50 protein-coding genes are annotated in these 56,416 nt (G+C 62.9%); 21 read left to right on the top strand and 29 right to left on the bottom strand.

What is annotated here, in order from left to right; genetic code table 11:
- The first annotated feature begins 104 nt into the window (after nt 1–104).
- Nucleotides 105–998, top strand: a complete 894-nt coding sequence (locus AC07OJ_RS18320) for an alpha/beta hydrolase (RefSeq protein WP_495094952.1) — start codon at nt 105–107, stop codon at nt 996–998.
- Here the strand turns inward: AC07OJ_RS18320 and AC07OJ_RS18315 are convergent.
- The gene (locus AC07OJ_RS18315) at nt 943–2,280 is read right to left on the bottom strand and encodes an MATE family efflux transporter (RefSeq protein ID WP_065900295.1); all 1,338 of its coding nucleotides are present in this window, start codon (nt 2,278–2,280) and stop codon (nt 943–945) included. The genes AC07OJ_RS18320 and AC07OJ_RS18315 overlap by 56 nt on opposite strands.
- A 224-nt stretch (nt 2,281–2,504) precedes the next feature.
- Here AC07OJ_RS18315 and AC07OJ_RS18310 point away from each other — a divergent pair, with 224 nt between their 5' ends.
- Nucleotides 2,505–7,406, top strand: a complete 4,902-nt coding sequence (locus tag AC07OJ_RS18310) for an alpha-2-macroglobulin family protein (RefSeq protein WP_495094951.1) — start codon at nt 2,505–2,507, stop codon at nt 7,404–7,406.
- 135 nt (nt 7,407–7,541) lie between these two features.
- Here the strand turns inward: AC07OJ_RS18310 and AC07OJ_RS18305 are convergent, their stop codons facing one another.
- Nucleotides 7,542–7,835, bottom strand: coding sequence for a hypothetical protein (locus AC07OJ_RS18305; RefSeq protein ID WP_065900299.1), 294 nt, complete (start codon nt 7,833–7,835; stop codon nt 7,542–7,544).
- A 234-nt stretch (nt 7,836–8,069) separates the two neighbouring features.
- On the opposite strand from AC07OJ_RS18305, the gene pbpC reads away from it, so the two are divergent.
- From pbpC to AC07OJ_RS18275, 6 genes are all read left to right on the top strand, one after another.
- Complete coding sequence (gene pbpC / locus AC07OJ_RS18300; protein ID WP_495094950.1) at nt 8,070–10,385, top strand: peptidoglycan glycosyltransferase PbpC; 2,316 nt, start codon at nt 8,070–8,072, stop codon at nt 10,383–10,385.
- A gap of 141 nt (nt 10,386–10,526) precedes the next feature.
- Nucleotides 10,527–10,835, top strand: a complete 309-nt coding sequence (locus AC07OJ_RS18295) for a MazG-like family protein (RefSeq protein ID WP_065900301.1) — start codon at nt 10,527–10,529, stop codon at nt 10,833–10,835.
- Nucleotides 10,828–11,577: a methyltransferase gene (locus AC07OJ_RS18290; protein ID WP_201143461.1), complete on the top strand. Its 750-nt coding sequence runs from the start codon at nt 10,828–10,830 to the stop codon at nt 11,575–11,577. The genes AC07OJ_RS18295 and AC07OJ_RS18290 overlap by 8 nt, the downstream gene beginning before the upstream one ends.
- Before the next feature lie 24 nt (nt 11,578–11,601).
- Complete coding sequence (locus tag AC07OJ_RS18285) at nt 11,602–12,204, top strand: DUF4136 domain-containing protein (protein WP_065900305.1); 603 nt, start codon at nt 11,602–11,604, stop codon at nt 12,202–12,204.
- Between the two features lie 45 nt (nt 12,205–12,249).
- Nucleotides 12,250–12,807 (top strand): DUF4136 domain-containing protein, encoded by a 558-nt coding sequence (locus tag AC07OJ_RS18280; protein ID WP_065900307.1) that lies wholly within the window; start codon nt 12,250–12,252, stop codon nt 12,805–12,807.
- A gap of 158 nt (nt 12,808–12,965) precedes the next feature.
- Nucleotides 12,966–14,915 (top strand): pilus assembly protein TadG-related protein, encoded by a 1,950-nt coding sequence (locus AC07OJ_RS18275; protein WP_495094949.1) that lies wholly within the window; start codon nt 12,966–12,968, stop codon nt 14,913–14,915.
- Here the strand turns inward: AC07OJ_RS18275 and AC07OJ_RS18270 are convergent.
- Both AC07OJ_RS18270 and AC07OJ_RS18265 read right to left on the bottom strand, forming a co-directional pair.
- Nucleotides 14,912–17,641 carry a PAS domain-containing sensor histidine kinase gene (locus AC07OJ_RS18270; RefSeq protein WP_495094948.1) on the bottom strand — a complete coding sequence of 910 codons (2,730 nt, stop codon included), beginning with the start codon at nt 17,639–17,641 and terminating at the stop codon, nt 14,912–14,914. The genes AC07OJ_RS18275 and AC07OJ_RS18270 overlap by 4 nt on opposite strands.
- Entirely contained in the window at nt 17,638–18,081 is a 444-nt protein-coding gene (locus tag AC07OJ_RS18265; RefSeq protein WP_065900321.1) for a TadE/TadG family type IV pilus assembly protein, read from the bottom strand. Before AC07OJ_RS18265 ends, AC07OJ_RS18270 begins: the two co-directional genes overlap by 4 nt.
- 72 nt (nt 18,082–18,153) lie before the next feature.
- Between AC07OJ_RS18265 and AC07OJ_RS18260 the strand changes: the two genes are divergently transcribed.
- Nucleotides 18,154–18,603: a prepilin peptidase gene (locus tag AC07OJ_RS18260; RefSeq protein ID WP_495094947.1), complete on the top strand. Its 450-nt coding sequence runs from the start codon at nt 18,154–18,156 to the stop codon at nt 18,601–18,603.
- 126 nt (nt 18,604–18,729) lie between these two features.
- Nucleotides 18,730–19,515: a response regulator transcription factor gene (locus AC07OJ_RS18255; protein ID WP_065900327.1), complete on the top strand. Its 786-nt coding sequence runs from the start codon at nt 18,730–18,732 to the stop codon at nt 19,513–19,515.
- A gap of 11 nt (nt 19,516–19,526) precedes the next feature.
- Here AC07OJ_RS18255 and AC07OJ_RS18250 read toward each other — a convergent pair whose 3' ends face one another.
- From AC07OJ_RS18250 to cpaB, 8 genes are read right to left on the bottom strand one after another with little or no spacing between them, the layout of a single operon-like run.
- On the bottom strand, nt 19,527–19,784 hold the full coding sequence (locus tag AC07OJ_RS18250) for a DUF3613 domain-containing protein (protein WP_065900329.1): 258 nt from the start codon (nt 19,782–19,784) through the stop codon (nt 19,527–19,529).
- Between the two features lie 10 nt (nt 19,785–19,794).
- A complete protein-coding gene (locus tag AC07OJ_RS18245; protein ID WP_065900331.1) occupies nt 19,795–20,505 on the bottom strand; it encodes a tetratricopeptide repeat protein in 711 nt (236 codons plus the stop codon).
- A 10-nt stretch (nt 20,506–20,515) separates the two neighbouring features.
- On the bottom strand, nt 20,516–21,403 hold the full coding sequence (locus AC07OJ_RS18240; protein WP_065900332.1) for a type II secretion system F family protein: 888 nt from the start codon (nt 21,401–21,403) through the stop codon (nt 20,516–20,518).
- A 1-nt stretch (nt 21,404) separates the two neighbouring features.
- The gene (locus AC07OJ_RS18235; protein WP_495094946.1) at nt 21,405–22,286 is read right to left on the bottom strand and encodes a type II secretion system F family protein; all 882 of its coding nucleotides are present in this window, start codon (nt 22,284–22,286) and stop codon (nt 21,405–21,407) included.
- A 10-nt stretch (nt 22,287–22,296) separates the two neighbouring features.
- Nucleotides 22,297–23,568, bottom strand: a complete 1,272-nt coding sequence (locus AC07OJ_RS18230; protein ID WP_065900334.1) for a TadA family conjugal transfer-associated ATPase — start codon at nt 23,566–23,568, stop codon at nt 22,297–22,299.
- The gene (locus tag AC07OJ_RS18225) at nt 23,565–24,758 is read right to left on the bottom strand and encodes a CpaE/TadZ family protein (RefSeq protein ID WP_495094945.1); all 1,194 of its coding nucleotides are present in this window, start codon (nt 24,756–24,758) and stop codon (nt 23,565–23,567) included. Before AC07OJ_RS18225 ends, AC07OJ_RS18230 begins: the two co-directional genes overlap by 4 nt.
- Complete coding sequence (locus tag AC07OJ_RS18220) at nt 24,755–25,984, bottom strand: type II and III secretion system protein family protein (protein WP_106805266.1); 1,230 nt, start codon at nt 25,982–25,984, stop codon at nt 24,755–24,757. Before AC07OJ_RS18220 ends, AC07OJ_RS18225 begins: the two co-directional genes overlap by 4 nt.
- A gap of 19 nt (nt 25,985–26,003) precedes the next feature.
- Entirely contained in the window at nt 26,004–26,945 is a 942-nt protein-coding gene (gene cpaB / locus AC07OJ_RS18215) for a Flp pilus assembly protein CpaB (RefSeq protein WP_106805265.1), read from the bottom strand.
- A gap of 331 nt (nt 26,946–27,276) precedes the next feature.
- Between cpaB and AC07OJ_RS18210 the strand changes: the two genes are divergently transcribed.
- Nucleotides 27,277–27,474, top strand: coding sequence for a Flp family type IVb pilin (locus AC07OJ_RS18210; protein WP_065900340.1), 198 nt, complete (start codon nt 27,277–27,279; stop codon nt 27,472–27,474).
- A 45-nt stretch (nt 27,475–27,519) separates the two neighbouring features.
- Nucleotides 27,520–27,927 (top strand): response regulator, encoded by a 408-nt coding sequence (locus AC07OJ_RS18205; RefSeq protein ID WP_065900341.1) that lies wholly within the window; start codon nt 27,520–27,522, stop codon nt 27,925–27,927.
- Nucleotides 27,928–28,010: 83 nt separating this feature from the next.
- Here the strand turns inward: AC07OJ_RS18205 and AC07OJ_RS18200 are convergent, their stop codons facing one another.
- The 4 genes from AC07OJ_RS18200 to AC07OJ_RS18185 all read right to left on the bottom strand — a co-directional run bounded on the left by AC07OJ_RS18200 (nt 28,011) and on the right by AC07OJ_RS18185 (nt 33,921).
- Nucleotides 28,011–29,693, bottom strand: coding sequence for a ShlB/FhaC/HecB family hemolysin secretion/activation protein (locus AC07OJ_RS18200; RefSeq protein ID WP_120447550.1), 1,683 nt, complete (start codon nt 29,691–29,693; stop codon nt 28,011–28,013).
- Nucleotides 29,694–29,880: 187 nt separating this feature from the next.
- On the bottom strand, nt 29,881–31,416 hold the full coding sequence (locus AC07OJ_RS18195; protein ID WP_495094944.1) for a collagen-like triple helix repeat-containing protein: 1,536 nt from the start codon (nt 31,414–31,416) through the stop codon (nt 29,881–29,883).
- A 301-nt stretch (nt 31,417–31,717) separates the two neighbouring features.
- On the bottom strand, nt 31,718–32,566 hold the full coding sequence (locus AC07OJ_RS18190; protein WP_495094943.1) for a MaoC family dehydratase: 849 nt from the start codon (nt 32,564–32,566) through the stop codon (nt 31,718–31,720).
- A 2-nt stretch (nt 32,567–32,568) separates the two neighbouring features.
- A complete protein-coding gene (locus tag AC07OJ_RS18185; protein WP_495094942.1) occupies nt 32,569–33,921 on the bottom strand; it encodes a 3-oxoacyl-ACP reductase in 1,353 nt (450 codons plus the stop codon).
- Between the two features lie 119 nt (nt 33,922–34,040).
- Between AC07OJ_RS18185 and AC07OJ_RS18180 the strand changes: the two genes are divergently transcribed.
- Nucleotides 34,041–35,318 (top strand): acetyl-CoA C-acetyltransferase, encoded by a 1,278-nt coding sequence (locus AC07OJ_RS18180; RefSeq protein WP_213550476.1) that lies wholly within the window; start codon nt 34,041–34,043, stop codon nt 35,316–35,318.
- A 134-nt stretch (nt 35,319–35,452) separates the two neighbouring features.
- On the top strand, nt 35,453–36,352 hold the full coding sequence (locus tag AC07OJ_RS18175; RefSeq protein ID WP_065900351.1) for a PA4780 family RIO1-like protein kinase: 900 nt from the start codon (nt 35,453–35,455) through the stop codon (nt 36,350–36,352).
- Nucleotides 36,353–36,514: 162 nt separating this feature from the next.
- On the opposite strand, the gene cueR is transcribed toward AC07OJ_RS18175, so the two are convergent.
- The 3 genes from cueR to AC07OJ_RS18160 all read right to left on the bottom strand — a co-directional run bounded on the left by cueR (nt 36,515) and on the right by AC07OJ_RS18160 (nt 39,561).
- A complete protein-coding gene (gene cueR, locus AC07OJ_RS18170) occupies nt 36,515–36,916 on the bottom strand; it encodes a Cu(I)-responsive transcriptional regulator (protein ID WP_065900353.1) in 402 nt (133 codons plus the stop codon).
- The gene (locus tag AC07OJ_RS18165) at nt 36,913–39,114 is read right to left on the bottom strand and encodes a heavy metal translocating P-type ATPase (RefSeq protein ID WP_495094941.1); all 2,202 of its coding nucleotides are present in this window, start codon (nt 39,112–39,114) and stop codon (nt 36,913–36,915) included. Before AC07OJ_RS18165 ends, cueR begins: the two co-directional genes overlap by 4 nt.
- Nucleotides 39,115–39,180: 66 nt before the next feature.
- Nucleotides 39,181–39,561: a hypothetical protein gene (locus AC07OJ_RS18160; RefSeq protein WP_106805257.1), complete on the bottom strand. Its 381-nt coding sequence runs from the start codon at nt 39,559–39,561 to the stop codon at nt 39,181–39,183.
- Between the two features lie 147 nt (nt 39,562–39,708).
- Here AC07OJ_RS18160 and AC07OJ_RS18155 point away from each other — a divergent pair, with 147 nt between their 5' ends.
- Nucleotides 39,709–39,906 (top strand): heavy-metal-associated domain-containing protein, encoded by a 198-nt coding sequence (locus AC07OJ_RS18155; protein ID WP_106805256.1) that lies wholly within the window; start codon nt 39,709–39,711, stop codon nt 39,904–39,906.
- A gap of 85 nt (nt 39,907–39,991) precedes the next feature.
- On the top strand, nt 39,992–41,185 hold the full coding sequence (locus AC07OJ_RS18150; protein WP_495094940.1) for a multidrug effflux MFS transporter: 1,194 nt from the start codon (nt 39,992–39,994) through the stop codon (nt 41,183–41,185).
- Nucleotides 41,186–41,193: 8 nt separating this feature from the next.
- Here AC07OJ_RS18150 and AC07OJ_RS18145 read toward each other — a convergent pair whose 3' ends face one another.
- The 3 genes from AC07OJ_RS18145 to AC07OJ_RS18135 all read right to left on the bottom strand — a co-directional run bounded on the left by AC07OJ_RS18145 (nt 41,194) and on the right by AC07OJ_RS18135 (nt 42,853).
- On the bottom strand, nt 41,194–41,376 hold the full coding sequence (locus AC07OJ_RS18145; protein WP_027607955.1) for a hypothetical protein: 183 nt from the start codon (nt 41,374–41,376) through the stop codon (nt 41,194–41,196).
- Nucleotides 41,377–41,521: 145 nt separating this feature from the next.
- On the bottom strand, nt 41,522–42,535 hold the full coding sequence (locus AC07OJ_RS18140) for a zinc-binding alcohol dehydrogenase family protein (protein WP_065900365.1): 1,014 nt from the start codon (nt 42,533–42,535) through the stop codon (nt 41,522–41,524).
- A 24-nt stretch (nt 42,536–42,559) separates the two neighbouring features.
- Entirely contained in the window at nt 42,560–42,853 is a 294-nt protein-coding gene (locus AC07OJ_RS18135) for a putative quinol monooxygenase (protein ID WP_065900367.1), read from the bottom strand.
- Between the two features lie 116 nt (nt 42,854–42,969).
- On the opposite strand from AC07OJ_RS18135, the gene vimR reads away from it, so the two are divergent.
- On the top strand, nt 42,970–43,899 hold the full coding sequence (vimR, locus tag AC07OJ_RS18130; protein ID WP_065900369.1) for a transcription regulator VimR: 930 nt from the start codon (nt 42,970–42,972) through the stop codon (nt 43,897–43,899).
- A 134-nt stretch (nt 43,900–44,033) separates the two neighbouring features.
- Nucleotides 44,034–44,729, top strand: coding sequence for a winged helix-turn-helix domain-containing protein (locus tag AC07OJ_RS18125; protein WP_213550484.1), 696 nt, complete (start codon nt 44,034–44,036; stop codon nt 44,727–44,729).
- Nucleotides 44,730–44,836: 107 nt separating this feature from the next.
- On the opposite strand, the gene AC07OJ_RS18120 is transcribed toward AC07OJ_RS18125, so the two are convergent.
- A complete protein-coding gene (locus tag AC07OJ_RS18120) occupies nt 44,837–45,790 on the bottom strand; it encodes an adenosine deaminase (RefSeq protein ID WP_012722045.1) in 954 nt (317 codons plus the stop codon).
- A gap of 193 nt (nt 45,791–45,983) precedes the next feature.
- Between AC07OJ_RS18120 and AC07OJ_RS18115 the strand changes: the two genes are divergently transcribed.
- Nucleotides 45,984–47,075 carry a calcium:cation antiporter gene (locus AC07OJ_RS18115; RefSeq protein ID WP_065900373.1) on the top strand — a complete coding sequence of 364 codons (1,092 nt, stop codon included), beginning with the start codon at nt 45,984–45,986 and terminating at the stop codon, nt 47,073–47,075.
- Nucleotides 47,076–47,214: 139 nt separating this feature from the next.
- Here AC07OJ_RS18115 and AC07OJ_RS18110 read toward each other — a convergent pair whose 3' ends face one another.
- From AC07OJ_RS18110 to AC07OJ_RS18085, 6 genes are all read right to left on the bottom strand, one after another.
- A complete protein-coding gene (locus AC07OJ_RS18110) occupies nt 47,215–48,573 on the bottom strand; it encodes an 8-oxoguanine deaminase (protein WP_495094939.1) in 1,359 nt (452 codons plus the stop codon).
- 181 nt (nt 48,574–48,754) lie between these two features.
- Complete coding sequence (locus AC07OJ_RS18105; protein ID WP_495094938.1) at nt 48,755–49,441, bottom strand: SDR family oxidoreductase; 687 nt, start codon at nt 49,439–49,441, stop codon at nt 48,755–48,757.
- A 56-nt stretch (nt 49,442–49,497) separates the two neighbouring features.
- Entirely contained in the window at nt 49,498–50,079 is a 582-nt protein-coding gene (locus AC07OJ_RS18100) for an IMPACT family protein (RefSeq protein ID WP_106805251.1), read from the bottom strand.
- An 11-nt stretch (nt 50,080–50,090) separates the two neighbouring features.
- Nucleotides 50,091–50,750 carry a TetR/AcrR family transcriptional regulator gene (locus AC07OJ_RS18095; protein WP_495094937.1) on the bottom strand — a complete coding sequence of 220 codons (660 nt, stop codon included), beginning with the start codon at nt 50,748–50,750 and terminating at the stop codon, nt 50,091–50,093.
- Between the two features lie 87 nt (nt 50,751–50,837).
- A complete protein-coding gene (locus AC07OJ_RS18090) occupies nt 50,838–52,232 on the bottom strand; it encodes a uracil-xanthine permease family protein (RefSeq protein ID WP_495094936.1) in 1,395 nt (464 codons plus the stop codon).
- Nucleotides 52,233–52,319: 87 nt separating this feature from the next.
- A complete protein-coding gene (locus tag AC07OJ_RS18085) occupies nt 52,320–53,240 on the bottom strand; it encodes a LysR family transcriptional regulator (protein ID WP_065900383.1) in 921 nt (306 codons plus the stop codon).
- Nucleotides 53,241–53,365: 125 nt separating this feature from the next.
- Here AC07OJ_RS18085 and aptA point away from each other — a divergent pair, with 125 nt between their 5' ends.
- Both aptA and AC07OJ_RS18075 read left to right on the top strand, forming a co-directional pair.
- A complete protein-coding gene (aptA, locus tag AC07OJ_RS18080) occupies nt 53,366–54,715 on the top strand; it encodes an omega-aminotransferase AptA (protein ID WP_065900385.1) in 1,350 nt (449 codons plus the stop codon).
- A 39-nt stretch (nt 54,716–54,754) separates the two neighbouring features.
- Nucleotides 54,755–56,248, top strand: a complete 1,494-nt coding sequence (locus tag AC07OJ_RS18075) for a CoA-acylating methylmalonate-semialdehyde dehydrogenase (protein ID WP_065900387.1) — start codon at nt 54,755–54,757, stop codon at nt 56,246–56,248.
- Nucleotides 56,249–56,416: the final 168 nt, after the last annotated feature.

Below are 56,416 nucleotides of genomic sequence, written 5' to 3'. Positions count from 1 at the left end.
TGTATCAGTCAATACAGGTGCCGACTGACACACCGCCTTCGCGAGCAAGCCCGCTCCCACATTTGGACCGCCGCAAGTCCTGCAGTTTTTATAGGGCCTGAGTCATGTCGAAAAAGCTCCTGCAAGTCTGCACCCTGGCCATTGCTGCGCTGCTCGCAGCCTGCTCGCCCATCAAGGTGCTCAACGCACTCACGCCCTCCAGCACTTTCACCAAAACCTCCTCCGTCGCCTACGGCGATGATCCCCGCCAGAAACTCGATATCTACCGCCCGGCCAATGCTTCGCCGAACGCCCCCGTGGTGGTGTTTTTCTATGGCGGCAGCTGGAACAGTGGCTCCAAGGATGATTACGGTTTTGTCGGCGAAGCCCTGGCCTCGCGCGGCATTGTGGTGGTGATCGCCGATTATCGGCTTTACCCGCAAGTGCGTTACCCACTGTTTCTTCAGGACGGTGCCCAAGCGGTCGCCTGGACGTATCAGCACAGTGCTGAATACGGCGGCGATCCCCGCAAGCTGTATGTGATGGGCCACAGTTCCGGCGCCTACAACGCCGCGATGCTGGCGCTGGATGCGCGCTGGCTCAACGAAGCGAACCTGTCGCCGTCGATGCTCAAGGGTTGGATCGGTCTGGCCGGGCCGTATGACTTTTTGCCGATTGAAAACCCCGACGTGAAGCCGGTGTTTTTCTTCCCCCACTCACCCCCGGACTCCCAGCCGATCAACCATGTCAGTGCCGGCGCGCCGCCGAGCCTGTTGATCGCCTCTTCGTCCGACACACTGGTCAACCCCACGCGCAACACCGGCGGGCTGGCCAACGCGTTACGGGCGGCCGGTGTGCCGGTGGAGGAGTTCTACTTCGGCAAGACCAACCACCAGACGCTGGTGGCGGCCATCTCCAAACCGTTGCGCTGGCTGGCACCGTTGCTGGACCGGGTCGTGGATTTCATCCAAGCCACTGATTCTGCCGATTCAGGCGCCAGGCAATCGCCCACAACGTGAGGCTGCGCAATGCCATGAACAGCAGGAAACTTATCCACAGGCCGTGGTTGCCGTAGCCCTGCAACAGCCACGCGAACGGCAGCAGGATCAGCACGGTCAACAGCATCCCATTGCGCATTTCGCGCGCACGCGTGGCGCCGATAAAAAGGCCGTCCAGTAAATAACTCCACACCGCAATCAATGGCAGCACCGCCAGGTATGGCAGGTAGATGTCAGCCGTTTCACGCACGCTGGGGATGTCGGTCTGCATTGCGATAAACAGGTGCCCGGCGAACGTGAACAGCAGGGCGAAGCCGACGCTGGCGATCAGCGACCAACCGCAGGCGACCACCAATGAACGGCGCAGGGCCTGGCGATCATGCGCGCCGATGGCGTGGCCGCACAGCGCTTCGACTGCGTGGGCCAGGCCGTCGAGGGCATGCGCGGTCAGCAGCAGGCCGTTGAGCAGCAGTGCGTTGGCGGCCACGGTGGCGTCACCCAGGCGTGCACCTTGCACAGTGATCATGAAAAACACCGATTGCAGCGCCAGGCTGCGGATAAAAATATCGCGGTTGACCGCCAGCAGCGGCCGCCAGCTTTGCCACACCTTTAGCGCAGCCCAGGCGATGTGCCCTGGGTAGGCGCGCAGGGCTTTTTGCGTCAGGACCAGGCCGAGCAGGGCGCCGGTCCATTCTGCAATGACCGAGGCGCGCGCGGAGCCGACCACACCCCAATCCAGGCCGAGTACGAACCACAGGTTCAAGGCGATATTCACCAGGTTGGTGGTCAGCAGGATCGCCAGCGGCGCGCGGGCGTTTTGCGTGCCGAGGAACCAGCCGACCAGCGCGTAACTGGCCAGCGCGGCGGGCAGGCCAAACAGGCGGGTGTGGAAGAAGTCGCGAGTCAGTTGGTTGAGTTCGGGCGACGGTTGCATCCACTCCAGCGCCAGATGGCTCAGGGGGATGCCGACGGTTCCCAGCAGCATCGCCAACCCCAGTGCCAGCAGCAAACCCTGCAGCAGGATTTGCCGCAGCGCCGCTCCATCATTACGCCCGGCGGCCTGGGCGGCGAATCCGGTGGAACCCATGCGCAGGAAACCCATGGCCCAGGCCAGAAAGGTGTAGAGGCTGGCACCGACCGCCACCGCGCCGAGTTGGTGGGCGTGCGGCAGGTGGCCGATCACCATGCTGTCCACCAGTGCCACCAGCGGCACCGAAATGTTCGACAGGATCATCGGCGCGGCCAGGGCCCAGACGCGGCGGTGAGTGGGGCGGTGGCGCCAGTCGGTGAGCAGGGAATTCATGGAGGCTCCTACGGGGGAGCGGCATTGTAACTGTCCGCAGAACGAATGTCGGCGCCGGCAAGCCGGCCCCCACAGGGAGTTGGTGTTGGTTGTGGGATTTGGCTGGGCTTGAGCCGTTCGAGAACCAAACTGCCCTCCGTCGGTCAATGTGACCAGCGCCACATCGGCTTGGCTGGCGCTGATATATAGTTCACCCCTCGGATCCCTCTCACTACGAGTGCCCCATGCTTAACAAAGGACTGTTCCTGGCCTGTGCGCTGGCCCTGCTGAGCGCTTGCGACTCTTCCGATAAACCGGCAGCCCCGGCCGCTCCAGCAGCGGCGACGAGTACCGCACCGAAGCCGGCCAAGGCGGCGGTGGATGTGGCGGCATTGAAGCAGCGCTATGCCGGGCGTGAGTTGAGCGTGGTGGACGTCTCCGAGGTGCAGCTGGATGGCGCCAGCACCCTGTCGGTGAGTTTTTCGATTCCACTGGATCCCGAACAGAAATTCGCCGACAAACTGCATCTGGTCGATGCCAAGTCCGGCAAGGTCGATGGTGCCTGGGAACTCTCCGATAACCTGATGGAGCTGCGCCTGCGTCACCTGGAGCCGCAGCGCAAGCTGGTGCTCACGGTCGATGCCGGGGTGAAGGCGGTCAACGACAACACACTTGCTGCCGAATACAGCGCGCGCCTGGAAACCCGTGATCTGCAAGCCACTGTCGGCTTCGCCAGCCGTGGCACCTTGCTGCCGACGCGCCTGGCCGAAGGCTTGCCGGTGATCGCGCTGAACGTCGACAAGATCGACGTCGAATTCTTCCGGATCAAGCCTGAATCGCTGCCGTCGTTTCTCGCGCAGTGGGGCCGCAACTCCAGCCTGCAAGGGTATGAATCGCGCGAACTGCTACCTATGGCCGACCTGGTCTACGGCGGGCGTTTCGACCTGAACCCTGCGCGCAATACCCGCGAAACCCTGTTGTTGCCGATCGCCGGCCTCAAGCCATTGCAGCAGCCGGGCGTGTACCTGGCGGTGATGCGCGCCTCGGGCACCTACAACTATTCGCAGCCGGCCACGTTGTTCACCTTGAGTGATATCGGCCTGTCGGTGCACCGCTATGCCAACCGCCTGGATGTGTTCACCCAGGCGCTCGAAGGCGGCAAGGCCCTGGACGGCGTCGACCTCGAAGTGCTGGATGCCAATGGCCGGGTGCTGGGCCAGGGCAAGACCGAGAAGGGTGGTCACGCCGAGTTGCCCCTGCCGAAAAAAGCCCAGGTGCTGCTCGCCAAGCAAGGCGAACAGACTAGCCTGCTGCGCCTCGACAGCGCCGCGCTGGATCTGGCCGAGTTCGACATCGGCGGCCAGCCGTCCCACCCGTTGCAGTTCTTTGTGTTTGGCCCGCGCGATTTGTATCGCCCTGGCGAAACCGTGCTGCTCAACGCCCTGCTGCGCGACAAGGATGGCAACGCGGTCAAGCCGCAGCCGGTGAGCGTCGAAGTGCGTCGCCCGGATGAGCAGGTGAGCCGCAAGTTCGTGTGGGATGCCGATGCGTCCGGCCTGTACCAGTATCAACTGCAACTGGCGGGCGAAGCGCCGACCGGGCGCTGGCAATTGGTATTCGACCTGGGTGACGGCAAGCCGCAGCTGTATGAGTTCCTTGTCGAAGACTTCCTGCCCGAGCGCCTGGCCCTGGAACTCAAGGGCAGCGACACGGCCCTGAGCCCGGCGGATAACCCGGTCATTCACGTCAATGGTCGCTACCTCTACGGCGCGCCGGCCTCGGGCAACCGGGTCAGCGGCCAGGTCTATGTGCGCCCGCTGCGTGAAGCGGTCAAGGCACTGCCGGGCTACCAGTTCGGTTCGGTCACCGAGGAAGAGCTGAGCCAGGATTTCGAGTTGGACGAAAGCGTCCTCGACGCCAAAGGCCAGGAAGACCTCACCCTGGAAAGCAAATGGGCCGACGCCAAGTCGCCGCTGCAATTGATCGTGCAAGCCAGCCTGCAAGAGTCGGGCGGGCGCCCGATCACCCGGCGCCTGGTGCAGCCGATCTGGCCGGCCGAACAGCTGCCGGGTCTGCGCGGGTTGTTTGACGGCAAGGAAACCAACGGCGACGGCCCGGCGGAATTCGAAGTGCTGGTAGCCAATCAGGACGGGCAGAAACTCGCCGCGCAAAACCTCAAGGTGCGCCTGGTGCGCGAACGTCGTGACTACTACTGGAACTACTCCGACAGCGATGGCTGGAGCTATCACTACAACGAAAAATTCCTCAACCTCGACGAACAGACCCTGAACATCAAGGCCGGCGACACCGCCAAGGTCAGCTTCCAGGTGGAGTGGGGGCCTTATCGCGTGGAGGTCGAAGACCCGCAGACCGGCCTGGTCAGCAGCCTGCGTTTCTGGGCCGGTTACCAGGCCCAGGACAATACCGAGGGCGGCGCCGTACGGCCCGACCAGGTCAAGCTGGCGTTGGACAAGCCTGCGTATGGCGACGGCGATACCGCCAACGTCACGGTCACGCCGCCGGCTGCCGGTAAAGGCTACCTGCTGGTGGAGTCCGCTGAAGGGCCGCTGTGGTGGCAGGAAATCGACGTGCCGGCCGAAGGCAAAAGCTTCGCGGTGAAGCTCGACCCGAAATGGTCACGCCATGATCTGTATGTGAGTGCGCTGGTGATTCGCCCCGGCGAGCGCAAAGCCAATATCACCCCTAAACGCGCGGTGGGCCTGCTGCACCTGCCGCTGGACCGCACCCAGCGCAAACTCGGCGTGACCCTGACCGCGCCGGAAAAAATGCGTCCCAAACAACCGCTGACGGTAAAGATTGCCGCGAAGAATGCGGACGGCAGCGTGCCCAAACAGGTGCACGTGCTGGTGGCCGCGGTGGACGTGGGCATCCTCAATATCACCGAATACCCGACACCGGACCCGTACTCCAGCCTGTTCGGTCGCAAGGCCTATGGTGTCGACCAGTTCGACATCTACGGCCAGTTGATCGAAGCCGGACAGGGCCGCCTGGCCAGCCTGGCCTTCGGTGGTGACGCGGCGCTGGCCAAGGGCGGCAAGCGTCCGGATACCAGCGTCACTATCGTTGCGCTGCAAAGCGCACCGGTGACCCTGAATGAGCAAGGCGAGGGCGAAGTCAGCGTCAATATCCCCGACTTCAATGGCGAGTTACGCCTGATGGCCCAGGCCTGGAGCGATGACCGCTACGGCATGGCCGAGGGCAAGACGGTGATTGCCGCACCGCTGATTGCCGAACTGTCGGCTCCGCGCTTTCTCGCCGGAGGTGACCAGACCACGCTGGCGCTGGACTTGTCCAACCTGTCGGGCAAGGCGCAGAAGCTGGATGTACAACTGACTGCCGAAGGGCAATTGGAGCTGGTCAACAGTGGCGCGCAATCCGTCGAACTCAAGCAGGGCCAGCGCACCACGCTGCGCATCCCGGTCAAAGCCTGGGGCGGCCTGGGCCAGGGCAAGGTCAAGGTGACCGTGAATGGCCTGGACCTGCCCGGCGAAAACCTGCCGCCGTTCAGTCGCGAATGGACCCTGGGCGTGCGCCCGGCGTATCCGGCATTGCTCAAGCATTATCGCGCGGTGCTCAAAAGCGAGCCGTGGAGCCTGCCCGCTGGCACGCTGGAGCAGTTCGATGCGTCGGGACGCGAGGCGTTGCTGAGTCTGTCGAGCCGACCGCCGTTGAACCTGGGCGCGCAGATCAGTGCGCTCAAGGCCTACCCCTATGGATGCCTGGAGCAGACCGCGAGTGGCTTGTACCCCTCGCTCTACGCCGACGACGCCTTGCTCAAGCGCCTGGGGGTGAAAGGCGAGCCGGATGCCGCACGCAAACGCAAGATCGAGCTGGGCATCGAGCGCCTGCTGGGCATGCAGCGCTACAACGGCAGCTTTGGGCTGTGGGGCGCCGATGGTGAGGAGGAGTATTGGCTGACCGCGTATGTCACCGACTTCCTGCTGCGCGCCCGTGACCAGGGCTTTGCAGTGCCGCCCGAGGCCTTGAAGAAGGCCAGCGAACGCCTGCTGCGGTATGTGCAGGAACGTAACCTGATCGAAGTCGATTACAGCGACAGCGCCGACCACACGCGTTTCGCCGTGCAGGCCTACGCCGGCATGGTCCTGGCGCGCAGTCAGCAGGCACCGTTGGGCGCGCTGCGGAGTATTTTCGAACGACGCAGCGAAGCACGTTCGGGGCTGCCGCTGGTGCAGCTGTCCATCGCCCTGCAGAAGATGGGCGATCAGCCGCGCGCCGACCAGGCGCTGCAGGCGGGGCTGGCAACCCAGCGCAATGCCAATGAGTGGCTGGCCGATTACGGCAGCCCGCTGCGCGACCAGGCGATGATCCTGGCCTTGCTGGAAGAGAATGACCTGGCCAAGGGCAAGCGTGAGGAGCGCCTGTTCACGCTGTCGGATCAGTTGGCGGCCAGCCCATACCTGTCGACCCAGGAACGTAACTCGCTGTTCCTGGCCGGGCGTCTTGGATTCGCGCAGCCCGAGGCGAACTGGCAGGTGTCGCTTACCGGCAGTGGCGGTGTGCAGGCGTTGAATAACCAGCAGTCGACCCTGGCGCTGGACGGCAAGCAGCTGTCCAGCGACCTGACCTTGAGCAATCAGGGTGACACGCCGGTTTACCAGCAACTGACGCTGTCGGGTTATCCACAAGTGCCGCCGGCAGCCGGTGGCGACAACCTGAGCATCCGCCGCGAATACCTCGGCATGAATGGTCAGCCGCTGAACCTGCGTACGCTGAACAGCGGTGACCTGGTGCTGGTGCACCTGGCGGTGAGCGCCAAGCAACGGGTGCCGGACGCGTTGGTGGTGGACTTGCTGCCCGCGGGCCTGGAGCTGGAAAACCAGAACCTGGCGCAAAGCGCGGCGAGCCTGGAAAACGCCAGCAGCCAGGTCAAGGAGTGGCGTGAGTCGATGCAGAATGCATCGCTCAAGCACCAGGAATTCAGGGATGACCGCTATGTGGCGGCGATGAATCTCGACGGGTATGGCACCACGCACCTGCTGTACCTGGCACGGGCCGTGACGCCGGGGACTTACCGGGTGCCGCCGCCGCAGGTGGAGTCGATGTACCGGCCGAACTGGCAGGCGGTGGGGGAGACGCCGGCGGATCTGGTGATCAAGGGGCGTTGAAGGTCTGAACCTGAAATGCGGACTTAATGTGGGAGCGGGCTTGCTCGCGAAGGCGTAGTGTCAGTCAGCGTATCGGGGACTGACCCAGCGTCTTCGCGGGCAAGCCCGCTCCCACAGGGGTTTTTGGGTTTTGGTTTAGTGGACGACCCAACTGAGGAGCCACAGGCCGAGCATCAGCCAAATGATGCCGAAGATGATCGAGGCGCGCATGAAGGCGCGTACGGCTGAGTACAGGAAGAGCAGGCCGACGATCAGGGTGAGGATGCTGATGATCGACGTGTCCATGCCCAGCGTGCGCGACAGGCCTTCGATAAAGTTGCCGCCCGCGTGGGTCAAGGCGCCGAACAACCCGCTGAGCCCGTCGACGATAAAGCGGATGACGGAGCCGAGCGCCTGGCCCAACCATTCGAAGAAGCTTTCTACCTGCATGTGTGTGTCCTGATAAGAAGGTGGGCGTATCTGTGCGTTGGTTGTTATTGCGACAGGCTAGTTCCGTGAAGCATAGAGGTTTGCAGGTTTAATAATGGGTTTCCTTTGTTTTTGGTGTACGCATTTCAGTATGGGGGCTGGCTTGTCGGGTCGCCGCCTTGCTGCGAGAGCGGTGGGCCTGTGACGCATTTACCCACTGAACCACCGCTCTCGCCGGCAAGCCGGCTCCTACGGGTGTTGCGTTGGGGCTTGGGCGCCGTGGTGTTGCTGGTGGCGCTGCTGTGGCTGGCGGATCGGATCTGGCCGTTGCCGCTGCCCGAGGATGACCTGGCGCGGGTGGTGCTGGCTGAGGATGGCACGCCGTTGTGGCGGTTTGCCGATGCCAATGGTGTATGGCGCTACCCGGTGCAGACCGCCGAAGTGTCGCCGTATTACCTGGACGCATTGCTCACCTACGAAGACCGCTGGTTTTATCAGCACCCCGGGGTGAACCCGCTGGCGCTGGTGCGGGCGACGTGGCAGAACCTGACGGGCGCGCGCGTGGTGTCCGGCGGCAGCACCTTGTCGATGCAGGTCGCGCGCCTGCTCGACCCCCACTCGCGGACTTTCCACGGCAAGCTGCGCCAGTTGTGGCGCACGGCGCAGTTGGAGTGGCACCTGTCCAAGGAACAGATCCTCAACCTGTACCTGAACCGCGCGCCGTTTGGCGGCACGTTGCAGGGCGTGGCTGCCGCCAGTTGGGCGTACCTGGGTAAATCGCCGGCGCAACTGACGCATGCCGAAGCCGCCCTGCTCGCGGTGTTGCCCCAGGCACCCAGCCGCCTGCGTCCCGACCGTCACCCGCAGCGCGCCCAGGAAGCCCGCGACAAGGTGCTGCGTCGCCTTGCCGAATTCCAGGTATGGCCGCAGCCGGCGGTGGACGAAGCCCTCGAAGAACCGTTGCTGCTCGCCCCGCGCCTGGAACCGAGCCTGGCGCCCTTGCTCGCTCGGCGCCTGAACCGTCCGGACAGCCCGCCGCTGATCCGCACCACCCTGGATGCCACCCTGCAACGCCGGCTCGAAGACCTGCTGCTGGGCTGGCGCGCACGCCTGCCGGAACACACCTCCGCCGCCATCCTGGTGGTGGAAGAGGAAACCATGGCCGTGCGCGCCTACCTGGGCTCGGTGGATATCAACGACACCAAGCGCTTCGGCCATGTGGACATGATCAGCGCGCTGCGCTCGCCGGGCTCCACGTTGAAACCCTTCCTGTATGGCATGGCCCTGGACGACGGGCTGATTCATTCCGAATCCCTGTTGCAGGACGTGCCCCGACGTTACGGCGATTACCGGCCGGGCAACTTCTCCATGGGGTTCACCGGCGCGGTGCCGGCGAGCACGGCGCTGTCCAGCTCACTGAATTTGCCCGCGGTGCAGTTGTTGGAAGCCTACGGGCCCAAGCGCTTTGCCGCGCAGATGCGTATCGGCGGTGTGCCCTTGGCCTTGCCGGCGTTGGCCGAGCCCAACCTGGCGTTGATCCTGGGCGGCGCGGGCAGCCGCCTCGAAGACCTGGTCAGTGGCTACAGTGCCTTCGCCCGGGATGGCAAGAGCGCCACTCTCCGTTTACAGCCGGACGATACGCTCAGAGAGCGGCCAATGTTGTCGCCAGGATCCGCCTGGATCATCCGCCGCATCCTCAGCGGCCAGGCACGGCCCGACCGTGACCCGCGCGCCGAACTGGTACAGCGCCCGGTATTGGCCTGGAAAACCGGCACCAGCTACGGTTTTCGCGATGCCTGGGCGATTGGTGTCGGGCCGCGCTATTTGATCGGCGTGTGGATTGGCCGCCCGGACGGCACGCCGGTGCCGGGGCAGTTCGGCCTCGCGTCGGCGGCGCCGTTGATGCTGCAGGTGCACGATGTACTGACCAACCGCGACAGCCAGCGCGGTATCAGCGCACCGGTCAAACCGGTGCCGGCCAATGTCGGCGTGGCCGCGATCTGTTGGCCACTGGGCCAGCCCATGAGCCGCAGCGACCCTAATTGCCGTCGCCAGCGGTTTGCCTGGACGCTGGACAACACCACGCCGCCGACCTTGCAGGCGTTGGATCAACCGTTGAGCGTAGGCTTGATGGAAAGCGTCTGGGTCAATGCCAAGGGCCTGCGAGTGGATGCCCATTGCCCTGGCGCGGTGGCGAAAAACATAGCCTTGTGGCCGGCGCCGCTGGAACCCTGGCTGCCCAGGGCGGAGCGTCGTGAAGCGCGGATTCCGCCGGCCGACCCTGATTGCCCGCCGCCGGCCTTGGCCGCTTCGTCGCCGCTGTCCATCGTCGGCGTGCGCGAAGGTGACCAATTGCGCCTGCCGGCCGCCAGCCAGCAAGCCCTGCGCCTGAAACTCTCCGCCCTGGGCGGCAGTGGCCGGCGCTGGTGGTTCCTCAATGGTGCACCGTTGGGTGACAGCGCCAACCAGGAATTTATCAATGCCAGCTTCGAGCACCTGGGCCGCTACCAGCTCAGCGTTCTCGACGAAGCCGGACAGACCGCCCGGCTCGAATTCAGCGTCGTCGACTGAACCGCCATCGCCGGTAAGCCGGCGCCTACAGGGGAATGCATTCCAAACCGTAGGAGCCGGCTTGCCGGCGATAGCGCGCCAAAGGTTCACTTGCCTTCAAAGCCATTCCCCCCGAAGCTATCCACCTTCAGGAGCCCCCGCATGAACCTCGAACACCTCACCGAACGCCTGCATCGCATCCGCGATACCAACGACTGGAAGCAGTTCCACAGCCCGAAAAACCTGGCCATGGCCGCCAGCGTGGAAATGGCCGAACTGGTCGAAATCTTCCAATGGCTGACCGAAGACCAGTCCCGCCAGTTGCCTGCCGACGCACTCGCCCACGCCGGGCAGGAAGTCGGCGATATCGTGCTGTACCTGTTGTTGCTGTGCAGTGAGCTGGGCCTGGACATGAACGAGGTGGTGCGCGCCAAGCTGGCCGACAGTGAACGGCGGTTCGCCCATGAGTGACCGCCATTTCGACCAGTTGGCCACGCGCTTCGCCGAAAAGATCTACGGCGGCGCCAAAGGCGCGATTCGCCTGGCGGTACTCCAGGCCGACCTGGCCGAAGCGCTGCCGGACCGCCCGCTGCGTGTGCTGGATATCGGCGCGGGCCTTGGGCACATGTCGCTGTGGCTGGCCGAGCGCGGTCATCAGGTGACCCTGGCCGAACCCGCCGAGCCGATGCTCGAGGGCGCACGTCAACGGTTTGCCGAGGCCGGACAAACGGCGACCTTCATCCATGCGCCCTGGCAAGACCTGCTGGGCCAACTGACCGAACCCTACGACCTGGTGCTGTGCCATGCCGTGCTGGAGTGGTTGGCCGAACCCCACGCCATCCTGCCGGTGCTGCACCAGCTCACGGTGCCAGGCGGCTGGCTGTCGCTGGCGTTCTACAACCGTGATGCGCTGATTTATCGCAATCTGCTCAAGGGCCACTTCCGCAAAATGCGCAAGAATGACCTGGCCGGCGAAAAGCAGAGCCTGACCCCGCAACAGCCGCTGGACCCACGTGAGTTGGCGGCGCAACTCGAGGGGCTTTGGCAGGTCGAAAGCCAGAGTGGCGTGCGGGTTTTCCACGACTATATGCCGGTGGAATTCCAGGCCCGCGCGGATTTACAGGACCTTGTAGAGATGGAGCTCGCTCACCGTCGTCACCCAAGCTTTGCCGGACTTGGGCGTTATTTGCACTGGATCTGCCGTCCGGTATAAGCGGCCCAGTCTGCGGAGGTCGAAATGCGTCGTCTCTGTTTGATCCTGTTGTCCCTTGGGCTGGGCGCCTGTTCCAGTCCCAACCCTTATGTGGCTGCTTCAGCGCCGATCCCGCCCGCCCCCGCGCAGGCAGCCAACACCTTCGATGCCAGCGCCTACCCGGCGCCGGTGCGTGACTATGGCGCCTACCGCAATTGGGCCTGGCGCAACGGCCAACTGCCGGCCGGCACAGCCTGGGCGGATTCGGCGCAAATTGCCGAGGCGGTCAGCGGTGCCCTTGACCAGCGCGGCCTGCGGCCCTTGCACGACAGCCGTCCGGCCGACCTGTTCGTGAGCGCCGATGTGCGCCTGGAGAAGCGCCTCAAGCAAGTCCAGGATGACTACGGCTATGGTTACGGCGGCTACAACCGCTATGGCAATGGTTATGGCATGTACAACTCCGTGCCGATCGTGCGCACCTATGAAGTCCAGGTCGTGGTGGTTCGCGTCAATCTGTTCGATGCCCGCACGGGCCAGCCGGTGTGGAGTGCCAGCGCGGAGACGGGCAGCCAGGGAAGCCTCAGTGAGCGCGGGGATGCCTTGCGCCAGGCGGTGCAGAAGGCAATGACGGCCTATCCTCCGAGTTAACAGCTATTCTCATTTCAAGTGCAGGTCGCTCTTTGGAGAACAACCATGTTTCGTCGTATCGCTACGCTCGCGTTTGTTGTGCTGCTGGGCGGTTGCCAGAATACCCAGGTCAACCACGATTTTGATGCCAGCCGGGACTTCGGCGCCTACCGCAGCTGGGCCTGGAAAGACCCGGCGCTGCAATACCGCCCGGATGATCCACGGATCAAGAGCGACCTTACCGAGCAACGCATTCGCCAGGCGGTGGGTGAGCAACTCGACCAGCGCGGCCTGCGCCCGGCTGCGGCAGGCACCAAGGCTGACTTGAGCGTGCAGGCCTATCTCATCGTCGAGGACCGCCAGCAGCAAGTCACCACCAACTACGGCGGCGCCTGGGGTGGCCCCTGGAATGGCTACTGGGGCGGGCCGATGTACAACGAAACCCGCAACGTGACTTACAAAGTCGCCACCATCCAGATCGACCTGCTCGACGGCAAGGACGGCAAGCTGGTGTGGCGCGGCAGTGACGAGCAAATGATGGCCACTTCCCCAAACCCGCAGGATCGCGACAAAGCCATCCGTACCACGGTCAATCGCGTCCTCTCCAGCTATCCCCCTCACTAAAACCACTATCCCATGTGGGAGCAGGCTTGCTCCCACATGAGGCCTGCTGCAGCCGGTGAATTCCCGTTAGTCACCCGGGTGGCGCCGGGCCAGCGCACCCTCCAAGCCTTGTCTACACTTCAAACCAACTACGGAGAGTAAGCGCTAAGGAGTGCCTGATGTCTCCCCGACTTGGTTCCCGGCAGCGTGGTGCAATTGGCTTGATGGCGGCGGGTACCCTGGCGGTAGCCCTGGTGTTCATGCTGTTGGCAGTGGACAGCGGTCGCTTGTATATGGAAAAGCGCCGGCTGCAGTCCATCGCCGACACCGCCGCCCTGGAAGCCGCCGGCCGTGGCGGCTTGTGCACGCCCTCGACTACTGCCAATGACTATGCGGTGCAGAACGCCACCCGCAATGGCTTCACCGTGGTGGCGGGCGACACCAGTCGTGGCTTGGCAGTTACCTGCGGCTCGCTGGTGACCAATGCCAGCAATGTCCGCGTGTTTAGCGCCGACCCCACAAAAAACGATGCCGTGCGGGTGATCGCCACGCGCAGCGTGGTGACCAGTATCGCCAGTGGTCTCTGGAACATGTTCAGCGGCGTGCCGGTGTCCACCCAGATGACCTTGAGCGCGACCGCCGTGGCTGCGTATGCACCGCCGGTGGCACAGCTGACGATCCGCAGCAGCCTGGTGTCGGTGGATTCCACGAAGTCACCGCTATTGAACCTGGTCATCGGCAATCTGCTGGGTGGCAGCTTGTCGATCACCGCAGCCGGCTGGAATGGCATCCTTCAAACCAATGTGAACCTGTTGAGTTACCTCAACCAGTTGGCGATCAACCTGGGCGTGACAGCGGGTGACTACACCACGTTGCTGAACACCGCCGTGTCCGCCACCGACCTGATCAATGCCGCGGTGATGGTGCTGCAGCAGAATGGCTCGGCGGTCCAGGCGGTCGTCAACGACGTGCTATCAATCAAGGCCATCGCCCCCAATAGCAAGGTGCTGACAGTCGGCAGCCTGCTGAATGTGGCGACCGGTACGCCGGCGGCCGCGTTGAATTCCAGCGTGCAGCTGTTTCAACTGCTGGAGACGGTAGCGCAACTGTCCAATAGCAAGACCGCCGTCAGCGTGGCTACGCAGGTGAACATTCCCGTCGTGGGGAGCGTCTCGATTCAGACCCAAGTGATCCAGCCTCCGCAAATGTCGGCGATTGGCAATCCCTTGCTGGCGAAGGCCGGGCTGGCCAACACCCCCCCCACCAATCAGATTTTTGTGCGCACCGCGCAAGTCAGGACATTGGTGGTTGTGCAGGCGCCGATACTCAAGGTGGTCTCCGGGGTTTCCTCGATTCTGAGCGGGCTGACGACACCGGTATCCAAGGTTGTCGGCGGGCTGCTGAATCTGAATCTACCGGCAGTGGTCGGGGGCGTGTTGTGCCTGGTGGCGTGTAATGTCACTGACGTCGATATCACTCAGTCCTTGTCCATCTACATCGAGGCGGCCAGCGCGCAAAGCTACGTGACGGACTTCACCTGCACCACGCCGGCTACCAAGTCGTTGACGGTGAAGACCACCACCTCACTCGCGACCCTGGGTGTGGGCTATGTTGACCCGGTTGCGGCGTTTTCCTCAAAGGCACCGGTCAACGTGCAACCCATCAGGCTGATCGATTTTGGCGAGCGCTATTGCGTGGTCCTGACCCTGCTCTGCGGCCCGCGCACCGCCGGTGTAGGCGGGGGCCTGAATTTAATGGCGCTATCCACGGTGGCTGCGCAAACCAACTCGATGGTGTTTTTACCGGTGGCCGAAATGAACGCGACGCCGACTTACCAAAACGCCCCCGGCACCACCAATATCATCAATAGCTTGGGGGCGACCTTGAGTGGCTTGCAGGTTACCTATGTGCCACCCAGTGGCAGCACGCCCGGCGCGGCGAACGGCACGGTCACCACTGCCCTGGCGAGCATCGTCAGTTCGGTGATCAGCCTGGTCCAGACCGTGTTGGCACCAGTCCTCGACCCCATCGTCAACACGCTGCTCTCGGCCCTCGGCATCAGCCTGGGCAACGCCGAAGTCGGCGCCAACCTCACCTGCCACATGGGCCGCGCCTACCTGGTGATCTAACCTGGCTGAACAACCGGCAGTTCCACACAAAACCGCGCGCCTTGCTCGCCATTGGTGACGCTCAGCCGTCCGCCCATGTTTTCCACAATCCCATAGCTCACCGACAGCCCCAAGCCCGTGCCGACGCCAATGGGCTTGGTGGTAAAAAACGGCTCGAAAATCCGTTCCAGCAAGCGTGGGTCGATGCCGCCGCCGTTGTCCTCGACCCAAATGCGTACGTGCCGGCTGTCGTGCTCGCAGTGCACGGCGATCCAGGGGCGGAACTGCGGGTTGTTTTCACGTTTGCCCAGCAGCGCATCACGGGCGTTGACCATCAGGTTGATCAGCACCTGCTCAAGCTGGTCGGCGTAGCCTTTAACCTGCACGCTGAAGTCGGCCGGGGTGACGCGCAGGTCCACGCCCTTGCCGCGCAGCCCTTCGCCGAGCAGCGACAGCGTGCCCTCCACGGCCTGGGAGGGGTCGAAGGGCTGCTGTTCGATTTCCGAGCGGCGGCCAAACACGCGCATATGATCCACCACACGCGCCGCGCGTTGGACCTGGGCGTCGATGCGCTGGAGCTTTTCCGTCAGGTAGTCGATCTGCGCGTCGCCGTTGCCCAGGCGCTTGAGCACATTGACGATGGCCATGCGCATTACATTCAGCGGCTGGTTGATCTCGTGGGCCAGGCCCGTGGCCATTTCCCCGAGGGTGGCCATCTTCGCGCTCTGGGTCAGTTGTTGCTGGGAGCGACGTACCTCAGTGTTATCGCGGCCAACGGCCTGCACTTCCACCAATACGCCTTGCTCATCGAATACACCACGGTCGGACCACACCCACCAGGCATGTTCCCGACCCGGCAGTTGCAGGCTGATTTCGGCGGTGCTCACCGGGAATTCCGGGGTCAGTTGGCGGATGCGCTGGATAAATGCCTGGCGCTGTTCGTCCGACAACCAATCACCGAGGTGAAGCCCCGGCAGTTGCTCTGGCCGGCACTCCAGGTAGTTGGCCAGTGGCGTGTTGCCGAAGGTCAGGGTCAAGTCCGGGCGATAGCGGCAGATCATCGCCGGCGAGTCTTCCACCAGGATGCGATAGCGTTCTTCGCTCTGCTTGATCTGCTCGGCGGCCAGGGTCGCCTCGGTCACGTCGAGCCACAGCCCGACGGCTTCTACCGGCAGGCCCAGGTCATCGCGCAGCAACTTGGCCTCGTCGAGCAGCCAATGGTAGGCACCCTGCTTGTCACGCACCCGGTAGCGACTGCGCACATTGCCTTCGCGCAGCAGTTGGCGGGTGCGATCAAAGTACAGGTCGCGGTCTTCGGGGTGGATCAGTGCGGCCAGGCTGTCATGGCTGCAATCGTCCAGGGTCCAGCCCAGCACGGGCAGCAGGCTGTCGCTGAAGAAGGCCGGGTGCAACGCGCCGCCGACGTAGCGTTGTACGTAGATCACCGCCGGAGAACTGGCGATCACGTTGTCCAGGCGCGCATGGGCGGCGGCGGCTTGCAGTTGCTGGTTCTTGATGTCGCTGATGTCGAGCATGAAGCCGATCCAGCGCCGACTGTCGCCCGCGCCCAGTACCTGGCCCTGCACGCGATACCAGAGCGGCTGGTCGGCGTCGGTGCGTTGCAGGCGGACGCTGGTCAGCAGGGGTTTGCCCAGGGCCTGCAAATCCTGCAGGCGGCTGTTGAGCTCCTGGCGATCGGCGGGATGAATCAGCTCCAGCCACAGGCCCAGCGCCTGGCGCGTCGCGCCGTCTTCCTGGCCGAGGCTGCGCAACAGGCTCGGCGCGAGTTGGATTTCCTCGGTGGCGGGCAGCAGTTCCCACCAACCGGTGCCGAGCAGGCCTTGCAGGGCTTCCATGCGTTCCAGTTGTTGGTGGTCGCGCTGTTCGCGCAGGCGGCTGAGCAACGGCGCGGCGAGGGCGGCGGCAAGGTCCAGCCAGTCGCGTTCGCGGGTCTGTGGCTCGCCGATGTAGCAACCGCACAACAGCCAGGCGGCAACGCCCTCGGCGTCGCGATACGGCACCAGCAACCCGTCGGCATGGCCGAAGAGGCTGAGCAGGCGCGGGTGATCATTGTGTGTCTTGGCCAGGCTCAGCGATACGTTGGCGTTGACGCCGTCCAGGCCGGTGCCGAGGTGCTGGCCGGTTTGCCACAGGGCCGGTGCGTCATGGGCGGTGTATTGGCTGTAGATCCGCGAACCCCGCGCGTCGTCATCGGGCACTGCCAGGGCAACACAGGGGATTCGCCAATGCTGTGCCAGGTTGCGCAGCTGCTCGGTGACCACGTCGGGCAAGCGACCCAGGCTGCAGACGCGCAACTGCTCGCTCATGCGGCCAGCCAGTTGATGGTTCTGCTCGCGCTGCCCGGCCTGTTGCCTGCCGGTCAGCAAGTCACCGATGTCGAGCAAGCGCAGGATCCAGCCGTCACCCTCTGGCTCGACCCAGCCGCGGGTGTGCAGCACCTGCCCGATGCCCTGGAAATCCAGGTCGAGGCTTTGACGTTGCCAGTCGGCGGGGTGGCCTTCGACGCTCAGCGCGCTGCCGGCACACAGCAGGTCTCGCAATAATGGCCGGGCTTCGGCCACGCCCTGCGCAGCCAATTGCTGGCGCAGCGTGCCGCTGAGGCTGATGACATGGCCTTGGTCATCCAGTCGCACATGCAGCCCAGCAGCCGGCACCGCTTGCGGCTCGAGAACCTGCGGGCGGGTGCGGCCCGACAGGCGCCCGAAAAGGTTATCCCCCGCGGTCAAAACTGGATACTCGAACTGGCCGTCAGGTTGGTCGGCAGGCTCGGTACGTTGCCTATGCCGGGGATCACCAGGGCCGGGAATACGGAGTTGAGGTTGGCACTGGGGTAGGTGATCGCGACGGTCAGCGTGGTGCCGGTGTAGGTGGCACTGACGAAGGAGGGCTGGAACTGGAAGCTTGCGGGGATCCAGCTCAATTGCGCGGCGACGGTATCTTTCGCGCGCTGGGTGACCTGCGTCGGGTAGGCGGTTCCGGCCGCGACCGGGTCTATGGACATGGCCTGGCGCACCGCCTCGGCTGCGGCCTGGTTGAATGACTGCATCAATAACAGCGGCAGGCTATAGCTGACCAACCCATAAAACACGGCAAAGAAGATCCCGAAGACCAGGGCGAACTCGATCGCCGCAGCACCTTTTTGCTTTCTGGGGAGGCCTGTTTTCATGACTGCGTCTACCCTGACGGCTACTACCTGATATCAGCATAGAATCAATCAGCAAAAAGGGATGTTTTTTACGTGATCCATGGCGTGGTGATAGTGCTCTGGCTGGGGCTCTGTGCGGTGCAGGATATGCGTCAGCGACAGATCGCCAATGGGTTGACCTTGGGGGTTGGGCTGCTGGCCTTACTTTATTTGAGCTGGACGGGTGTCACCTGGCTGGGGGCGCCGGCGAAGGAGGGTGGCTGGGCGTTTGCCCTGGCGCTGTTGTTGGGCCTGCCGGGCTATGTGCTGGGACGCTTTGGCGCGGGCGATGTAAAGCTGTTGGCCGCGTTGGGAATGGCCACCACGGTGGACCCTTTGTTGTGGTCGCTGATCGGCGCTGCACCCGTCCTGGGCGCGTGGCTGCTTATCCATCAACGGGTTAGCGCGGGCCACGCGAACCCGGGTGTGGAGGCGTCAACAAAACAGCCTTTTGCGCCGTTTTTATTGACAGGTTTCGCGCTGTATTTATTTTGGATCCATTAGTCGCACAACGCCTCTATCGCTATGTACATAGTCATAAAGTAGGTCTACGTTTATTGAGTAGATGTATAGGATTCTTCGTCGAAAGGGATAGGTCAATCTATTGGCTTGCCAGGCATGGAGTAGCGCGTGAACAAGCTCACATCGGCAGTAAAAGTGCTCGTGGTCGACGATCAGCCGCTGATCGTGGAAGAGCTCTGCGAATTTCTCGAAAACAGTGGTTATCGTTGTGTCCCGTGTGAGTCGAGCCGCCACGCTTTGAAGCGTTTCAGCGAAGACGCCGAGATCGGCTTGGTGCTGTGCGATCTGCACATGCCCGACATGGATGGCATCGAGCTGGTCCAGGCCATGCAAAAGGTCGCCGGCAAGCAGCGCGCGTTCGAAGCGATAATGCTCACCGGGCGTGCCGACAAGCAGGACGTGATCAAGGCCCTGCGCGCGGGCATCTCCGATTACTACCAGAAGCCGATCAACCTCGATGAATTGCTCGAAGGCCTGCAACGCCAGGAAGCGGCGTTGGAGGAGCGGCAAAAAGAGCTGCAACTGGGGCACCTGAACCAGAAGCTGCAGTACCTTTCCGAGTCGATCAATGACTTGTACCAGGACCTCGACAAAGTACGTCGCAGCCCGAATGCAGGGCTGTCCGACGATGGCGAGTCAGCCGAAGAGGCCGGGCCGGTGGAAATCCCGACCATCTTCAATCAGCTCTCGCCCCGTCAGCTGGACGTGGCGCGGCTGGTGGGCAAGGGCCAGACCAACTATCAGATTGCCTGCGAGCTGGGCATCACCGAAAACACGGTCAAGCTGTATGTGTCCCAGGTCTTGCGCCTGACCCATATGCATAACCGCACCCAACTGGCATTGGCGTTGTCGCCGAACAATTCGGCAATGCGCCAGCGGGTGACGGCCCACTGACGCGCGCAGCGTTATTGACTCTTCCCGCCTTTGGATGACGCTTCGAAGAACTCCGGAATCGGATGCTTGTTGCTGTCGAGCCAACGCTGCATGGCCTGCTCCCTTTCGGTGGGCGTGGTCTTTTGCGGTGTCGGCGAGGCGGCTCGGCCATTGATCTGCAGCGCCATCCAGTTCTCCGTCTCTGCCTGCTGTGGAGACGAAGGGCCGGGTGGAATGGCCACTGCGCTCAGCGGCAGCAACGCCAGATAAACCAGGTAATAGGCTTTCATCGTCGACTCCTTATTTGATGGTCACCGGCAGCGCATCACTGACTGCCGCGACGTTGCGTGCTGCCGCGCTGGACTCCTTGAGTTTCACCGCGCGAGCCTGGGCCTCGGTGACCTGTTCGGGGCTCAGGCCCAACTGGCTGACCACTTTGGCCGCTTGCCCCCAGTCATCCTGATAGATCAGCAGGGTCACCAGGTTCACCGCCGCCAACGGTTCGCCCTGCTTGAGTTCGATGGCCGTCATGAACTCGAAGCGCGCGTCTTCCAGGCGCAATTGGTTGAGGTACACCACCCCCAGGTCATTGCGGATTTTTTCGTCGGTAGGTGCCAGGCGTGCAGCCCTTTGCAGGTGGGCCATCGCCTGGCCGTTGTCACCCTTGGCGGCGGCCAGTTGTCCCAGGCCGTGCTCGCCCTCGGCCGTCATGCAGGTGCCTAGCAGGCTGCGGTACAGCGGCTCAGCCTCGCTGCGGCCCAACAAACGGTAGTTACGCGCCTTGCGCTGGCGCACCTGGGGCAAGGTGTCCGGCAGGTTCTGCAGGTTGGCCAGGCTGGCGTGCAGCTTGCCTTCGTTGGCGAGGTCATCGGACAGGTTCAACGCCAGTTCCTGGTCGGCGCTGGGCTTGCTGCAACTGCCGGGCGTGGTCAACGCCGCCCAGGGCGATTGACCGTTGGTGGCGCATCCACCGAGCATCAACAGGGCCAGGCCGGCGATCAGTACTTTCATCAGGGCTTCCTCAAAAGTGGCTCAAGGCGCGGGCGATGCCGATAAAGGCGGGGCCGCCGAGCACGATCAGCAAGGCTGGAAACAGAAACACCATCATCACCACCGACATTTTTGCCGACATCTTCGAAATGTATTCCTGCAGGCGGGTCAGCCGGCGGTCATCCAGCAACTGCTTGAGCGCCAGCAGCGATTTCATCGCGCCGCCGCCTTGCTGGATCAATTGCTGAAGGATGATGCAGGTGTCGGTGAACTCGTCCACTTCAAGCAGGCGGGCGGTCTTACCCAGTTCTTCGCCCAGCTCCAGGCCGGAATCGACCCGGGCCAGGATCAGGCGCAGCTCGTGGGTGAGACTCGGCAGTAAGCGCTGCGCGTCGTTACCCAGCACGCGCAGAGACTGTTCAACCGCCATGCCCGATTCGAACAGGATGCGCAGCAGTGGAATGAAGGTGGCGATCTCTCTGGCGATCCGCTGCTGGCGGTATTTGGCGGCCGCGGCGAGTACCCGCTTGGGCAGCAGGTAGCCGATGCCCAAGGCAACCGCGGGGGCAATCCACACAGGGGCGGCCTGCGGGAAAAACAGCTCCTGGCCGAGGAAGGTCAGGCCCATTAATACAATCGGCACGCCGACCTGAAAGGCTGCAAACAGCGAGCGCTGGCTGGCTTTACGCCAACCGACCCGGTTGAGCAGCACCTGGGTTTCATTGTCCAGGCTGACCGAGCGCTGGGCCAGGCTGCTGCCGCCGAGTTGGCGCATGAACGCGCCGATTTTGTCATCGCTGCCGGTCCGCCCCTGCAACCGTTCGGAGACGCGGCGATCGCGCCGGCGATGCTCAAGGACCTGGCCACCCACCAGCACCAGGGCGGCAAGGAACATCAAGGCGCCAGCCAGAAGCACCATCTCAGACACTCCTCAGCATGCGCCACATGGCGAAGGTGCCTGTCAGGTCCATCGCGAGGGCGACGAACAGCAGGGTGCGCCCGGTGTCGTCGTTCCACATGGTCAACAGGTAGCCAGGGTTGACCAGCATGAAGTAACTCACCAGCAAAACGGGCAAGCCACCCAGCAGGTACGCGGTCATGCGGGTTTCACCGGTCATGGCCTTGAGTTGGCGGGCTCCCTGTTCACGCTCGCGAATCATCTTGATCAGGTTTTCCAGCAGTTCGCTGGCGTTGCCGCCGTAGCGATGGTTGACCTTCAGGCCCAGGGCGAACAGGCGAAATTCGTCCTGTTCGTAGAATTCGGCAAAGTCACTCGCCGAGTCCGGCAGGCTCACGCCCATGCGCACGTTGCGCTGCACCCGGCCCATGGCCTCCTTGAGCGGGTTATCAATATTCTCGATACCGCCCAATACGGCGTCGGCCAGGGTCCTGCCGGATTTCAGGCTGCGTACGCTGTGGTCCAGCAACTGTGGCAACTGTTCGACCATGCGTTGCACCCGCCGCTGGTAACGCCAGCTGATGTAGACGCGCAACAGAAGGGGCGGGCCCAGCACCATCACCGCCAGGCCCAACCCGTCGGCGATCAGGTAGCCGAACAACGCGCCGACGATCCAACCGCTGAGCCACAGGCCCAGTCGATCAGTCGGCTTGCCCAGCCCCGCGCGCAGAAACATGCGCTCAAGGCCGGACCAGCGGGTGGGTTCTTCGCGGGCCTCGGGTTGGCCGTCGCCGAGGCGCTCCAGCACGCGGTCAGTCTGGGCCTTGCGCAGGCCGTGCTGAAACTGCCAGAGCGACAGCCCGATCAGCAGCAGGCAAAAAAGCAGCAACATAGGTCCGGTCATCAGGCGCCCCCTATAACGGCAAGGCCGATTCGCGGCGCAGTTTGTCACCGGCCGGGTTGATGGCTTCGCGCAGGAAGCCGAAGCCGGTGCGCCGGTCCAGCCGGAACAGGGTATTGGTGACGTACACGTCGTCGCGCACGCCCACCACCTCGACGACTTCGCTGACGCAGCGGCGGCCATCGGGCATGCGTGTCAGTTGAATCACCACGTCCAGGGCGGCGCAGATCATCTGGCGCAGGGTTTTTTCCGCGATCACCCGGCCGGTCAGGCCCACCAGGGTTTCCAGGCGCAGCAGGGCATCCTGGGCATTGTTGGCGTGTACGGTGCTCATGGAACCGTCGTGGCCGGTGTTCATCGCCGTCATCACATCGAGCACTTCCACGCCTCGGATTTCGCCGAGGATGATGCGGTCGGGGCGCATCCGCAGAGCGTTGCGGATCAGGTCGCTGGACCGCACTTCACCATGGCCTTCGGCGTTTGGCGGCCGGGTTTCCAGGCGCACCACATGGGGATGGCCCAGTTGCAGTTCGGCGACGTCCTCGATGGTCACCAGGCGCTCGTGCGGGTTGATCAACTGGCTGAGGATGTTCAGCAGCGTGGTCTTGCCGGTGCCGGTACCGCCACTGATGAGAATGTTGCAACGCTTGCCGACGGCCTCCTGAAAGAACTCGAAAATGCTCTGGTCGATGGTCTGCATCGCGACCAGGTCGCTGCTCTTGAGCATGTCCTTGCGAAACTTTCGAATCGACAGGCACGGCCCGTCCAAGGCAATCGGCGGGATGATCGCGTTGACCCGGCTGCCGTCCGGCAGGCGCGCATCCACCATCGGCGAGGACTCGTCCAGGCGCCGTCCCAGCGGCGCGAGAATCCGCTGCATCACGCGCTCGACGTGGTGATCGTCGATAAAGCGCAGGTCGCTCTGATGCAGCAGGCCGTCGCGCTCGATAAACACCCGGTGTGGCCCGTTGACCAGAATCTCGGTCACCGAGGGATCGCGCAGCAGCACTTCCAGCGGGCCGAAACCGGTGAGTTCGTCGACGATTTCTTCGGCCAGGCGTTCCATTTCATAACGCGAGATCGCCAGGCGCATGCGCGTGATGTATTCGGAGACTTTGTCGGTGACAAACTGCGCCAGCGACTGGCGCGTGCCTTCGAGCAGGTTTTTGCCTGACTCCTCGATGGCGTCAATGATGTAGCGGTGCAGCACCAGCTTCAGGCCATCATGGTCGCTGTTGCCGCTGACGCTGCGGGCCGGGCCGCCGAAGAGTTTTTCGCTGGTCATCGTCCCGACCCCAGGAAGCGTTCAAACCAGCGCATCGAGGGTTTTTCCAGACCCTCGGAGCGTTTCGCCAGGCGTTCGCCCAAGGTCCGCACGGCTTGGGTCAGGGGTTCGCGTGGGGCCAGGGCGAACAGGGTCTGGCCCTGGTTCTTGACGTTCAGGCGCAGTTCGGCGCTCAGCGGCAGGACGGCGATGCACTCAAGGCCGAAGCTTTTTTCCAGGGCTTCGGTGTCAGGTGCACAGGATTTGATATAGCGGTCGACCACCAGCTTGGCGTGCTCGAGTTTCATGCCTTTGTCGCGCCAGCGGTTGAGCACCGCCAGGTTGCGCCGACAGTCGAGTACGCTCTGGTCGGTGCACCACAGCAGTTTGTCGCAGTGGCTGACAAAGGTACGCAGCGCCTCGCTGTCCGGTTGCCCGGTAATGTTCACGACGATGTGCTGGAAGTGTTGGCGCAACGCGCTGAGCAGCATGTACAGCTCGGCGGCGCTGGTCAGTTTGAGCGGTTCGTCACCGGTGGCATAGGCCAGGATGCGCAGGCCATCCAGGGCTGTGGTGAAGGCGCTGTTGATCAAGGTGGTATCGAGACGGCGCAGGTGCCGCAATGCATCGCCAAAGTTGAACGTGCTTTCCAGCCCCAGCAGCGCCAGGCTGTCACTGCGTGGCAGGCCCAGGTCGAGCAGCAGGGTTTGCTGCCCGCTTTTTTGCACCACCAGCGCCAGGTGTGTCGCCAGCATCGCCCCATCGGCGTTGCTCTGGGTGCCAAACAGCACGGTGAGGCCGCCCAACTGCGCATTCGAAGTCACCGGCGGCAGGCGCTTGCTCAGGCGCCGCACCAGGCCTGCGACTTCACTGGAGCGCGAGCCATAGGCTACGAAATCCCGTGCGCCGGCCCGCATGGCATTGAGTACCAATTGGTTGTCCATGCCATCGCCGAGGGCGACCACCGCGAGCATCGGCTTGGCCTCCAGGGCCCCTTCGATCAGCGCACTTTGGGCCACCACGTTCTCACGGTCGAGGCCGACGAACACCAGGTTGGCGAACGTCACGTCGACCAGCGCGAGCAACTCATCCAGGCTGCCACCGCCGGCACTGACCACTTGGCCAAGGGGCGCGAGTGCGCCCTGGAGCCATTCCAGGTCGGTGGTGTTGCGGGTAATTGCCAGAAATGTCTGGCTCAGGCTATCGCTCATTGGGAAAGTCCACTGCGACGATCGAAGTTGCCGTTTTCCAGGAAGAACAGGCGGTACCAGTTCGGGTCGTAGGTGCGCAGTTTCTCGCCGGGCAGGGAGGGCAGTTGCGCATTCGCGGCCAGCGGCTGGACCAGGTGCGGCGTGACGATCATCAGCAGCTCTTTTTCTTCGCGGCTGATGTTGGAATCGCGGAAAAACGCGCCGAGGATCGGGATGTCGCCCAGGCCTGGAAACTTGCTGATGGTGGAGCGGTTGGTGCTGCTGATCAGGCCGCTGATCACGAAGCTTTCGCCATCGGCCAGGGACACGCTAGTGTCGGTTCGACGCACGGTCAGGGCGGGCACCTGGATCCCCTGGATCTGCACGGCGTTGCTGTAGTCGAGTTCGCTGACCTCCGGCGCGACCTTGAGGGTGATGCGATTGCGGTCGATCACCGTGGGGGTCAGGGTCAGGCGGATGCCGAACTCCTTGTACTCGATGGAGATACTGTCGCTGCCGCTGCTGGGCACCGGAATGGGCACTTCGCCGCCGGCCAGGAAGGTTGCGCTCTGCCCGCTCAGGGCTACCAGGCTGGGACGCGACAGGGTATAGGCGAAGCCGCTCTGTTCGAGGGCGTTGATCATCGCCGAGATCCGCCCGCCACCGAAACCGATGTTGAAAAAGCCATTATTCACCGCCTGCCCGCGAAAGCTGTTGGCGGTGGTGGCGGGGATCGTGCCATTGCCCGGGCTGCCGAACAGGAAATTGCCACCTTGGCCGAACAATGAGGTACTGGCTTCCTTGAGCTTGGTACGGCTGACCTCGACAAAGCGAATGTCGGTCTGCACCTGGCTGGGCAGCAGTGGGTCCTCGGAAGGCGACAGCGACAAGCTGGTCAGCGCCGAAGTGGCCTTGCCCTTGACGAACACCATGCTCTGGCGCGGCGCGCTGGCGCAGGCGGTCCACACCATCAGGCTGGTCGCGCCGACACCGACGCCGGTCAGCAGGAAGTTACGGTCGCCGTTGACGCGCACATCGGCGATCTTCGGGTCGCCAATCGCCAGGCGGGTTATTGCCACCGGCGATTGCAGTTCCTGTTGCAGGCCTTCTCCCACCTCGACCACGGCGGGCAACTGGCCCAGGGCGCTGCAATTGCCCGGCGCCGCGAAGGCCATGCCCGCCGGCAGGCTCGACAGCATCAGGGTCCAGGCGAGGTGCGTGAACATGGCAGTGTAGCGATGGCTCATTCAAGGCATCCTTGCTCAATCACGGGGTTTGTGGGGCTGCTTGGGCACCGCGGATCACTTCAATGCCACGACGTGCGCCGGGCTCGCCGGCGACTGTGGCTACCCGCTTGGGCGGGCCGATCAGAGCCAGTTGGGTGAATTGATAGAGGTCGCGGTTGGCACTTTCCAGTTTGTCCGGTGCGTCGCTTTCGCCGGCCCAGTAGCGACTGAGCAGCTGTTCGTCGGCGCTGCGCACGGCCAGGCGCAGGGTGCCGGCCTGGGCCGCGAGCATCAGGCGACTCAATAAGGCTTCCGGTACAGCCAGCACTACGGTGCGGGCACCGGCGCGGCGTTGCGCGGCCTGGGCGCGCTCTTCAGGCGTGGCCGGTGGCGGTACCGCAGGCGTGCCGTCATTGGCCAGGCCCATTTGATCGCCGACGCTGAGCAGGCGCATGGCCGGCAGGACGATTTGGGCTGACGGCTCGGTATTGCCGTTGTCCTGGCGCAGGAACAGCAGCACGTCCACGTAGTCGCCTGGGCTCAACTGGCCGGCGACGCCGATGACTTCATCCACCGCGACGGCCAGCGCCCGCTCATCTGGGCGAATCATGCGGGCCAGCGGGCCGCCGGCGTTGAAGCTCTCTTCGTTGAGCCAGGTGCCCGCAGCCAGCATGCGCAGCGGTTTGCGTCCGATCGCCTGGTCCAGTTGCGTCAGGCTGCCGGCGGGTACGGTGCGCAGTTTTTCCACGGCCAGGTCAGCAGCGGTCAGTGGTACGAAAGCAGGGACGTCGTGCACCAGTACCACGACGGGGGTGCGGTTCTGGTCTTCGACGGCAGCGACGGTTTTTTCCACGGAAACGACAGGTGCGGTGGGTGCCGTGACGGGCTCCGGCGAGCGACTCAGTACCAGCCCCCAGTACCCTGCAATCAATGCCCCGATCAGCAACAAGCCGGCCAGGACCATGCTGATACGACTGTTCATGACGGCTCTCCCTTTCCCGTTGCATTACACACTCGTTAATCCAATCGAGTTAATTCGCAACCTGGCTGTGATGAACAACTAACGATTTGGCTATTTGAAGGTAGCTCAGCTAGGACGAAATGCCATTACCTGACAGAAAATTTATCTGCATGCCAAGGCGTTGCCTTTTGAACAGCGGGTTTATGGCGCCAACGTTGTGACTAATACTTTCTGATTAATGCGTTATTACAGTTGTGAGCCTGGGGTTTGTTGACAATGCTCTAGTGGCACGCCGTGATTATCTGGATCTAGAGCCCTTCGGCTTTCAGTGGCGTTCTTAGGGAGAAGTCTTATGTTCCTTGACCTGATGTTGAAGTTCTATGTTCAGACACAACTATTCTTCAAACGCAAAGAGGGCGCGTCAGGTATTGAATACGCCATTATCGTGGCGCTGGTGGCGATTGTTATTGTCGGTGCAGGCTCGGGGCTGGGCACCAAAATCGCCTCGGTGTTCAACGGTATTGCCAACAAGATGACCACGGTGACCTGAGTTAAAGTGTAAAGCCACCCCCTTCATCCACGGGCAGGTACGGTCATGAGCGCATCTTCTTCGGGTCGCCAACAAATCTTATTGGTGGACGATGAAGAAGACGCCCTGATCGAACTTGCCGAGTCCCTCGGTAACGAGGGATTTGTCTGTTTTACCGCCAACTCTGTCACCTTCGCCTTGCAAGAATTGACACTCCACCCTGACATTGCCCTGGTCATCACTGACCTGCGCATGCCCGAGGAAAGTGGCATTTCCTTGATCAAGCGTCTGCGCGAACACACCTCACGCTCGCACCTGCCGGTGATTGTCATGTCGGGCCATGCCGAGATGGACGACGTCAGCGACATGCTGCGTCTGCAAGTGCTCGACCTGTTCCGCAAGCCGATCTACCTGGTGCGGTTGATCGATACCTTGAACAACCTGTTCCCTCTCGCAAAGAAATCCACTGAGTAGCGGCCGTTTTGCCGGCGCTGGCGTCCGTGAGATCGCCCGCGCGGCGAGTCGCGCCCACCCGGTAGGTGGGCGCAGTGCGAGGTTCAGAGTTGGTAACTGAAGCTCAACGTGTAGCGCGGACGCCGATCAAAGTTGTCGAACGCCACTTCCGACATCGGCTTGGCCGCTTCCAGGGAGATGTTGTAGTACTTGGCGTCACCGAAGCGCAGGCCGACGGCAGCCGATGACATGTTGTTGCCCTTGATCGGCAGGTCGTTGAACCAGGTCTTGGCGCGGTCGAACACCACATAAGGCTGCAGGATGCGCACCCATTCGCCGGCGCGGTTGTAGCTGTAGTTGACCTCATACGCCACGCCCCACCCCTTGTCGCCCGAGCCCTGGTCATCGGGGTAGCCACGGGCGAAGTTCTGTCCACCGAAGGTGGCGCGCTCGCTGTCGGGCAGGGTGTCATCACTCCAGTAGAGCGCGCCGGACAGCACGCCTTGCCAGTTATCGAAGAGCTTGTTGCTCTGCACGCCGGACAGGCGCAGGCGGAAGAAATCGAGATCCGGCTTGAGGCCGCCGAAGTCACTGCGGGTCTTGGCGCCCATGCCGTTGATGCCTTGGTACAGGCCAGCGCTGAGGATGCGCAATTGGGTGGTATCGGCCTTGCGCCAATCACCTTCGAACGCCAAGGCGCGCAGGTCGGTTTGCAGCTCCAGGCGCTGGGGGAAACCTTCGAGTTTGTAGCGGGTGGTCTGGTCGACCGCGTAGTAGCGGGCGCCGAGGCTCAGGGACTCGTTGGGCGAGGCGATCACGGGATGGCTGAAGCCGATGGAGTAGCGGTCGATTTCCTGGTGCGGCTTGAGTTCGAAGCCGTCGCCCAATTGCAGGCTGGTGCGTGGGTCGGCGCGGTAGCGCTCGCCCGACAACACCAACTGCGTGCCCTCGGCATTGATGAACTGGCTGTAGGCCGCGCGGTAGTAATGCTCTTTGTCGTCGCCCGGTGGGAACAGCCCGCTGAGGCTCAGTTGTTCCCCCATGGATGTCCACGAATTGCTGGTGGCCGTCAGCAGCGCTTGCGTACCGCCACGGCTGGCCTCGTTCAGGCTCATGCTGGTGGTGAACGGTTTGCGGCTGGCGGTGATTTGCATATGGGTGCCGCCATCAGTGGTGCCGGGCGGCGGCACCTGCGCCTGCAGGGTCACCCCGGGGATGGCGCTCATCAGCGTGGTGTAGCGCTCGAAGGTCTTGCGGGTGAGCGGGCGTTCGGCCTTGAGCTTTTCCGCGAGTTTGTCGACGTAGGCCGACACCGAACCGATGTCGCCTTGCAGGTCGTAATCGCGGATATAACCCTCGACCAGCACCACGTGCACCAGGCCGCCTTCAAAGCGTTGTTCCGGCAGGAAGGCGTAGGACAGCAAATAGCCGTCTTCCTGGTAGCGGCGGGTGATGCTGCGGGTGGCTTCGATCAATTGCGCCAGGTTGGTTTCATGGCCGATCAGGGGTTCGAAGGCCTGGGCGACTTCCTTCAGCGGGTAGACCGTGCCGCCGTCGATCTGCAGCTTGCGAATGGTCACCTTGGTGTCCATCAGCAGGGGTTGCGCGGCGGTGGCAGCGGGGGTGGGCAACTGGGTCTGCGGGGTCGCCGGTCGATACGCATCGGCGGGCAGGTTGGGCACGGGCAGGTTGCGAATGGTGTCGTTGCTATTGAGGAAGCTGGGTAGGGTATCGGCGTGGGCGTAAGCACTGAGGGTGAGCAATAACAACGGCGTCAAAGCGCGCATAGGACACTCCATGGTCAAAACTGCAGCAGCGTATTGCAGGGTCCCGCCGGGCTCTGGGGGCGCGGTTCGGGTGTTTTCAGGGATCGATCATTGACCCATAAAAAAAGACGAGAGACTTATTGGGGTCTCTCGTCTCAACCAAGCGTAGGCGCTGTAGGTGAGGCCGTCTAATCGGCCAGGTGCAATTCTATTTTTTGCCGGTAAGGCCACCGATCAGGCCGCCCAGCAGACCCCCATTTGCACTGGCACCTGCACCTGCGGAGGCGGATGCGCCGGCTCCCAGGTTCAGGCCACCGCCGAGCAAACCACCGCCGGTGTTGGTGCCGCCGGTCACCAGGCCGCCGATCGAGGCCACGGTGCCGCCTACTGCGCTCACGGTACCGCCCAAGGCGTTGGTGACCGGGTTGGCGTTAGTGCCGCTGATTTTGCCGCCCAGGCTGCTGACGGCGCCGCCGACATTGGTCACCAGGCCGTTGACGGGAGCACCCAGGCCGGTGGCGTTGCCGACGGTTTGGGTCAGGCTGGTAACGCCGCTGGTGATAGGGTTCAGGGCGCCGCCGACCTGATTGGTGAGGGCAGCAACCGGTGCGCCTGCCGCGGTGTTCGGTGTGCCGCTGCCACCCAGCAGGGTACCCAGCGATGCCACGGTACCGCCCGCTTTGACGCCAGTGACGCCGGTCGCGCTGACCACGCCATTGCTGCTGCCTGCATCCAGGCCGCTGCCGGCGCCTGCGATCACACCACCGATGAGTTCCGCCAGGCCCAGTTGCCCGGTGCCACCGCCACTGCCACCACCCGTGCCGCCGCCACTGCCGCCACTGCTGTCGTCAGCCGGGTCGACATAGCCGCTGGCTTTACCGACCACGGTGCCCACGCCATTGAGCACATTGCCCACAGCGCCAGTGACAGGGTTGCCGGTGCCGCCGGCATCGGCGACTTTATCGCCCAGGCCGTCAACGGTATCGCCGACTTTTTGCAGCAGGCCGCCGACAGGCGTATCCAGGCCTGTGGTGGTGCCGACTTTGCCGGTGGTTTTTTCCACCAGGGACACCACGGGCACCAGTACTTTCGCGCCGACGGTGTTGGTGACCGAGCCCAGTGGGCCGGTGGTGCTCGCCGTGCTGAGTGTGTCGCCGAGCATGGTTACGGCGTTGCCGACCTTGCCCACTACATTGCCGACTACGGGGGCGGCACCGCTGACAACGGGCACTTGCCCCAGCAGTGTCGCCACATTTTGACCGGTCGTGGAGACACCGGTGCCGAGATCGGCGACTCCGTTGGCCACGCCGGCCACGGTTTTGCCCAGTGCATTGCTGTCGGTACCCAGAGTGCCCAGGCCATCCGAAACGCCCGTGCCGATGCTGCCGACAGCGGTGCCGACAGAGGTCACCAGGCCACCTGCGGTAGCCCCCACGATCGGCAGGCTGCCGAGTGTGGTACCGAGGCTGCTGACAGTGCCGCCGAGGCCGGTTACGGTATCGCCGAGGGTATCGGCCACGTTAGCCGTGACCAGGGTGCTGGTGGTGCCGGTACCGCCACCTCCTGTGCCGCCACCACCAGTACCCCCGCCGCCGGTACCGCCACCGCCAGTGGATGCGTCCGGTGAGGAAGCGGAGCCGCCACTGTGATGCCCACCACCACCGCTGCTGCAGCCGCCGAGCGTCATTGCTACTGCCAGGGCCAGCGCGGTACTTGCTTTCCAAAACACTACTTGAGCTTTCATGATTGAGTTCCTTGCACCTGTACAACCTTGGTTGTCTCAAACGCTCGCTATTTCTAGGGATAGCGATGCGTTTGTCCGTGTGGCTATAACAAGCCCGGGCGCTCTTTCTCACAATGCTCTACTTGGTATTAACGATTTATATACGGCGCGGATGTACCGGTTAAGCGACTAATACCAAGGGTATAAAGGATGGATGTATCAAGATATATATGTATTAAAGATCAAAGAGTTGAATAAAAAAGCGGACTTGAGAAAGTCCGCTATAACCCAGGATGTATATATACAATTAATCAGTGGTTGTTCAGGCGATCGGCTGCCATTTGCCCACCATGTGTTCAATGTCACCCGCGCCTTTCAACACGAACTCCCCGCTGGACCCGGCCGCACTGGCCCATAAGGTGACCTCACTGGGCAGGCGCACCGGCTTCTTGAACTCGACATCTATCTCGATGTTCGCGGCCGGCAGGTGTTCACCCAAGGCCGCCAGGGTGTGCGCCTTGTTCCACAGTCCGTGGGCGATGGCCTGGGGGAAGCCGAACAGCTTGGCCGTGAGCGCACTGAGATGGATCGGGTTGTAGTCGCCGGACACCCGCGCATACCGGCGGCCGATATCGGCGGGGGCTTTCCAGCGGCTCACTTCGCTGACCTGGGTGGGGGGCGATTGCGCCTCGTCGCTCGCTGCGCCTTCCAGTTTCACGCCGCGACAGAGCATGCGACTCTCGGCCTCCCACAGCAGGCCGAGGGAATCCTCGACGGTGGTCACCAGGTCAAACGTTGCGCCCTTCGCATGCGGCTTGAGGTTTTGCGCATGCACACCAATGAACAGGTCGCTGACACCGCCGAGCGGACGATGAATACGGATGCGATTGCTCAGGTGAATCAACCCCAGCAGCGGAAACGGAAACGATTTGGCCGTGAGCAACTGCATCTGCAAGCCGAACGCGAGGATGTGCGGATAAGTCGCCGGCAGCACTGCGCTGTCGGCAAACCCGCAGACCTTGCGATACGCCGCGACCGCTTTGGGATTGACACTGACCCGGCAGCGCAAGCCCTGCTCGGGCAACGCAGTGCCGGTGATCTTGCGCTTGAGCGCGGCGCGCCAGTACAGCGGCGCGAGAAACGGGGGACTGCCCACTGTCTGCCATTGCATGCTCACGCTCCCAATAGACTTTGCCCACACACGCGCAGCGCTTGCCCACTGACCGCTCCTGAGCCCGGCTGGCCAAGCCAGGCCACGGCTTCGGCGACGTCTTGTGGCAAGCCGCCCTGGCCGAGCGAACTCATGCGGCGCCCTGCCTCACGCAGGGCGAACGGAATATGCGCGGTCATCTGGGTCTCAATAAAGCCTGGGGCCACGGCGTTGATACTGATCCCCCGTTCTTTGAGCAGCGGCGCCCAGGCCTGGGCCAGGCCGATCAACCCGGCCTTGCTCGCGGCATAATTGGTTTGCCCGCGATTGCCGGCGATCCCACTGATGGACGCGAGCAGCACCACGCGCGCGTTGTCATGCAGGGTGCCGCTGTCGAGCAGCGCCTTGGTCAGCACTTGCGGGGCAGTCAGGTTGACCGCCAGCACCGCGTCCCAGTACTCCGGGGTCATGTTGGCCAGGGTCTTGTCGCGGGTGATCCCGGCGTTGTGCACCAGGATGTCGAGGCCGTCGGGCAGGTGTTCGATCAACTGGCTGGCGGCGTCTTCGGCGCAGATATCCAGCAGCACGGAACGTGCACCCAGGCGCGCGGCCAGGGCTTCGAGATCGGTCTTGGCCTGGGGCACGTCCAGCAGGATCACCTCGGCCCCGTCGCGGGCCAGGGTTTCGGCGATGGACGCACCAATGCCACGGGCGGCACCGGTGACCAGCGCCTTGCGCCCGGCGAGTGGGCGCGTCCAGTCCTCGACCGGCGTGGCCCAGGCCTGCAGGCGGATAACCTGGCCGGAAATGTAGGCGCTCTTGGGCGACAGGAAAAACCGCAGCGCGCCTTCCAGCTGGTCTTCGGCGCCCTCGCCAACGTAGAGCAATTGCAGCACGCCACCGTTGCGCAACTCTTTGGCCAGTGAACGGCTGAAGCCTTCGAGGGCGCGCTGGGCGCTGGCGGCAAACGGATCGCCGAGGCTTTCCGGCGCGCGACCGAGGATCACCAGGTGCGCACTGTTATCCAGGTTTTTCAGCAGCGGCTGGAAAAACTCACGCAGTTGCTTGAGCTGGTCGGTGTGCTGCAAGTCGCTGGCGTCGAACACCACCGCCTTGAGTTTGGGCCCGTGGCCGGGAATCCACGCCGGGGCGGTCGAGGCGTCGGTGCCGTAGCTGTAGATCGCGTCAGTGAGTTTATTGGCAAACGGCAGCACCTTGGCCGCCAGCGCGCCGCCACCGAGCAACAATGCCCCTTCTACCGGGCGCAGGCGCCCGGCTTGCCAGCGTTCGAGGCGTACCGGTGACGGCAGGCCAATGGCAGCGACCAGGCGATGGCCGAGGCTTGAGTTGGCGAAGTCGATATAACGGTCAGACATGGAACGCTCTCCGAAGACTGGGGTTCAAAGGGTTGACCATCCCAGGGTAGCAGTCGTTCGACTAGGCTCTGTTATCCAGCCCACAGCAGCCAGCCCATAACAGACCGAGGGAGCTTTTCATGACTCAATTGCGCCGTGTAGCGATCATTGGCGGTAACCGCATTCCTTTCGCCCGTTCCAATGGCCCGTATGCCACGGCGAGCAACCAGGCGATGCTGACTGCGGCCCTGGAGGGCTTGATCGAGCGCTACAACCTGCACGGCCTGCGCATGGGCGAAGTGGCTGCCGGTGCGGTGCTCAAGCATTCGCGCGACTTCAACCTCACCCGCGAATGCGTGCTCGGCTCGCGCCTGTCGCCGCAAACCCCGGCCTACGACATTCAACAGGCCTGTGGCACCGGCCTTGAGTCCGCATTGCTGGTGGCCAACAAGATCGCCCTGGGCCAGATCGAATGCGGGATTGCCGGCGGGGTCGACACCACGTCCGACGCTCCGATCGGCGTGAATGAAGGGCTGCGCAAGCTCCTGCTGCAGGCCAATCGCAGCAAGTCCATGGCGGACAAATTAAAACTCCTGTTACAACTTCGTCCTCATCACCTCAAGCCCGAACTGCCGCGCAATGGCGAACCGCGCACCGGTTTGTCCATGGGCCAGCATTGCGAGTTGATGGCGCAGACATGGCAGATCCCACGCGCCGAGCAAGACCAACTGGCGCTGGAAAGTCACCAGAAAATGGCCGCCGCCTACGCCGAAGGCTGGCACAACGACTTGCTGACGCCGTTTCTCGGCCTGACCCGCGACAACAACCTGCGTCCCGACCTGACCCTGGAAAAACTCGCCGCCCTCAAGCCTGCCTTCGAGCGCAGCGAAAAGGGCACGCTCACCGCTGGCAACTCCACGCCGCTCACCGACGGTGCGTCCCTGGTGCTGCTGGGCAGTGAGGCCTGGGCCCAGGAGCGCGGCTTGCCGATCCTCGCGTATTTGCGCGATGGCGAGGCGGCTGCGGTGGATTTCGTCAACGGCGCCGAAGGCTTGTTGATGGCGCCGGTCTACGCGGTACCGCGCCTGCTGGCGAGGAATGGCCTGACGCTGCAGGACTTCGATTACTACGAGATCCACGAAGCCTTCGCTGCCCAAGTGTTGTGCACGCTCAAGGCCTGGGAGGACGCGGACTACTGCAAGACCCGCCTCGGGCTGGATGCGCCGTTGGGCGCCATCGACCGCAGCCGCCTGAACGTCAAGGGCAGCTCCCTGGCAGCCGGCCACCCGTTTGCCGCCACGGGCGGGCGCATTGTCGCCAATCTGGCCAAGTTGCTCGACGCGGCGGGCAAGGGCAGGGGGCTGATTTCGATCTGTGCGGCAGGCGGGCAAGGGGTCACGGCGATCATCGAACGCTGATTGCGATAAAAATTGGCATATTGGATGCATTCTTGACGGGTCAGAGGTCGGTAGCCTCTCCCACCGGCGAGCCGATTGCCGTATAACGAGTGCCATACGCGTATTTGGTAATAAAGGACCCACAATAAAAGCTGATGAAGACTCCTAAACGCATTGAACCCCTGATCGAAGACGGTCTGGTCGACGAAGTGCTGCGCCCACTCATGAGTGGTAAAGAAGCAGCTGTTTATGTGGTGCGCTGCGGCAACGAATTGCGTTGCGCCAAGGTTTACAAGGAGGCGAACAAACGAAGTTTTCGTCAGGCGTCCGAATACCAGGAAGGCCGTAAGGTCCGTAACAGCCGGCAGGCCCGGGCCATGGCCAAGGGCTCCAAGTTCGGCAAGAAAGAAACCGAAGATGCCTGGCAGAACGCTGAAGTGGCGGCGTTGTTCCGCCTGGCCGGTGCGGGCGTTCGCGTGCCCCAGCCGTACGACTTCCTTGAAGGCGTGCTGTTGATGGAGCTGGTAGCCGACGAGTACGGCGATGCCGCTCCGCGTCTGAACGACGTGGTGCTGGAGCCGGATCAGGCGCGCGAATACCACGCCTTCCTGATCTCCCAGATCGTGCTGATGCTGTGTACCGGCCTGGTGCACGGTGACCTGTCCGAGTTCAACGTACTGCTCACGCCAACCGGGCCGGTGATCATCGACCTGCCTCAGGCGGTGGATGCGGCGGGCAACAACCACGCGTTCAGCATGCTGGAGCGTGACGTGGGCAACATGGCGTCCTACTTCGGGCGTTTTGCCCCGGAACTGAAGAAGACCAAGTACGCCAAGGAGATGTGGGCGCTGTACGAAGCCGGCACCTTGCACCCGGCCAGCGTGTTGACCGGCGAGTTCGACGAACCGGAAGAGCTGGCGGATGTCGGGGGAGTGATCCGCGAGATCGAAGCGGCGCGCCTGGATGAAGAGCGTCGCCAGGCGATTCGCGCAGCGGACGATGCGCCACCGAGCAAAGTACCTGACGAGCCACCGCCGCCGCCTTGGCTGCAGTGATCCCGCAAAACTGTGGGAGCAGGCTGGTGTAGACGCTGGCTTGCCGGCGATCGCATCACCTCGGTGTGACTGACATACCGAGGTGCCTGCATCGCGGGCAAGCCCGGCTCCCACACACGCTAGCGCCCACATTTTGTTCTGTCTGGGGCGAGTAAAGCTCAGTCAGGCGCAGCAACTGCCCGAAGCCAACTCCTTGAGAATCGGACAATCCGGCCGATGATCGCCCTGGCAATGTTCTACCAGGTCCTGCAGCGTGTCGCGCAGTTGCCCCAACTCCAGAATTTTCTGATTGAGCTCATCGATGTGCTGGCGCGCCAGGGCTTTCACGTCCGCGCTCGCGCGTTGGCGGTCTTGCCACAGGGCCAGCAACTTGCCAACTTCCTCCAGGGAAAACCCCAGGTCCCGTGAGCGTTTGATAAACGCCAGTGTGTGCAAATCGTCGCCGCTGTAGACGCGGTAGCCGCTGTCGGTGCGGTGGGCGGCTTTCAACAGACCGATGGATTCGTAGTAGCGAATCATCTTGGCGCTCAGCCCGCTCTGGCGGGCGGCTTGGCCGATGTTCATGGGCGTTGATCCTCCAGGTCCTTGGGTTTCCAGGTTTTCAACAGTAAGGCATTGCTGACCACGCTGACGCTGGACAAGGCCATGGCCGCGCCCGCGAGCACCGGGTTGAGCAGGCCGAACGCCGCCAGCGGAATGCCGATCAAGTTATACACAAAGGCCCAGAACAGGTTCTGGCGGATCTTTGCGTAGGTCTTGCGGCTGATCTCCAGGGCGGCGGGCACCAGGCGTGGGTCGCCGCGCATCAAGGTGATACCCGCCGCATGCATCGCCACGTCGGTGCCGCCGCCCATGGCGATGCCAATGTCGGCAGCCGCGAGGGCCGGGGCATCGTTGATGCCGTCGCCGACCATCGCCACCACGCCGGTTTTTTTCAACTCGGCGACGGTGGCGGCTTTTTCGGCGGGCAGCACTTCAGCGTGTACATCCTCGATGCCCAGCGCCTGCGCAACCACGCGGGCGCTGCCGCGATTGTCACCGGTGAGCAGATGACTGCTGATCTGCTGCGCCTTGAGTTGCTGCACGGCCGCAAGCGCACCAGGCTTGAGCGTATCGCCAAAGGCAAACAGCCCGAGCACACGCGGTTGCGGGCCTTGCTCGATCAGCCAGGACAAGGTCCGGCCTTCGGCTTCCCAGGCGGTGGCGGAGCCGGACAGTTCACCGGCGTTCAAACCGCTTTCTTCCAGCAGCCGACGGTTACCCAGCGCCAGTTGCCGGCCCGCCAGGGTGCCGGCAATGCCGCGCCCGGTCAGGGCTTGGCTGGCGCTCACATCGGCGACATCCAGCCCTCGCTCGCGGCAGGCATCCAGCACCGCCTTGGCCAGCGGATGTTCACTGCCGCGCTGCAAGGCACCGGCGTGCTGCAGCAATGATGCTTCGTCGCCATCCACCGCCGCCAGGTGCGCAATTCTTGGCGTGCCGGAGGTGAGGGTGCCGGTCTTGTCGAACACCACGGCGCTCACGGCGTGCGCACGCTCCAGGGCTTCGGCGTCCTTGATCAGGATGCCGTAGCGCGCGGCGACGCCGGTGCCGGCCATGATCGCCGTCGGTGTGGCCAGGCCCAGGGCGCATGGGCAGGCGATCACCAGCACCGCGACCGCGTTGATGATTGCCGTCTCCAGGGAGGCGCCGTACAGCCACCAGCCCACCAGCGTGATCAACGCCAGCACCAGCACCGCCGGCACGAACACTTGGCTGACTTTATCCACCAGCTTCTGGATCGGAGCCTTGGCGGCCTGGGCGTCTTCCACCAGGCGGATGATCCGTGCCAGCACGCTTTCCGCACCCAAGGCGAGGGTGCGCACCAGCAGGCGGCCTTCGCCGTTGATGGCGCCGCCGGTGACCGAGTCGCCCGGCTGCTTTGGCACCGGCAAGCTCTCGCCACTGATCAGCGCTTCGTCGGCGTGGCTTTGGCCGTCGACCACTTCACCGTCCACCGGGAAGCGTTCGCCGGGCTTGACCAGCACCAGGTCGCCGCGCTTCAACGCGCTGATCGCGACATCTTCCTCGCGGCCATCGACCACGCGAATCGCGCGCTCCGGGCGCAGCGCTTCGAGGGCGCGGATGGCGCTGGCGGTCTGGCGTTTGGCGCGGCTTTCCAGGTATTTGCCGAGCAACACCAGGGCAATTACCACGGCCGAGGCCTCGAAGTACAAATGGGGCATGCTGCCGGCCGGTGCGGTGAGCCACTCATAGATGCTCAGGCCGTAGCCGGCGCTGGTGCCGATGGCCACCAGCAAGTCCATATTCCCGGCACCGGCGCGCACGGCTTTCCAGGCGGCGATATAAAAGCGCGCACCGAAGATGAACTGCACCGGCGTCGCCAGCGCGAACTGCACCCAGGCCGGCAGCATCCAGTGCAGGCCGAAAGGCTCCACCAGCATCGGCAGCACCAACGGCAGCGCCAGCAGGATCGCCAGCAGCAATGCCCAGCGCTCGCGGTGCAGGCGCTGGGCCTGGTCGACCTCGGTGGCGGCTTCGCTCTGCGGCAGGCTGGCGCTGTAGCCGGCCTTGTCGACGGCGGCGATCAACACGTTCGGGTCCATCTGGCCGAGCACTTCAACATGCGCGCGTTCGTTGGCCAGGTTGACGCTGACGCTTTGCACCCCCGGCACTTTGCCCAGCGCGCGTTCGACACGCCCGGCGCAGCTGGCGCAGGTCATGCCGCCGATGGGCAGGTCAAAGGTGGTGGATCCATTCATGGGGCAGTCCTCCAGGAGAAGTTGCCCCTAGGATCAACCTTGACCTGTGGGGAAGGTCAAGCGCCTTTAATATTCCAGTGCGGCAGGCTTGAGGTACATACCGTCCGGGCCCTGCGCGATGCGCAATTTGCGTACGTCGCCGACCTTCAGCGTGATGTTCTGCGCCGGTGGCGCGAGCATGCCCGGCAGGCAGCCCGGGGACTGGCCCGGCAACAGCTTCAGGCGTAACGACACGTTGCCGGCGGGCAAGTTGAACGAGGTGGATTGCTCCTGGAACAGCCGGCCTGCCAGCTGGTCCTGGATATATAGGCCGATTTCGCAATTGGTCGGCACTTCCAGGCGTTCGCGGGAAATGATCAGCACCGCATAGTCTTCTGCGGCACTGGCCGTGGGCGCAACGGCAGACAAGCTCATCAGGCCGACAAGGCCAAAAAACGACCAGCGCATGGCGAATGCTCCGTGGATTGAATCAAAGATGAGTGAAGCTTGGCCGACGTCGCCGCCGAATACCAGCCCGGCAGATCATCCTGGAACTTGACCTTGCCATCGTGGCAAGGTCGAGACTGGGTTCAACCTCATCAAAGGAGTCATGTCATGCAAGTATTCAGCGTTGAAGGAATGACCTGCGGCCATTGCGTTCGGGCCGTCACCCAGGCGGTGCAGAACGAGGACCCGGCCGCGAGCGTGAAGGTCGACCTGGCGGCGAAGGAAGTGGGGGTGGAAAGCCGTCTGTCAGCCGAGCAGGTGATCAGCCTGATCAGTGAAGAAGGCTACAGCGCCAAGCTCGCTTGACCCGCTCAAATAGTTAGCGAGCTATCGTGTTAAATGCACCCAAGCGCGGCTAGACTGTCGGGCTGCCGACACACTTGGGTGCCTGATGAACCTCCGTATAATCCTGATTCTGGGTGCCTTGAGCGCCTTCGCGCCGCTGGCGATCGATTTCTATCTGCCGGGCTTTCCAGCCATGGCCACCGCGTTCGCGACCGACGAAAAACACATCCAGCTGACCCTGGCGGTGTATTTCGGCGGTCTGGCCATCGGCCAATTGATCTACGGTCCGCTGGCGGACCGCTTTGGTCGGCGCGGCCCGCTGCTCAGCGGCGTGACCCTGTTTACCCTGGCCTCCTTCGCCTGCGCCTTTGCGCCGTCATTGGAATGGCTGATCGGCGCGCGCTTCGTGCAGGCCCTCGGCGGTTGCGCCGGCATGGTGATTTCCCGCGCGGTGGTCAGCGACAAATGTGATGCGGTGGGCTCAGCGAAAGTGTTTTCCCAACTGATGCTGGTCACCGGCCTGGCGCCGATCCTCGCGCCGTTGGCGGGTGGGCTGATGGTCGGCTTGTGGGGCTGGCAGTCGATTTTCCTGGCGCTGTCGATCTTCAGCGTAATGGCCGCCGTCGCCGTGGCCGTCGGGTTGCCTGAGACGTTCCCGGCCCATCAACCACGCCAGCCTTTGTCTGGATCGCTGCGTCGCTACGGTTCGCTGCTGTCAGACCGGGTCTACCTCGGCTATGCGCTGACCGGCGGCATCTCGATTGCCGGGATGTTTGCCTACATCGCCGGTTCGCCTTTCGTGTTTATCAAGCTGTATGGCGTGCCCGCCGAGCATTACGGCTGGGTCTTCGGTTCCAACGCCGCCGGCTTTATCCTGATGGCCCAGGTGAACGCACGCCTGCTGGCCAAGCGCGGCCCGGCGTTTTTACTGTCGCGCACGGTCTGGCTTTACATGCTGGCCGCGTTGACGCTGCTGGGTATCGCAGCCTTGCGCACCGACGCGCTGTGGCCGCTGCTGGTGCCGCTGTTTATATGCATCGCGAGCCTGGGCTGCATTTTGCCCAACACCTCGGCCTGCGCCATGGCTGGGCAGGGCGCCCGGGCGGGCAGTGCTTCGGCGTTGCTCGGCTGCATCCAGTTTGGCGTGGCGGCGGGCGCCGCGTCGCTGGTCGGCGTGTTGCATGACGGCACGGCGATGCCGATGGCCATGGTCATCAGCTTGTGCGGTGTATTGGCGGTGACGATTGCGATGTCGACCCAGCGCCTGCAACGGGCGAGGGCCGTGCAGGCGCAGGCCTGAAATGCGGGTCAGCCAGCGGCGGAACGTTGCTGGCTGAGCGGGAAGCGGTGGGGCGCCTGGATACGGGCTTGCAGGGTGTCGGCAAAGGCTCGGGCCTCGGCTTCACTGCGAAACGTAAACGCGTCGCCGTCGAGACGAACTTGCCATTTATTGCCTGGGGATTTTGCTAACGCTTTTATCAGGATTTTCATTGCTGACTTCCTCACGTAAAAGAATCGTGGCAAAGGCGGCCAATATAAACCCGAATACGCTCACAAATATGACAAAGATCAACTCTCTGACTAGCGGCGTCGTCCCTTACCTACAGGAATAAGGGACGACGCTGACAGACCGTTTTTAGAAGCCTTCCAGCACGATCTTGCCCTTGGCCTTGCCGCTTTCCAGCAGCGCATGGGCGCGGCGCAGATTCTCGGCGTTGATCACGCCGAAGTGCTCGCCCACCGTAGTTTTCAAGGTGCCGGCGTCGATCAGCTCGGCCACGCGGTTGAGCAGGTTGTGCTGCTCGATCATGTCCGGGGTCTCGAACATCGAGCGCGTGTACATGAACTCCCAGTGCAGCGACAGGCTCTTGCGCTTGAGTGTGCTCACGTCCAGCGCCTTGGGATCGTCAATCAGCGCCAGCTTGCCCTGGGGTTGCAGGGCTTCCACCAGTTGTTCGAGGTGATGGTCGGTCTGGGTCAGGCTGGCAACGTGGGTCACTTGCGGGTGGCCGGCGGCTTTCAGCGCTTCGCTCAGCGGTTGGCTGTGGTCGATCACCAGGTCGGCGCCGAGGTCCTTGGCCCAGGCCTGGGTTTCCGGGCGCGAGGCGGTGCCGATGACTTTCAGTGCTGTCAGTTGGCTGGCCAACTGGGTCAGGATCGAACCCACGCCACCGGCCGCGCCGACGATCAGCAGGCTCTGGCCCTCGTCCTCTTTACTCTCACGGACCTGCAGGCGTTCGAACAGCAGTTCCCAGGCGGTGATGGCGGTCAGGGGCAGCGCGGCGGCCTCGGCAAAACCCAGGCTCTTGGGCATATGGCCGACGATGCGCTCGTCCACAGTGTGCAACTCGCTGTTGCCACCTGGGCGCACCAGGGAGCCGGCGTAGAACACCTTGTCGCCGGCCTTGAACAGTGTCACTTCGCTGCCGACGGCCTTGACCACACCGGCCACATCCCAGCCCAGCACCTTGGCGTCGCCGTTTTCCGGGGCGACGTTCTGGCGGACCTTGGTGTCCACCGGGTTGACCGAGATGGCTTTGACTTCCACCAGCAGGTCGCGTGGACCGGCGACCGGTGCTGGCAGTTCGATGTCTTGCAGGGCGCTGGGATCGTTGATCGGCAGGGATGCGTAGTAGGCAATGGCTTTCATGATGGCTCCGGAAAAGGGCAGTGATCAGGCGAGAAATTTCAGGCGCTTGAGTTCGAAGTGTTCGATCACATCGGCGGCCTTGGCGCGAAAACTCTGGATGTGCGCGCTCTGGTCGTGGTCGGCCAGTGCGGCGTCATCGGCCCAGCGTTCGAGCATGTAGAAGGTCTCGGGGTGTTGCAGGTCCTGGTGCAGGTCGTATTGCTCGCAACCGGCTTCCAGGCGGGTGGGTTCCAGCAGGCCGCGCAGCAGGGTTTCCAGGGTGGCCTGTTGGCCGGGCTTGGCGATCAGCGTGGCAATGACGTTAAAGGCAGTGGACATGGCAACTCCAGACACGTGATGAACGGGATGCACAGATGATTGGCTATTTCCCGTGAAGATAAAAGCGGCTAAAACAGCAGTCTGTTTCAACGAAATTTTGATAATGGATGGGATGCATGCTGCGTTTTGACGATTTGCAGTTGTTTGTTCGCGCAGCCGACCTGGGCAGCCTTTCGGCTGCAGCGCGGGTCATGGACCTGTCGCCCGCCGTGGCCAGCGCGGCACTCAAGCGGATTGAAGAGCAACTGGGCACGCGCCTGCTGGCCCGGTCCACGCGCAGCCTGCGCCTGACTGCCGAAGGCGAGGGTTTCCTCGAATACGCGCGCGCCGCGTTGGGCGCGCTGGATGAGGGGCGGCGCCTGTTGGCCAGCGGCCAGGACCATGTCAGCGGCGTGCTGCAACTGTCGGCGCCGTCGGATTTCGGCCGCAACCAGCTGCTGCCGTGGCTGGATGAGTTCCAGCGTGAACACCCGCAACTCACCGTACGTTTATTGTTGGGTGATCGAATCGCCGACCTGTTCCGCCAGCCGGTGGATATCGCCCTGCGTTATGGCGAGCCTGAAGACTCAAGCCTGATTGCGCTGCCCGTGGCTCCCGAAAATGTCCGAGTGCTGTGTGCCGCGCCCAGCTACCTCGCGCGCCACGGGGAGCCCCGGCACCTGGAACAGTTGGCCCAGCACAACTGCCTGTTGTACATGCTCGGCAGCCGGGTCCACGACCATTGGAGTTTCCACGACGGCAAGCGCGAAGTCAGCCTGACGGTCTCGGGTGATCGTTTCAGCGACGACGCCGACGTGGTGCGACGCTGGGCGGTGGCTGGCGTGGGCATTGCCTACAAGTCATGGCTGGATGTGAGCACCGATGTGCTGGCCGGGCGCCTGCGATTGATCCTGCCGGAGCTGCGCGGCGAGCGAACGCCACTGAATCTGCTGTGCGCGCACCGTGCGCAGTTGAGTAAACCCATCAACCTGCTGCGGGAAATGCTTGTGGCTCGCTGTGCGACATTGACCGCGCAAAGGCCAGAGCGCCCGCGCGCTTCGCAGTAGCCTCCATCAAAGCAGGAAATTTCACTCAGAGCCTGTCCCTATCCGTGCTGTCGGACGTCGCGGAACCGCGGGTTTGCGCACCTATACTTCGGCACCAACCGCAGCAGATAAATGATTCAACAGGGAGTGGATAGATGGAACAGGCACCTTGCATCAGTCAGATCGCCAGCTTGCTCGCCGAGCCCAAGCGTACCGCCATGCTATGGGCATTGATGGACGGCTCGGCCAAGTCTTGCGCCGAACTGGCCTCCCTCGCCGAGCTTTCACCGGCGTCCGCCACTGCACACCTGGCACGGCTGACCGGCAGCGGCCTGCTGCGGGTCGAAGCTCGACGCGGCCAGCGGCTGTTTCGCATGGCGGCAGCGGACGTCAGCAGCGCCATCGATGCCCTGGCCACGACGACCATGGCCAGTGCCGTGCGTTCTGCCCCCGAGTCGTCGCCGCCGGCCTTGATGGCGCCTGCGTCGTTGCGCCACGCACGGTTATGCCACGGTCACCTGGGCGGCGAGCTGGCGGCGGGGGTGTATCAACGGATGATCGACGCAGGGTGGATCGAGCGCGCTGAGCAGCGCACCGACGTCACTTTCAAGGGCGCGCAGCGCTTGGCGAGGCTGGGTATTTTCACGCCGGCGCTGGCGTCACCGCTGGTGTGCGATTGTTTTGACTGGAGCCAGCATCAACCGCACCTGGGAGGGGCGTTGGGTGCGGGGTTGCTACAACTGTTTGTGCAGTCGGGCTGGATTCGCGCGGTCAACGAGTCCCGTGCCTTGCTGGTCAGCGAGACCGGGCTGGCGGAAATCACTCGGCTCGCGGCGCCGGAGCAGGCTTGAGGTGAAGAGGTCGCCGTTGGAGCGGGCTTGCTCGCAAAGGCGGCGTGTCAGTCACTCGGTGTTTGACTGATCTGCCGCCTTCGCCAGCAAGCCCGCGTCCGGCACCGTCAGGGTTTTACCAGTCGCGCGTCCAGGCTGTTCTGCGCCAGGCGTTTGGCCTGGTCCTGGGTCATGCCCAGCGAGGTGTACAGCGCGTGGAAGTTCTCGGTGACATAGCCGCCGAAGTACGCTGGATCATCCGAGTTCACCGTCACCTTCACGCCACGCTCGAGCATGTCGAGGATGTTGTGCTGCGCCATGTCGTCGAACACGCACAGTTTGGTGTTGGACAGCGGGCAGACGGTCAGCGGGATCTGCTCGTCGATGATGCGCTGCATCAGGCGTTCGTCTTCGATGGCGCGCACGCCATGGTCGATACGCTGGATTTTCAGCAGGTCGATGGCTTCCCAGATGTACTCGGGCGGGCCTTCTTCGCCGGCGTGGGCGACAGTGAGGAAGCCTTCGTGGCGGGCGCGGTCGAACACGCGCTGGAACTTGCTCGGCGGGTGGCCCATTTCCGAACTGTCCAGGCCCACGGCCACGAACGCGTCACGGAACGGCAGCGCCTGGTCGAGGGTTTTCTCGGCCTCGGCTTCGCTCAGGTGGCGCAGGAAGCTGAGGATCAAGCCGCTGGTGATCCCCAGTTGCTGCTCGCCATCTTTGAGGGCCGCGGCGATACCGTTGAGCACCACTTCGAACGGGATGCCACGGTCGGTATGGGTCTGCGGGTCGAAGAACGGTTCGGTATGGATCACGTTCTGTTCTTTGCAGCGCAGCAGGTAGGCCCAGGTCAGGTCATAGAAATCCTGGGAGGTGCGCAGCACGTCGGCGCCCTTGTAATACAGGTCGAGAAACTCTTGCAGGTTGTTGAAGGCGTAGGCCTTGCGCAGGGTTTCAACGTCGTTCCACGGCAGCGCGATCTTGTTGCGCTCGGCCAGGGCGAACAGCAGCTCAGGCTCCAGCGAGCCTTCCAGGTGCAGGTGCAATTCAGCCTTGGGCAGGGCGTTGAGCCAATCGTACATTTCTATAATTCTCATCAGGTGCAATGGCGGCATTCTACAGGTCATGACTGAAATAATCGGCAAAACCTGACCGGCAGAAGAGTTTTGGTGGGTTCGCGCAAGGTCCGCGTGAACTAAGGTGTAACGAAACGTTAGCGGCGTGACGCAGTCTGTACCCCATCAATGACTGATTTGCCGTCCTAAAAGGCCCGGAATGCTCACATCCCTCAAGCAAGAAAAATTCATGTTGCTGGCGCTGATTGCCGCCATCGCCGCCTACCCGTTGGAGCACTGGATGCTGCACAGCGGGCAGATGGTCGCGCTGCTGGCCGGCGTGGTGCTGATTGCGTTTATCGTGGTGGCCTCGATGCGCGTGGCGCACCATGCCGAGCAGTTGGCGGAAAAGGTCGGCGACCCCTACGGCACGATGATCCTGACCCTCGCCGCCGTACTGGTGGAAGTGGTGATCCTGGCGATCATGATGAGCAATGAGCCGTCGCCAACCCTGGTGCGCGACACCATCTATTCGGCAGTGATGCTCGATATCAACGGCATCCTCGGCCTGGCGGCGTTGATGGGCGGCATCAAGCATGGCGAACAGTCCTACAACGATGATTCGGCACGCACCTACAGCGTGATGATCCTCACCGCCATGGGCGTGTCGATGGTGGTGCCGGAATTTATCCCCGAGGCCGACTGGAAAATCTACTCGGCCTTCACCATCGGTGCGATGGTGGTGCTCTACACCCTGTTCCTGAGAATGCAGGTAGGGCCGCACAGTTATTTCTTCAGCTACAGCTACCCGGAAAAGCGTCGCAAGAAACTGCCGGAAGAGGAGCAGGCGCCGCCGGTGAACCTGGCGTTCTCCATCGGCACCCTGGTGTTTGGCGTGATTGTGATTGGCGCACTGGCCGAGGTGATGTCCAAGACGCTCGACCTGGGCCTGGAAGGTACGGGAGCACCGCCGGTCATCACTGCGATTGTGGTCGCGGCGATTTCAGCGGCACCGGAAATCCTGACGGCCTTGCGCGCCGCCCTGGCCAACCGCATGCAATCGGTGGTCAACATCGCGTTGGGTGCATCCTTGTCGACGGTGATCCTGACGGTGCCGGTCATGGAGGCCATGGCGCTCTACACCGGCCAGCCGTTCCAGATGGCGATGACGCCGGTGCAGACGGTGATGGTGTTTATCACGCTGATCGTCAGCGCGATCAACCTCAACGATGGCGAAACCAACGCTATCGAAGGGATGACCCACTTTGTGCTGTTTGCGACGTTTATCATGCTGTCGTTGCTGGGTTTGTAAACGGCTCTACAGAGCACCCTGGAAACCAGTGTGGGAGCGGGCTTGCTCGCGAAGGCAGTGTGTCAGTCGATGCATAAGCTGACTGATCTACTGCATTCGCGAGCAAGCCCGCTCCCACATGTTGATGGCGTTTCTTCCGTTAAATTGGGTTGATCAGTTCACGCGCCGCCTGGCTGTGATCGGCAATCAAGCCTTTGAGATCCAGGCCTTCAACCTGCCCGTCGATCACACGCCACTGGCCGCCGATCATCACCCGGTCCGCACGGTCCGCACCGCACAGCAGCAGGGCGGAAATCGGGTCGTGGCTTCCGGAGAAGCGCAGCTCATCGAGCTTGAACAGCGCCAGGTCGGCCTGTTTGCCAACGGCCAGTTCGCCGATATCCGTGCGCCCCAGCAGCTGAGCAGAGCCCTTGGTCGCCCAGCCCAGTACGCCTTCTGGCGTGATCTTCTCGGCACCATAACGCAGGCGCTGGATGTACAGGGCCTGGCGGGTCTCGAGGATCATGTTCGAGGCATCATTGGAGGCCGAGCCGTCCACGCCCAGGCCGATAGGCGCGCCGGCGGCGAGCAGGTCCAGGGTCGGACAGATGCCGGACGCCAGGCGCATATTCGAACTCGGGCAGTGGCAGATGCCGGTACCGGCCTCTCCCAGGCGCGCGATTTCATCCGGGTTGAAGTGAATGCCATGGGCCAGCCAGGTGCGCGGGCCGAGCCAGCCGACACTGTCGAGGTAGTCCACCGTGCGCAGGCCGAAACGCTGCAGGCAGAAGTCTTCTTCATCGAGGGTTTCCGCCAAGTGGGTGTGCAGGCGCACATCGAGTTGGTCGGCCAGTTCGGCGCTGGCGCGCATGATTTCCGGCGTGACGGAAAACGGCGAGCAGGGCGCCAGGCCAATCTGGATCTGCGCGCCGGCGCCCCGCTGGTGGTATTCGCGGATCAGGCGTTGGCTGTCGTCAAGGATCACTTGGCCTTGTTGCACCGTCTGCTGTGGCGGCAGGCCGCCGTCGGCTTCTCCCAGGCTCATGGAGCCGCGGGTGAGCATGGCGCGCATGCCCAGTTCGCGCACGCTTTGCACCTGCACATCGATGGCATTTTCCAGGCCGTCGGGGAACAGGTAGTGGTGATCGGCCGCCGTGGTGCAGCCCGAGAGCAGCAGCTCGGCGAGTGCAACTTTAGTGGCCAGCGCGAGTTTTTCCGGGGTCAGCCGTGCCCATACCGGGTACAGGGTTTTCAACCAGGGAAACAGCGGCTGGTTGACCACCGGCGCCCAGGCGCGGGTCAGGGTCTGGTAGAAATGGTGGTGGGTGTTGATCAGCCCCGGGAGGATCACGTGTTCGCGCGCGTCGAACACCTGCGCGCAGGGTTGTGCGGGGGCTTGGCCCAGGGGCAGCAACTCGGTGATCACACCGTCTTGCAGCACCAGGCCGCCACGGGCGTCGAGGCCGTTGGCAGTGAAAATCGCGAGGGGGTTTTTTAACCAGATACGGGTCGCAGGCATTGGCCGGCTCCTCTGAATGATGGGTTCAGGTTTGCCAGCTCAGTGTTGCCCTGTCTGCTGATCCAGGGTCGCCGGTGAGGGCGAGATGCAGAGTCTACTTGTAGTCTATGTTCGGGTCTATCTGTAGGAGCGCGCTGCCTTTGAGACCATCGCCGGCAAGCGCTCCCACAGTGGAGTGGCGTTACCAGGCGATGGTGTCGCCCTTGTAGTCGATGAAGTGATGGCCGCCCTTGCCGGTGTAGGCGTTCACCTGGTCCACCAGGCCGCGCACGCTGGTGTCGACATCGATATGCGCGTTTTCGCCGCCCATGTCGGTCTTCACCCAGCCCGGATGCAGCGACAGCACGGTGAGCTTGTGGTCACCGAGTTGCGTGATAAAGCTGTTGGTCATCGAGTTGAGCGCGGCCTTGCTCGCCTTGTACAGCGCCAGGTCCGGGCCATCGGGGATGGTCACGCTGCCCAGCACCGAACTCATGAACGCCAGCACACCGCTGTCCTTGCGGATCTGCCCGACAAAGCGCTGGGCCAGGTTGATCGGCGCCACGGCGTTGGTGTAGAACAGCTGGCCGACTTCCGCCAGGGTGGCATGACCAGGTTCCTGATTGGCGGGGCCCTTGACGCCGGCGTTGACGAACAGCAAGTCGAAGGTGCGGTCCTTGAGGCGCTGGTTCAGGGCGATCACGGCTTGTTGATCGTCCATGTCGAGCTTCTCGATCTGCACCGGGCCGACGGCTTTGAGGGCATCGGCCTTGTTCGGATCACGCACGGTGGCGGTCAGGTCCCAGCCATCCTTGAGCAATTGCTTGACCAAGCCAAGGCCCAGCCCGCGCGAGGCGCCGATGATCAGTGCGGTTTTTGGCGTAGACATGAAGGGCTTCCTTTGAAATCGCGGTTCAGGGAATTCAGTACACAACAGTAGCAGTTTCAGCGTTGCAGCAGGATACGTCCTCGGCTCAAGTCGGCGAGCTGGGTTTGCAGGGTGTCGATCTGGGTTTCGCCCAGGGCCAGTTGCAGCTCCACGCCGTTGGCGGTGAAGTTTTCCTCGACGACGAGCCCGCCGAGTTCGGCGACGCGCAGCTTGACCAGGTTCAGTTCGGAGAAGCTGCAGGCGCAACTCAGCGGCACGCGGCTGATCAGCTCGATGCGCTCGGCGGCCTGCAGGCATTTATTCGCGCCGCCGCCATAGGCGCGCGCGAGGCCGCCGGTGCCCAGTTGGATGCCGCCGTACCAGCGGATCACCAGCACGGCGACCTGATCGAATCCTTGTGCCTCGATGGCCGCAAGGATGGGCCGCCCAGCGGTGCCGCCAGGTTCACCGTCGTCATTGCTGCGGTATTGATCGGCGAGCTTCCAGGCCCAGCAGTTGTGCGTGGCGTTCAAGTCGCTGTGTTGCTCGAAAAACGCCTGGGCGTCCTGCGGGCTGGTGATCGGTGCGGCGAGGGTGATAAAGCGGCTTTTGCGAATTTCTTCGCGAAACTCGCAAAGGCCGGTAAGCGTGAAAGGCATAAGTCGCGTCTTCAGGGGGCCGGCTTGACGCCACAGCCTTTGAGAATGATGTGGATCAGGTTGGTCCCGGCTTCTTCCATGTCTTGCTTGGTCAGCTTGGTGCGCCCGGTGACACGGCAGATCTGGGTGGCGAAGTCGGCGTAATGCTGGGTGCTGCCCCACAACAGGAAGATCAGGTGCACCGGGTCGACCGGGTCCATCTTGCCGGCATCCATCCAGGCCTGGAACACCGCCGCCCGGCCGCTGAACCAGGCGCGGTAGTCCTGGCTGAAATATTCGGTCAGGCATTCGCCGCCGCTGATGATCTCCATCGCAAAGATCCGCGAGGCCTGGGGTTGGCGCCGCGAGAATTCCATCTTGGTGCGAATGTAGCGGGTGAGGGCTACAGCCGGGTCATCATCGGCGGTCAGGGCGTTGAAGGTACTGTCCCACAACTCCAGGATATTGCTGAGCACCGCGATATACAGGCCCAGTTTATTGGTGAAGTAGTAATGCAGGTTGGCCTTGGGCAGCCCGGCGCTCGCGGCAATCGTATTCATGCTGGTGCCTTTGTAGCCATGGCGCGCGAACTCATCTTCAGCAGCCTGGAGAATCGCTTGTTCGTTCTTTTGCCGAATGCGGCTGGCGGGTTTACCGGCGGGGTTGCTGTGGGCAGGAACTTCGAGGCTCATGGAGGTTTCCGTGCTGATCGATGATGGCGACGTGTGCACAGATAACCCACCCTCAAGCCTCAGACAAGTCCCGATGCAATAAAACCGTCAAAGCGGTTCCAGGCTGTCGCTTTCCGACGCGCGGTTTGCGGCAACCGAGGTCGCTTTGGTTTCCGGCAGTAATAGGCACAACACAATCGCCGTCAGCCCGCCGCTGATGATGGCCGAGTCGAACAGGTTCTGCACCAGGACGGGCATCAAGTGCAGCAGGTTGGGTTGGGCGGCAATGCCCAGGCCGACGCCGAATGAAGTGGCGATGATCAGCATGCTGCGCCGGTCCAGCGGCGCCTGGGCCAGGATGCGCACGCCGGCGGCGGCCACGCTGCCGAACATCACCAGGGTCGCACCGCCCAGCACCGGCTTGGGGATCTGCTGCAGCACCGCGCCAATCAACGGGAACAGGCCCAGGGCGAACAGCACCACGCCGATGTACAGCCCGACGTAACGGCTGGCCACGCCAGTGAGTTGGATCACGCCGTTGTTCTGCGCAAATGTGGTGTTGGGGAAGGCGCTGAAGGTGGCGGCGATCATGCAGCTGACGCCATCGCCGAGCACGCCGCCTTTAAGCCGGCTTATATAAGCAGGGCCGCTGATGGGTTGACGGGCGATCATGCAGTTGGCCGTGAGGTCGCCCACGGTTTCGATACTGCTGATCAGATAAATCAGCGCGATTGGCAGGAATGCGCTCCAGTCGAAGTTGAAGCCGAAGCGAAACGGTATCGGCAGGCTGACCAGAGGCAAATCGGGCAGGGCGTGTGGCACCAGCTTGCCACTGAACCATGCCGCCAGGCTGCCGAGGGCCAACCCGATAATGATGGCCGAGAGGCGCACCCACGGCGTGTTGGAGCGATTGAGCAGGATGATCGTCAGTACCACGAACAGGCCCAGCGCCAGGTTGGTCGGGGCGCCGAAGTCCGGGGCATTGAAGCCGCCGCCCAAATCCGTGATGCCGACCTTGATCAGGCTGATGCCGATCAGCGTGATGACAATCCCGGTGACCAACGGGGTGATGACCCGGCGCAACTGGCCGATGAAACGACTCAACACGATTTGCACAGCCGCGCCGAAAAAGCACACACCGAAGATCATCGCCAGGATGTCTTCCGGGCTGCCGCCACGTTGCTTGACCAGGAACCCTGCGGACAACACTGCGCCGAGAAACGCAAAGCTGGTGCCCTGCAGGCAGATCATCCCGGCGCCAATGCCGAATGGCCTGCGGGCCTGGATGAAGGTTCCTACGCCGGACACCATCAAAGCCATGCTGATCAGGTAGGGCAAGTGGGCGGTAAGGCCCAGCGTGGACCCGATGATCAGCGGCGGGGTGATGATGCCGACGAAAGCGGCCAACACATGTTGCAAGGCGGCCAGCAGGGAGGGCAGCGGTTTCGGTCGGTCATTCAGGCCGTAGATCAGGTCACTGGGGCTGGTGGATTCTGGTGGCATGGCGGGCAACTCGAGGCGGACGGTTCAAGGTCCTCGTGCCCTTGCAAAAAACTGTCCAACTGCTCAGCTTTTTGCGCAGGCCCCGAGTTAGCGCGTTGCTGCCAGGCTTTCCAGGAAACTTTCCAGCACCAAATGAGGGCGACGTCCCTTGCGCGTGACCGATGCGAGGCTCAAATCGTAAAAACGTGTAGTCGGTTTCAGCGCGCGCAGTCGGCCTTGTTGCACCCACAGGCTGGCGTAGTGGTCGGGCAGGTAGCCGATGTAGCGACCGGTCAGAATCAGGAACGCCATGCCCTCGCGGTCGGAGGCGCTGGCGGTGCAGTTGAGCGCCTGGTAATGAGCCTGGATCTCGGCGGGCAGGCGGAAGGTGGGGGCGATGGCGTCCTGGGTGTCGATGCGCGCGTCGTCGAGTTGCTTGTCATCGGCATAGAACAGCGGGTGGCCGACGGCGCAGTAGAGCAGCGAGCGTTCGCTGTACAACGGCTGGTATTCGAGGCCGGAGAGGGCGCTGGCCTGGGGCACCACGCCGACGTGCAAGCGGCCGTCGAGTACTCCTTGTTCAACTTCATTGGGCGCGATCATGCGGATCTGGATCTGCACGTCCGGGCCGCGTTCCTTCAACTGCGCCAACGCGTGCGTGATGCGCATGTGGGGCAGGGTGACCAGGTTGTCGGTCAGGCCGATGATCAACTCACCGCGCAGGTGCTGGTGCAGGCCGTTGACCTCGGTGCGAAAGCTTTCCAGGGCACTTAATAGCTGCAGCGCCGATTGGTAGACCTCGCGGCCCTCTTCGGTAAGGGAAAAACCGGCGCGGCCGCGCTGACAGAGTCTTAATCCGAGCCGCTGCTCCAGGTCGCTCATCTGCTGGCTGATCGCGGAGCGGCCGATACCGAGTACGGTCTCCGCCGCCGAAAAGCCGCCGCACTCGACCACGCTGCGAAAGATGCGCAGCAGGCGAATATCGAAGTCGCTGACTTGGGCCAGAGGATCGGGTCGACGGCTGCTCATAGTTTAGTAAAGGCCTGACTGAAGGTTAGAAGAGTTGGATTTCACCGACTTTATCCTCGTGGCAATTTAGCTGCAACAACGCTTTTCAATCCCGACGCTGCCTTTTGCCCTGCGAGGTTTTGCTGATGAACATGCCCGAAAACGCCCCTTCGTCCCTGGCCAGCCAACTGAAGTTGGATGCGCACTGGATGCCCTACACGGCCAACCGTAACTTCCAGCGTGACCCACGGCTGATCGTCGCCGCCGAGGGCAGTTGGCTGACGGATGACAAGGGTCGCAAGGTCTACGATTCGCTGTCGGGCCTGTGGACCTGTGGCGCCGGGCACACCCGCAAGGAAATCCAGGAAGCCGTCGCCAAGCAGTTGGGCACCTTGGACTACTCCCCGGGCTTCCAATACGGTCATCCGTTGTCTTTCCAGCTGGCAGAAAAGATCACCGATCTGACCCCGGGCAACCTCAACCACGTGTTCTTCACCGACTCCGGTTCCGAGTGCGCCGACACGGCGGTGAAGATGGTGCGTGCCTACTGGCGCCTGAAGGGCCAGGCCACCAAGACCAAGATGATCGGCCGCGCCCGTGGTTACCACGGGGTAAACATCGCCGGCACCAGCCTGGGCGGCGTCAACGGCAACCGTAAACTGTTTGGCCAGGGCTTGATGGATGTTGACCATCTGCCGCACACCTTGCTGGCGAGCAATGCGTTCTCGCGTGGCATGCCGGAGCAGGGCGGGATTGCCTTGGCCGATGAGCTGCTCAAACTGATCGAATTGCATGACGCGTCGAACATCGCCGCCGTGTTTGTCGAGCCGATGGCCGGTTCCGCCGGCGTGCTGGTACCGCCACAGGGCTACCTCAAGCGTCTGCGTGAGATTTGCGACCAGCACAACATCCTCTTGGTGTTCGACGAAGTGATCACCGGTTTCGGCCGTACCGGCTCAATGTTCGGCGCCGACAGCTTCGGTGTGACCCCGGACCTGATGTGCATCGCCAAGCAAGTCACCAACGGCGCGATCCCGATGGGCGCGGTGATTGCCAGCAGCGAGATCTATCAGACCTTCATGAACCAGGCGACGCCTGAGTACGCGGTGGAATTCCCTCACGGCTACACCTACTCGGCGCACCCGGTAGCCTGCGCTGCCGGCCTTGCGGCATTGGACCTGCTGCAGAAGGAAAACCTGGTGCAGAGCGTAGCCGAAGTCGCCCCGCACTTTGAGAATGCGCTGCACGGCTTGAAGGGCAGCAAGAACGTGATCGACATCCGTAACTATGGCCTGGCCGGTGCGATCCAGATTGCCCCGCGTGACGGTGATGCGATCGTGCGTCCATTCGAGGCCGGCATGGCGTTGTGGAAGGCCGGTTTCTACGTGCGCTTTGGCGGTGACACCCTGCAGTTCGGGCCAACCTTCAACAGCAAGCCGCAGGACCTGGATCGTCTGTTCGATGCGGTCGGCGAAGTGCTGAACAAGATCGACTGATTTCTCCTTCTATATAGAACAACTTTTCAGGAGCCCTGCATGAGCCTTATCCAGCATTTGATCAACGGTGAGTTGGTCAACGACAGCGGTCGAAGTGCCGACGTCTACAACCCATCCACCGGCCAAGTCATTCACCAGGTGCCGTTGGCCAGCCGTGAAACCATTCAACAGGCGATCGACTCGGCCAAGGCGGCGTTTCCAGCCTGGCGTAATACTCCGCCGGCCAAGCGCGCCCAGGTGATGTTCCGGTTCAAGCAATTGCTGGAGCAGAACGAAGCACGCATTTCGCAGTTGATCAGTGAAGAGCACGGCAAGACGCTGGAAGATGCTGCCGGTGAGCTCAAGCGCGGGATCGAGAACGTTGAGTACGCGTGCTCGGCGCCGGAAATTCTCAAGGGTGAGTACAGCCGCAACGTCGGGCCGAACATTGATGCGTGGTCGGACTTCCAGCCGTTGGGTGTGGTGGCGGGCATCACCCCGTTCAACTTCCCGGCGATGGTGCCGCTGTGGATGTACCCACTGGCGATCGTCTGCGGTAACTGTTTCATCCTCAAGCCGTCCGAACGCGACCCGAGTTCGACGCTGCTGATTGCACAACTGCTGCAGGAAGCCGGTTTGCCCAAAGGCGTGCTGAGCGTGGTGCACGGCGACAAGGGCGCGGTGGATGCGTTGATCGAGGCACCGGAAGTCAAGGCGCTGAGCTTTGTCGGTTCGACGCCGATTGCCGAATACATCTATGCCGAGGCGACCAAGCGCGGCAAGCGCGTCCAAGCCCTGGGCGGCGCGAAGAACCATGCGGTGTTGATGCCGGATGCGGACCTGGATAACGCGGTCAGCGCGTTGATGGGCGCGGCCTATGGTTCGTGTGGCGAGCGTTGCATGGCGATCTCGGTGGCGGTGTGCGTGGGTGATCAGGTGGCGGATGCGTTGATCGCCAAACTGGTACCGCAGGTCAAGGCGCTGAAGATTGGTGCGGGCACATCCTGCGGCCTGGATATGGGGCCGTTGGTGACGGGGCAGGCACGGGATAAAGTCAGTGGCTATATAGAAGACGGCGTGGCGTCGGGCGCTGAGCTGGTGGTCGACGGGCGTGGTTTGAGTGTTGCCGGGCATGAAGAGGGCTTCTTCCTGGGCGGTAGCCTGTTCGACCGCGTGACGCCTGAGATGCGTATCTATAAGGAAGAGATCTTCGGGCCGGTGCTGTGCGTGGTCCGGGTGAGCAGCCTGGAAGCGGCGATGCAACTGATCAACGATCACGAATACGGTAATGGCACGTGCATCTTCACTCGCGACGGTGAAGCGGCCCGGCTGTTCTGTGACGAGATTGAAGTGGGCATGGTCGGTGTGAACGTTCCATTGCCGGTGCCGGTGGCGTATCACAGCTTTGGTGGCTGGAAGCGTTCGCTGTTTGGCGACTTGCATGCCTATGGGCCGGATGGCGTGCGCTTCTATACCCGTCGCAAGGCGATTACCCAGCGTTGGCCGCAGCGCGCCAGTCATGAAGCGTCGCAGTTTGCCTTCCCTAGCCTGTAAGGCTGGGTAACTAGAAAGCCGGCCCCTTGGGGCCGGCTTTCGCGTTTTTGGGGGCTTTTTGACCGATATGACAGAAATGTGAAAAAAAGGTGTTGACGGCAGATTCTGGAAGTCTATAATTCGCCCCACTTCCGGCGCAGTCGAAACGGAAAACTCCTTGGTAAACAA

The sequence above is a fragment of the Pseudomonas sp. GW821-FHT09C08 genome (assembly GCF_059418125.1).
The sequence above is the reverse complement of the archived record's forward strand: the minus strand, read 5'-3'. Positions and strand labels throughout refer to the sequence as shown.

What these genes read in the sequence shown, in the direction of transcription:
- AC07OJ_RS18320 (WP_495094952.1), top strand. Translation starts at nt 105, where the DNA reads ATGTCGAAAAAGCTCCTGCAAGTCTGCACCCTGGCCATTGCTGCGCTG.
- AC07OJ_RS18315 (WP_065900295.1), bottom strand. Translation starts at nt 2,280, where the DNA reads ATGAATTCCCTGCTCACCGACTGGCGCCACCGCCCCACTCACCGCCGC.
- AC07OJ_RS18310 (WP_495094951.1), top strand. Translation starts at nt 2,505, where the DNA reads ATGCTTAACAAAGGACTGTTCCTGGCCTGTGCGCTGGCCCTGCTGAGC.
- AC07OJ_RS18305 (WP_065900299.1), bottom strand. Translation starts at nt 7,835, where the DNA reads ATGCAGGTAGAAAGCTTCTTCGAATGGTTGGGCCAGGCGCTCGGCTCC.
- AC07OJ_RS18295 (WP_065900301.1), top strand. Translation starts at nt 10,527, where the DNA reads ATGAACCTCGAACACCTCACCGAACGCCTGCATCGCATCCGCGATACC.
- AC07OJ_RS18290 (WP_201143461.1), top strand. Translation starts at nt 10,828, where the DNA reads ATGAGTGACCGCCATTTCGACCAGTTGGCCACGCGCTTCGCCGAAAAG.
- AC07OJ_RS18285 (WP_065900305.1), top strand. Translation starts at nt 11,602, where the DNA reads ATGCGTCGTCTCTGTTTGATCCTGTTGTCCCTTGGGCTGGGCGCCTGT.
- AC07OJ_RS18280 (WP_065900307.1), top strand. Translation starts at nt 12,250, where the DNA reads ATGTTTCGTCGTATCGCTACGCTCGCGTTTGTTGTGCTGCTGGGCGGT.
- AC07OJ_RS18275 (WP_495094949.1), top strand. Translation starts at nt 12,966, where the DNA reads ATGTCTCCCCGACTTGGTTCCCGGCAGCGTGGTGCAATTGGCTTGATG.
- AC07OJ_RS18265 (WP_065900321.1), bottom strand. Translation starts at nt 18,081, where the DNA reads ATGAAAACAGGCCTCCCCAGAAAGCAAAAAGGTGCTGCGGCGATCGAG.
- AC07OJ_RS18250 (WP_065900329.1), bottom strand. Translation starts at nt 19,784, where the DNA reads ATGAAAGCCTATTACCTGGTTTATCTGGCGTTGCTGCCGCTGAGCGCA.
- AC07OJ_RS18245 (WP_065900331.1), bottom strand. Translation starts at nt 20,505, where the DNA reads ATGAAAGTACTGATCGCCGGCCTGGCCCTGTTGATGCTCGGTGGATGC.
- AC07OJ_RS18240 (WP_065900332.1), bottom strand. Translation starts at nt 21,403, where the DNA reads ATGGTGCTTCTGGCTGGCGCCTTGATGTTCCTTGCCGCCCTGGTGCTG.
- AC07OJ_RS18235 (WP_495094946.1), bottom strand. Translation starts at nt 22,286, where the DNA reads ATGACCGGACCTATGTTGCTGCTTTTTTGCCTGCTGCTGATCGGGCTG.
- AC07OJ_RS18230 (WP_065900334.1), bottom strand. Translation starts at nt 23,568, where the DNA reads ATGACCAGCGAAAAACTCTTCGGCGGCCCGGCCCGCAGCGTCAGCGGC.
- AC07OJ_RS18225 (WP_495094945.1), bottom strand. Translation starts at nt 24,758, where the DNA reads ATGAGCGATAGCCTGAGCCAGACATTTCTGGCAATTACCCGCAACACC.
- AC07OJ_RS18220 (WP_106805266.1), bottom strand. Translation starts at nt 25,984, where the DNA reads ATGAGCCATCGCTACACTGCCATGTTCACGCACCTCGCCTGGACCCTG.
- cpaB (WP_106805265.1), bottom strand. Translation starts at nt 26,945, where the DNA reads ATGAACAGTCGTATCAGCATGGTCCTGGCCGGCTTGTTGCTGATCGGG.
- AC07OJ_RS18210 (WP_065900340.1), top strand. Translation starts at nt 27,277, where the DNA reads ATGTTCCTTGACCTGATGTTGAAGTTCTATGTTCAGACACAACTATTC.
- AC07OJ_RS18205 (WP_065900341.1), top strand. Translation starts at nt 27,520, where the DNA reads ATGAGCGCATCTTCTTCGGGTCGCCAACAAATCTTATTGGTGGACGAT.
- AC07OJ_RS18200 (WP_120447550.1), bottom strand. Translation starts at nt 29,693, where the DNA reads ATGCGCGCTTTGACGCCGTTGTTATTGCTCACCCTCAGTGCTTACGCC.
- AC07OJ_RS18195 (WP_495094944.1), bottom strand. Translation starts at nt 31,416, where the DNA reads ATGAAAGCTCAAGTAGTGTTTTGGAAAGCAAGTACCGCGCTGGCCCTG.
- AC07OJ_RS18190 (WP_495094943.1), bottom strand. Translation starts at nt 32,566, where the DNA reads ATGCAATGGCAGACAGTGGGCAGTCCCCCGTTTCTCGCGCCGCTGTAC.
- AC07OJ_RS18185 (WP_495094942.1), bottom strand. Translation starts at nt 33,921, where the DNA reads ATGTCTGACCGTTATATCGACTTCGCCAACTCAAGCCTCGGCCATCGC.
- AC07OJ_RS18180 (WP_213550476.1), top strand. Translation starts at nt 34,041, where the DNA reads ATGACTCAATTGCGCCGTGTAGCGATCATTGGCGGTAACCGCATTCCT.
- AC07OJ_RS18175 (WP_065900351.1), top strand. Translation starts at nt 35,453, where the DNA reads ATGAAGACTCCTAAACGCATTGAACCCCTGATCGAAGACGGTCTGGTC.
- cueR (WP_065900353.1), bottom strand. Translation starts at nt 36,916, where the DNA reads ATGAACATCGGCCAAGCCGCCCGCCAGAGCGGGCTGAGCGCCAAGATG.
- AC07OJ_RS18165 (WP_495094941.1), bottom strand. Translation starts at nt 39,114, where the DNA reads ATGAATGGATCCACCACCTTTGACCTGCCCATCGGCGGCATGACCTGC.
- AC07OJ_RS18160 (WP_106805257.1), bottom strand. Translation starts at nt 39,561, where the DNA reads ATGCGCTGGTCGTTTTTTGGCCTTGTCGGCCTGATGAGCTTGTCTGCC.
- AC07OJ_RS18155 (WP_106805256.1), top strand. Translation starts at nt 39,709, where the DNA reads ATGCAAGTATTCAGCGTTGAAGGAATGACCTGCGGCCATTGCGTTCGG.
- AC07OJ_RS18150 (WP_495094940.1), top strand. Translation starts at nt 39,992, where the DNA reads ATGAACCTCCGTATAATCCTGATTCTGGGTGCCTTGAGCGCCTTCGCG.
- AC07OJ_RS18145 (WP_027607955.1), bottom strand. Translation starts at nt 41,376, where the DNA reads ATGAAAATCCTGATAAAAGCGTTAGCAAAATCCCCAGGCAATAAATGG.
- AC07OJ_RS18140 (WP_065900365.1), bottom strand. Translation starts at nt 42,535, where the DNA reads ATGAAAGCCATTGCCTACTACGCATCCCTGCCGATCAACGATCCCAGC.
- AC07OJ_RS18135 (WP_065900367.1), bottom strand. Translation starts at nt 42,853, where the DNA reads ATGTCCACTGCCTTTAACGTCATTGCCACGCTGATCGCCAAGCCCGGC.
- vimR (WP_065900369.1), top strand. Translation starts at nt 42,970, where the DNA reads ATGCTGCGTTTTGACGATTTGCAGTTGTTTGTTCGCGCAGCCGACCTG.
- AC07OJ_RS18125 (WP_213550484.1), top strand. Translation starts at nt 44,034, where the DNA reads ATGGAACAGGCACCTTGCATCAGTCAGATCGCCAGCTTGCTCGCCGAG.
- AC07OJ_RS18120 (WP_012722045.1), bottom strand. Translation starts at nt 45,790, where the DNA reads ATGTACGATTGGCTCAACGCCCTGCCCAAGGCTGAATTGCACCTGCAC.
- AC07OJ_RS18115 (WP_065900373.1), top strand. Translation starts at nt 45,984, where the DNA reads ATGCTCACATCCCTCAAGCAAGAAAAATTCATGTTGCTGGCGCTGATT.
- AC07OJ_RS18110 (WP_495094939.1), bottom strand. Translation starts at nt 48,573, where the DNA reads ATGCCTGCGACCCGTATCTGGTTAAAAAACCCCCTCGCGATTTTCACT.
- AC07OJ_RS18105 (WP_495094938.1), bottom strand. Translation starts at nt 49,441, where the DNA reads ATGTCTACGCCAAAAACCGCACTGATCATCGGCGCCTCGCGCGGGCTG.
- AC07OJ_RS18100 (WP_106805251.1), bottom strand. Translation starts at nt 50,079, where the DNA reads ATGCCTTTCACGCTTACCGGCCTTTGCGAGTTTCGCGAAGAAATTCGC.
- AC07OJ_RS18095 (WP_495094937.1), bottom strand. Translation starts at nt 50,750, where the DNA reads ATGAGCCTCGAAGTTCCTGCCCACAGCAACCCCGCCGGTAAACCCGCC.
- AC07OJ_RS18090 (WP_495094936.1), bottom strand. Translation starts at nt 52,232, where the DNA reads ATGCCACCAGAATCCACCAGCCCCAGTGACCTGATCTACGGCCTGAAT.
- AC07OJ_RS18085 (WP_065900383.1), bottom strand. Translation starts at nt 53,240, where the DNA reads ATGAGCAGCCGTCGACCCGATCCTCTGGCCCAAGTCAGCGACTTCGAT.
- aptA (WP_065900385.1), top strand. Translation starts at nt 53,366, where the DNA reads ATGAACATGCCCGAAAACGCCCCTTCGTCCCTGGCCAGCCAACTGAAG.
- AC07OJ_RS18075 (WP_065900387.1), top strand. Translation starts at nt 54,755, where the DNA reads ATGAGCCTTATCCAGCATTTGATCAACGGTGAGTTGGTCAACGACAGC.